We start from the raw sequence: 42791 nt of genomic DNA on the forward strand, positions 1-42791 counted from the left end.
GCGGCGCCGATCTCGCCGGTGGGCTCGCCGCCGCCCTCGGGGGAGAGGTTGGTCCAGAAGGCGGAGTGGTTGACGTGGCCGCCGAGGTTGAACGCGAGGTTCTTCTCGTGCAGGTTGATCGCGGCGAAGTCGCCGGACTCGCGGGCCTCGGCGAGCTTGTCCAGGGCGGTGTTGGCGCCGGTGACGTAGGCCTGGTGGTGCTTGGAGTGGTGCAGCTCCATGATCCGCCCGGAGATGTGCGGCTCGAGCGCACCGTAGTCGTAGGACAGGTCGGGCAGCGTGTAGACAGGCATGGTTCCTCGGGTTCCTTCCGTCGGTGTTCCTGCCACGCTAGGACCTCGACCACGGTCGCGGTCAAGGGTGGCGCGATGTGATCTCGCAGGTCGGGACCGGTTCCCGACCGTCCGCGAGGCGCCGCCGCGCACGATCGGCCAGGCACCGCCACGATGGGTGGGTGGGAACTGTCAGCGACTACCTGGCCGGCGTCCCGGAGCCGGACCGCCGCGCGCTCGAACGCGTCGTCGGGCTCGCGCGAGAGGTCGTGCCTGACGCCGACGAGGGTGCGAGCTACGGGATGCCCGCGCTGACGTACCGCGGCAAGGCCCTGCTCAGCGCCATGGCGTCGGCGAAGCACCTCGCCGTCTACCCGTTCAGCCCGGCCGCCGTCGACGGAGTGGCCGCCCGGCTCGACGGTTGGTCGCACGCCAAGGGCACCGTCCGGTTCAGCGCCGAGCTGCCGTTGCCCGACGACGTCGTGCGCGACCTCGTCCGTCTCCGCGCCCGCGAGATCGACGCAACCCTCAACGCGCCCCGACGGTGAGCGGTGGCTCTCCCGGACGGGCCGCGCGTGGTGGGCGGTGCGCCCGGCATGATGGTCGCGTGCCCGACGACGCCCGCCCCGGCCTGCGCGTGACCTCCGCGCTCGTGGTTCCCGAGGCGGAGCTGTCGTGGCGCTTCTCGCGCTCGTCGGGGCCGGGCGGTCAGGGCGTGAACACGGCGGACTCGCGCGTCGAGCTGTCGTGGGACGTCGCGGGTTCCGCGGTGCTCGCGCCTCGCAGCGAGCGCGGATCGAGGAACGGCTCGGGCGCCGCATGGCCGGGGGTGTGCTGACGGTCGCCGCGTCGGAGCACCGCGCGCAGCTGCGGAACCGCGACGCCGCGCGCACGCGCCTGGCCGCGCTCGTCGCCGAGGCGCTCGCCCCGCCCGGGCCGCGCCGCCGGGCCACGCGCCCGACCCGGGGCTCGGTGCAGCGGCGCCTCGACGCGAAGAAGCAGCGCTCGGGGACCAAGCGCCTGCGGCGCCCGCCCCAGGACTGAGTCCCGGTCCGCTGCCGCGACGCGCGCTCAGACCCGTCGCGCGAGCTGCGGGTAGTCGAGGACGAGGCCGTCGCGGTCGACGGTGAGGTCGGCGGTGAAGTCGCGCGTCGCGCTCGTGTACGTGACGACGGCGCGCCCGGTGCCCGGGTCGAGCGGGGACCGCGCGGCGTAGAGCTGGTCGCTGCGCAGGACGCGCAGCGACGGGACGTCGACCCACGCCATGACGAGCGCCGTCTCGCCGGCGGGTGCGCCGTCCCCGAGGAGCCCGAGGCGCCGGATCGGCATCGTGTTCGTCACCGGGCACAGCGCGACGTCGCAGTCCAGGGCCCCGTCGAGCGCGTCGGGGGCCTCGACCCCCGGCGCCGCGAGCCCGTCCGGCGGGGTCCCGGTCTCCTCCGCGCGCGCCCGCCACGCGCCGTCGGGCTCGCGGACGAGCTCGAGGTGCCGTGCCCAGCCGACGCCGCGCGCCGTGACCTCGAGGCGCCGCGTCACCCACTCGGGCCCGGTCGTCAGCGACCACGCCGTGACGTGGCCCGACGCGCGGGACGTGCCGACCGCGTCGAGGCGGTCGTCGTGCAGGGTGACGGTCGCGGCCTCGAGCCGGTCGGGGTCGTCGTCCCACCCCCCGCCACGCGACGTGCCGTGTCCTCGCGCCGGTCGCCATGAGCCGTCTCCCGTCGTCAGCCGTGGGAGGTCTCAGTGTGACGCGCCGAGCACGGTGCTGCGCGCCGTCGACCACGACGTCGGTGACGCGAACCGGCGGAAGACGACACCAAGGTCGTGGTCGGCGTCAGGAGAGGGCCGCGCGGGCCGCCGCGGCGACGGCGCCGGCCACGCGGTCGAGCGACGACGAGTGCAGGCGCCACTGCTGCCAGTGCTGCGCGACGTCGACGGCGTGCGCGTCGTCGAACCCCACGAGCCGCCCGGCGCGCTCCGAGGCCGAGCTCTGCAGGTCGGGCAGCATGCCCCAGCCCATGCCGAGCTCGATGGCGCGACGGAACTCGTTCGACGCGGGGACGTGGTGGCGCGGCGGGTCGGGCGGCGTGCCACCGTCGGCGCGGGCGCGCAGGTAGCGGTCCTGCAGGTCGTCCTTGCGGTCGAACGCGAGCACGGGCGCGTGGGCCAGGGCCTTGCGCGTCGGACCGTCGGGGAACCAGCGCGCGACGAACGCCGGGCTCGCCACGGGCCGGTAGCGCATGGTCCCGAGCAGGGTCGAGCGGCACCCCGGGACGGCCTCGGCGACGGACGTCACCGCCGCGACGGCCGTGCCGTCGCGCAGCAGGCCGATCGAGTGGTCCTCGTCCTCGCGCAGCACCTCGAGCCGTGCCCACGCCGACGCCTCGGCGAGCGCCGGGAGCGCCCAGGTGGTGAGCGCGTCGCCGGAGACGACGAGCGTGATCTCCGGCAGCGGGGGAGCGGTCGGCCCGGCGGCTTCCGGCCCCGCCGCACGACCGGCACCATTGGGGATCCCGAGCTCGGCGAGCACGTCCGCCTGCTGGAGCATCAGGTGCCGCGCGTGCCGGACGAGCACCTGGCCCGACGGCGTCAGCGCGGCGGGCGGCCGCGACGCACGAGCACCTGGCCGACGGCGGCCTCGAGCGCGCGCATGCGCTGGCTCACCGCCGACGGCGTGACGCCGAGGTGCCGCGCGGCGGCGTCGAACGTGCCGGTCGCCGCGATCGCCGCGAGCGCGCGGAGCTGGTCGGGCTGGAGATCGGCCATGAGCAGATCTTACGGAGGGGCAGAAACATTCGCTGTACTGCATGGCTCGGCCGCGTCTAGCGTCGGCGTCGTGCCCCTGCTCGCCGTCGCCCCACCGCTCGCCGCCGGACTCGGCGCGGGCCTCTCGCTCATCGTCGCCATCGGGGCGCAGAACGCCTTCGTGCTCCGGCAGGGGCTGCGGCGCGAGCACGTCCTCGCGGTCGTGCTGGTGTGCGCGGCGTCCGACCTCGTGCTCATCGCCGCCGGCACGGCCGGCCTCGGAGCGCTCGTCACGAGCGCGCCCGCGGTGCTCACCACCGTCCGCTGGGTCGGCGCGGCGTTCCTGCTCGTGCTCGCGGCGCTCGCGGCCCGCCGTGCCGTGCGACCGGGCGCCCTGGAGGCGCGGGACGGCGGCACGACGTCCGCGCGGCCGCCGTCGGGACGTCGCTCGCGCTGACGTGGCTCAACCCGCACGTCTACCTCGACACCGTGCTCCTGCTCGGGACGCTCGCGGCCGGGTACGCCGCGGCGCACGCGGGCGACACGGCTGCTCTCGGCTCCGACACGGTGCGCTGGCTCTTCGGCGCCGGGGCGTGCCTCGCGAGCGTCGTTTGGTTCACGGCGCTCGGCTTCGGGGCGCGCCTGCTCGCGCCGGTGTTCGCGCGTCCGACGGCGTGGCGCGTGCTCGACGCCGCGATCGCCGTCGTCATGGCGGCGATCGCGGTCTCGCTCCTCGTCGGCGCGTGACAGGGCGGCGCGCCCCGCGAGCCGTGCGGTACCCACGCGCAGGAGGTGCCGGGCCCGCGCTGGTGACCCGCCCGCGGGCGTCGTACGGTTCCCGCGACCGATCCGTCCCCGCGCCGGGGGGTCCGGCGCCCGGCCCGGCCGGGTGCCGGGCGGCGCGTGCACCACGAGGAGGCGCCATGACCCGGTTCACCCGCTCCGACGACCTGCGCGGCGCGACGTTCGAGGGCGCGGACCTGCACCGCGCCCGGTTCGTGGAGTCCGACCTGTCCGGGGTGGTGATGCGCGGCGTCCACGTCGAGGGGATGGACGTCGACGCGCCGTGGCTGCCGGACGGCGACGCCTTCCGTGTGAACGGCGTGGACGTCGTCCCCTACGTCGAGGCCGAGCTCGACCGCAGGTTCCCGGGCCGCGGCCTGCGGCGCGCGACCGAGCCGGAGGGGCTGCGCGCGGCGTGGGCGGCGATCGAGTCGACGTGGGCGGCGACGCTGGACCGGGTCGCCACGATGCCGGCCGGCACGGTCGACGTCTCCGTGGACGGCGAGTGGTCGTTCGCGCAGACGCTGCGGCACCTCGTGCTCGCGACGGACACGTGGCTCGGGCGGGCCGTCCTCGGCCTGGAGCAGCCGTTCCACCCGCTCGGCCAGCCCGGCCCGCAGGCCGCGGAGGACGGGCTCGACCTGTCGGTCTTCGAGACCGGGACCCCGGCGTTCGCCCGGGTGCTCGAGGCGCGGGCGGACCGCGTCGCGATGGTGCGGGACCTCCTGGCCGCCGTCACGCCGGAGGAGCTGGCCGTGGTGCGCGCCAGCCCGTGGGCCCCGGACTACCCGGAGACCACCCTGTCGTGCGTGCACGTGATCCTCGAGGAGGAGTGGGAGCACCACCGCTTCGCCGTGCGCGACCTGGACCTGATCGAGGCGGGCGCCGTGGCGGAGCGGGCGCCGACCGGGTGAGGGTCAGGTGAGGTCGTCGAAGTCGCCGCGCACCCAGGCCGCGTGGCGCTCCGCCGAGCGCAGCACGACGTCGCGCGCGCCGGCGGGGACGACGCCGTCGAAGTTGTTGTAGAGCCGCTCGAACGGCCGCCGCGCGACGTGCTCGGCGACCCGCAGCGCGACCGCTGCGGAGAGCGGGATCCGGTTCGGGTAGGACCGCATGAAGCTCACGGACGTGCGGTCCGGGTTGGCCATGACGGTGTCGCCGCTGAGCAGCACCCCGCGCCCGTCGGCACCGTCGGCCCAGTGGAGCACCGCGCTGCCGGGGAAGTGCCCGCCGGGCTGCGAGACCGTCACGCCGGGCAGGAGCTCGCGCTCGCCCGACCACGTCTCGATCACCGGGTCCGGCCGCGCGACCCAGCCGGCGTCGGCCTCGGCCACGAGCACGGGGACGCCCCCGAGCGCCCGGCTCCACGCGACCTGCACGCCGAACATGTGCGGGTGGCTCGCGACGATCGCGACGACCGGGCCGAGCGCCCGCACGGCGGCGACCGCCGCGTCGTCGACGTAGCCGAGCGGGTCCCACAGCACCGTGCCCGCCGCGGTCCGGACGAGCTTCGACTGCTGTCCGATGCCGACGCTCGGCTCGCTCGTCAGCCCGTGCAGCCCGGGCTCCAGCTCGGTGACCACGACGTGCTCGCCCGCCGCGGCCAGCTCGGCGAGGGTCGTCCAGCGCTGCCCCGACGCGGGCACCCACTGCCGCTCGTCGGCGCAGATCGCGCAGACGTCCGGCCGCTCGGCGTGCTCGACGGCGCACGTCGCGCAGATCGACCAGGCGTCGGCAGGGGCGGGGTTCGTCGTCGTCGTCGACATGGTCACGTTCCTACCGCGTCCGCGCCGCGACGCGCCAGGGCCGGCGCCGTGTCGGCACCGGGCGGCACCTGCGCGCGTGGGAACGCTTCCACATCGGTGCCCGGACGTCGTAGCGTGGGGCCGGGGCGACCGGACGCACCCACCCGTCCGCGCTCACCTGTCGAGGAGGCCCCATGCCGACGACGCTCGACGACGTCGCCGCCGCCGCGCGCGTCTCCCGCTCGACCGCGTCCCGCGTCCTGCGCGGCGACGGGCCCGTCTCCGAGGACGCGCGCCGGGCCGTGCTCGACGCCGCCGAGCACCTCGGCTACGTCCCGCACCCGGCGCCCGCTCGCTCGCCAGCGGGCGTGGCGAGAGGGTCGTCGTCGCGGTGGGCTCGCCGTCGTCCGCGCTGCTGGCCGACCCTACGTCGCGCGCGTCGTCGCGGCCGCGAGCCGCACCGCCGACGCCGAGGGGGTCGGCGTCGCGCTGCGCTGGCTCGGCGGCACGCCCGCGGTCGAGCTCGACCGGCTCGCGCGCGACCCCGGCGTGGGCGGCGTGCTGCTCGTCGACTACGCGGTCGACGTCCTCGACCAGGTCCCGCCCGCGCTGACGCCCCGGCTCGCCGCGATCGGCCCCGCGGCCCGCGGCGTCCGCGCCTTCGACGTCGACGCGGCGGCAGGGATCGCCGGTCTCATGCGGCACGTGCTCGACGGCGGCCGCCGGGACGTCGTCATGCTCGCCGGCCCGTGGTGGCTGCCGGGGACGCGCCGGGCCGTCGACGCGTACGGCGCGGTGGTCGCGGACGCCGGGGCGCCGCGCCGGGTCGTCAGCACCGACCTCACGGCCCGGGCGGGCGCGGACGCGGTCCGGGAGGTGCGGCGGCGCTGGCCGCGCGCGGACGCCGTCGTCGCCATGAGCGACACGCTCGCGCTCGGCGCGCTGCGCGCGCTCGCGGAGGACGGCGTGGCCGTGCCCGACGACGTCGCGATCACCGGCTTCGACGACCAGCCGTTCGTGCGCGACGTCGCGCCCACCCTGACGACGGCGACGCACCCCGTCGAGGAGATCGCCGCCGCCGCGACCGCGGAGCTGCTCGGGCGCCGCCGCGCGGAGCGCCGGACGTTCCCCTCGCACGTCGTCGCGCGCGCGACCGCGTGACGCACGGCGCCCCGCGAGGCAGGCACTGCCAGCACCTGCCTCGCCGGGTGCTCACGCCGTAGCGTCGTGTGCAGGCCTGGCGCACCCGCGCCGGGCGGAGGACGAGGAGGAAGCATGGGAACGTGGACCGCGGACGAGCTCGACCGCGTCGGTCGCGCCGAGGAGCTGCAGGTGTCGTCCGTGCGTACGGACGGGAGCCTGCGTCCGTACGTGACGATCTGGGTCGTGCGTGTCGGCGACGACGTCTACGTCCGATCCGCGTACGGACCGGAGAACGGCTGGTTCCGCCGGGCGCTGTCCAGCGGGCGAGGACGTGTCCGCGCGGGCGGCGTCGAGAAGGACGTGACGTTCGAGCAGGTGGGCAGCGAGGCCGGTGGTGAGATCGACGCGGCCTACCACGCCAAGTACGACCGGTACGGTCCGGCGATCGTCGGGTCGGTCACCGGTTCCGGGGCCGATCTCACGACGATCCGGCTGACCCCGCGGGCGTGAGACGGAGGCGAGGTCCACGCCCGGAGCCCTGGAGGGCTCAGGACCGTGCGGGTGGATCACCGTCCGCGTCGACGGCGGCCGACTCCAGGGCCTGGGTGCTGTCCTCGTCGAGGCGGTCCAGCAGGAGCATCTGGTCGTACTCGGGGGTGTTCGGCTCGGCGTAGTAGGAGAGCAGGGCCTGCCCGTCGGTGCCGCTGAGCTGCATGACCTGGTAGCCGACCTTCATGTCGCCGACGACGGGGTGGTGCAGCGACTTGCGACCCTCGGTCGGCGGGACGATGTCGTAGCGTTCCCACAGTCCGGCGAACTCCGGGCTCTTCACGAGCAGCTCGCCGACGAGATCGCGGAGGTCGGCGGCGTCCGGCTCGGTGGCGGCGAGCATCCGCAGGCCCGAGACGACCCCGTTGAGCTGGGCGGTCCAGTTGCCGTACAGGCCGCGTGCGCTCGGGTGGAGGAAGGCGTAGCGGGCGACGTTGCGCCGGGTCGCGGGCCACTCCTCGATGCCTGCCAGCATCCGGAGCCCGCTGGGGTTCCAGGCCAGCAGGTCGCCGATACGGTTGGTGACGTAGGCCGGGAACGGGCGCAGGTTCTCGAGGATCAGCCGCACCCCTGCCCGTACGTGGCGGGTGGGGGCGATGTTGGGGACCAGGTCCCTGCGGTCCACCTGGGCTGCGAGCCGACGCAGGTGGTCGCGCTCGTCGTCGTCGAGCCGGAGAGCCCTGCCGAGCGACTCCACGACCGCTGGGCTCGGGTGTCGTTCGGTGCCGCGCTCCAGCCGCACGTAGTAGTCGATGCTGATGCCGGCCAGCGCTGCGAGCTCCTCGCGCCGGAGCCCGGGTGTCCGGCGGACACCCTGACCACGGATCAGTCCCACCTCCTCCGGCGTCAGGCGGTCGCGTCGGGTGCGCAGGAACACGCCGAGCTCGGTGCTGGGACGTGAGGCGGCAGCAGGCTCATCCCACCATGATCGCCCGGCCGCGCTCCGCGAGACAGGCAGTGGTGCTCCCTGGAACGCCCCGGTCTGCCCGGCGTCGCGCACGTCGACGACAGTGGGAGCAGCGGCCGCACCGAGAACACTCGGGCGGCCTGCCCACCACGGATCACCGACCGAAGGAATGCCCGTGTCATCAGCCGCTCCTGCTCCGCACGCCTCGGCCAGGCGGTGGACCGTTCTCGCGGTCGTCTCGCTCGCCCAGCTCATGGTGGTGCTCGACGGCTCCGTCGTGAACATCGCCCTGCCCGACGCCCAGGCGGACCTGGGCACCTCCGACGTCGCCCGGCAGTGGATCGTCACCGCCTACGGCCTCGCGTTCGGCGGCCTCCTGCTGGTCGGAGGGCGCTTCTCCGACCGTTTCGGCCGCCGGCGCATGTTCCTCGTCGGCCTGATCGGATTCGCCGTCGCGTCCGGGCTCGGCGGTCTCGCCGCCGACACCACCATGCTGATCGTCGCCCGAGCCCTGCAGGGCGTCTTCGCCGCGCTGCTCGCGCCCGCGGTGCTGTCGGTGCTGACCCTGACGTTCCCCGGCGGGCGGGACCGCGCCACGGCGTTCGGTGTCTTCAGCGCCGTCGCCGCCGGAGGCGGAGCCGTCGGCCTGCTGCTCGGCGGGATGCTCACGGAGTGGGTCAGCTGGCGATGGACCCTGCTCGTGAACGTCGTCATCGCGATCCCGGTCGCCGTCGCCGCCCGGGCCGTCGTGCCTCGCCACGAGGTGGGCGAGGACAAGCCGCGCATCGACCTCGTCGGAGCGGTCCTCGCCACCGGTGGCCTCGTCGCCCTCGTGTACGGGTTCACGAGCGCCGAGCTCGACGGCTGGACGGCGCCGCTGACCCTGGGGCTGTTCGCCGCAGCGGTCCTCCTGATGGTCGCCTTCGTGGTCCTCGAGTCTCGCGTCCGGCACCCGCTGCTGCCGCTGCGTGTCGTCGCCGACCGCAACCGTGGCGGCGCGTACCTCGCGACAGGGCTCGCCATCATGGCGATGTTCGGCCAGTTCCTGCTGCTGACGTACTACTTCCAGCTGGTGCTCGGCTACACGCCGATCCAGGCGGGGCTCGCCTTCATCCCGCTCACCGGGAGCCTCGTCGTCGGCTCCACGCAGATCGGTGCCCGGCTGGTCACGCGCGTCGCGCCCCGGTACGTCATGGCGGCCGGGTACTTGGTCGCCGCGCTCGGGTTCGCCACCTTCCTGCTCCTCGGCACCGACAGCTCGTACTGGGCGGTGCTGCCCGGCTCGATGATGCTCGGCCTCGGCACGGGCACCGCGGGCGTGGCTGCCACGTCGCTCGGGACGTCCGCCGTCGCGGCCGAGGACGCAGGCGTCGCCTCAGCCATGCTCAACACCTCCCAGCAGCTCGGCGGCGCGATCGGCACCGCGCTCCTCGCGACCGTCGCCGCGAGCGTCACCGCCGGCAGCACCGTCGGCGACCCGCTCGAGGCCACCATGCAGGGCTACCTCGTCGCGTTCGGAGTGGCCGCCGGCCTCATGGTCGGCGCAGCGGCGCTCGCCATGGTGCTGGTCGACGCGCGCCCCGAGCGCCACACGATGGACGCCGAACCGTCCGCCACCCTCGCCCACTGAACCGTCACGACAAGGAGCATCACATGTCCCAGGAAGTCGCCGTCCTCATCGGCACCGGCAGCATCGGCCTCGCAGCGGCCGCCGCGCAGCAGCGGGGCGGACCCTGCTGCTCGCCGACTACAAGGAGACGCAGCTCGAGTCCACCGCGGAGCTTCTGACGGGTGAGGGCTACGAGGTGCGCACGCAGGTCACGGACGTGTCCGACCCCCAGGCCGTCGCGGCGCTCGCCGACAGGGCCGCCGAGCTCGGGCCGGTCACGCGCCTGGTGCACGCGGCCGGCGTCTCTCCGGTGCAGGCGAGCACCCAGCGCGTCATCGATGTCGACCTGCTGGGCACCGCCTACGTGCTCGAGGAGATCGGACGCGTGGTGTCGGCGGGCGGCTCCGGGATCGTCGTCGCCAGCATGGCGGGGCACATGGGCCCGGGGTTCCCGGGCGAGCTCGAGCACGCACTGGCCTACACGCCGACGGCAGAGCTCGGTGCGCTGCCGCAGCTCACCCCCGAGGCGGTCGGGGACTCGGGTGCCGCGTACACCCTCGCGAAGCGTGCCAACGCGCTGCGCGTGCAGGCTGCGGCCGTCACGTGGGGCGCGCGCGGTGCGCGGGTCAACTGCCTGAGCCCGGGCATCATCTCCACGCCGCTCGCGCGCGACGAGATGACCGGTCCCATGGCCGCCGGGTACCAGGCGATGATCTCGACCTCGGCCGCCGGCCGCATGGGCACGCCCTCCGAGGTCGGTGACCTCGCGGCGTTCCTGCTCGACGCGACCGGTGCCTTCATCACCGGCGCCGACATCCTCATGGACGGCGGCGTGATCGCCGCGATGAAGGCGGGACAGCTGGGCTGAACCGGGGGCGTCCGGGCTGCTGAGGGAGGCAGTGCCACGACCTCCCTCGGCAGCGGCGGTTCACCTAGCGTCGGTCCATGGCGACCTCGACACAGCTCCGGGCACCGCGCCGGACGTCTCGACCACGGACGGCCGGCGCGGTGGCCGTGACCGCGGCCCTGCTCCTCGGGCTCGGTGCCTGTACCGCCGACCCGCAGGAGCCCGACACCGGGCTCGGCGGCCCCGAGCCGTCCTCGTCGTCGACCGACCCCGGCTCCTCCGGCACGTCCTCGTCCGCGGCGAGCGGGGACGGCGCGGCGTCCAGCACGTTCGTGACCGTCGCGGTGACGGTCGCCGACGGTGCGGACGGCGGCCCGGCGCAAGGTCGCTCGTTGACCGTCCCCGAGGGGTGGTCGGCGGAGGTCTGGGCGGACGTCGCCGGTGCGCGGCTGGCGGCGTGGACCCCGGACGGCAGTCTCGTGGTCTCCACGGGTGATCGGGGCATCCTCGAGCTGCTGACCCCCACGTCCCCGGGCTCGGCACCGGAGCGGACGACGCTCCTGGCGGGGCTGGACAACCCGCAGGGTGTGGCGTTCACCGAGCAGGACGGCCGCGACGTGCTCGTGCTCGGGGAGGCGACGCGGATCGTCGCCTGGGACTATGCCGACGGCGCGGTCACGGACGAGCGGGTCCTCGTGGACGGCCTGCCGTCCGACGGTCACGGCAGCAAGGGCGTCACGGTGCAGGGCGGCACCGTCTACTACAGCCTGGGCTCGGCCGAGAACCGTGATCCCGCCGACCGCTCCACCGATCCCGAGCGAGGCACCGTCTGGCAGGTCCGGCTCGACGGCTCCGACAACGAGCTCGTCGCCTCGGGTGTGCGCAACGGGTTCGCGCTCGACGTCGCGCCCGACGACACCCTCTTCGTCGCGGTCAACCAGGCCGACAACCAGCCCTACCCGTTCCAGGACGACACCGGGCGGTACGGCGAGGTGGTCCCGGAGTACGTGAACGAGAACCCCGTCGAGCCGCTCACCCGGATCACCCCCGGCACCGATCTCGGGTGGCCGCTCTGCGTGCCCGACACGCGCGACAGCGCCGACCTGACGGACCTGCCGTACGTCGAGGACCCGGAGAACAACCCCGACGGCTCCGCGCTCGACTGCGCGAGCCTGCCGAGCACGATGGTGGGGCTGCCTTCGCACTCGGCACCGCTCGGCCTGGAGTTCACCGCCGGGACCACGCTGGAGGAGACGGTGGGCAGGGGAGCGATCGTCGCCGCGCACGGGTCGTGGAACCGCCGGCCTCCGCGCCCGCCGTACGTCGCGTTCAGCCCGTGGGACGACGAGACGGCGACGCTCGGCGCGCCGGTGGAGCTCGTGACCGGGTTCCAGGAGGAGGACGGGTCCCGGTGGGGACGCGCGGTCACGGCCGTCCCCGGGCCGGACGGTTCGCTGTACGTGACCGACGACGAGGCGGGCCTCGTCTACCGCCTCACCCCGGGCGCCTGACGGCCGATCGGGCGCCCTGCCGTCGGCACCGTGCCGTCACGTCGTCACCGGGGAGCGAGACCGACGGTGACGACGCGGTCGTCGCCGGCGCGCGGCGTGCCGTAGAACGAGCCGGTGTTGCCGGTGACCAGCCACAGCCGACCGTCCGGGCCCTCCGCGACGGCGCGGAGGCGACCCACCGCCCCGGCGTAGTGCTCCTCGCTCCGGGACGGGTCCGGCACCGGGACGCTGCGCAGCACCTCGCCGCGCAGGTTCGCGACGAAGATCGTGTCGCCGACGACCGCGATGCCGCTCGGGCTCGCCTCCGCGGGCTCCCACTGCTGCACGGGGTCGACGAACTCGCCGTCCGACGTCCCCTCCGCGACCGGCCAGCCGTAGTTGCCGCCGGGGGTGATGATGTTCAGCTCGTCCCAGGTGTCCTGCCCGAACTCGCTGGCGAACATGGTGCCGTCCGCCGACCAGGCGAGGCCCTGCACGTTGCGGTGGCCGTAGCTGTAGACGTAGGAGTCGGGGAACGGGTTGTCCGCCGGCACGTCGCCGTCGGGCGTCATGCGGAGGATCTTCCCGGCGAGAGAGGCCGTGTCCTGGGCGACGTCGGGCGTGCCGTTGTCGCCCACACCGGCGTAGAGCATCCCGTCGGGCCCGAACGCGATCCGTCCGCCGTTGTGCCTCCGACCCGCCGGGATGGCGTCGAGGACGGTCTCCGGCGCGCCCAGCGCCAGGGACCCAGGCCGACCCCTGAGCGTGAACCGCTGGATGCGGTTGCCGTCCTGACCGGTCGAGAACGCGTAGAGCCGACCCTGCCCGTCGAGTGCCAGGCCGAGGAGCCCACCCTCGGCGACGCCGGGGTCGAGACCGGCGACAGCGCCGACCTCGCGGGCCGTCCCGTCGTCGAGGAGCTCCAGCACTCGGCCGGAGTTGCGTTCGCTGACGATCGGCGTCCCCTCCAGGAACACCAGCGACCAGGGGTTGGTCAGTCCCGTCACCACGTCGAGGGGATCACCGGCGGGTGCGACCTCGGACGGCGGCGTCCCTCCGGACCTTTCCGGCGACGGCGACGGCGACGGCGTCACCGGTTCGCTGGGAGCGACGCCGGGAGCGGGCTCCGGTGCGCCCGTGCACCCGGCGAGCGCGAGGCTCGCGAGGACGAGCAGCGTCCGGCGCCTCCGGCGGACGTCTCGATGCGGTCGGACCATGGTTCGACGCTAGGAGGGGGCATGCGGCCGAGCCAGGCCCTGGCACGGCCTCCCTCCGTGGGCGCGACGAACCTAGCGTGGCCGGGAGCGAGAGCTCCACCAGGGCCCGGCGCACGCCACCGGTAGGCTTCGAGAGACGAGCGAGACGCACCATGGCAGAAGATCCGGTTGGTCGTCGCACGGTGCTGCGCGCCGCGATCGCGATCGGCGGCGCCGGACTGGCGAGCACGCTGGCCGCCTGCACGACGGGGCCGCGCCCCCCGTCCCCGGCAACGGCCTCACCGGGCGTACAGTCCCCGCGCGCACAACCTTCCGCGTCGTCCGGCACGTCCGCGCCGCGCGTGCTGATGGCCTACTTCTCCCGCGCCGGAGAGAACTACTGGTACGGCGGTCGGAGGGTGCTCCAAACGGGCAACACCCAGGTCGTCGCGGAGACGATAGCCGAGCTGGTCGATCTCGAGGTCCACCGCATCGAGGCCGCAGACCCGTACCCCTTCGAGTACGAACCCACCGTGCAGCGCAGCTGGAGCGAGGTGCGGACCGAGGCGCGGCCCGGGATCGCGCACCCCTCCCCCGCAGCGGACGCGTTCGACGTGATCCTGCTCGGCAGTCCGGTGTGGGCGTCGCAGGAGCCGATGATCATGCGCACCTTCGTGGAAGGCCTGGACGGGTTGGCCGGGAAGCAGGTGTACCCGTTCGTCACCTACGCCGTCAGCGGGTTCGGAAGCGTCCTGGACCACTACGCGGAGCTGTGCCCGGACGCGAGCATCGGCGACGGTCTCGCCGTCCGCGGCGAGGAGGCCACGAGCGCCGAGGCCGAGATCAGGACCTGGCTCGAGGGCAACGGACTGCTCTGATCGCGTGCGCCGGCCGGGCGCACACCGGTATCACCGAAGGAGACGACAGCGATGAAGACACGCACACTGGGAACGAGCGGGCTGGAGGTGTCCGCGATCGGGCTCGGATGCATGATGCTCAGCGACCCGGAGACGGCACCGGAGGTGATCCGTCGGGCCGTCGACCTCGGGGTCACGCTGTTCGACACCGCTGAGGTGTACGGCCCCTACGCCAACGAGGAACTCGTCGGAAGGGTGCTCGCGCCCGTCCGCGACCACGTGGTGATCGCGACGAAGTTCGGGTTCGAGCTCGACGGCGACGGTCGACGGCAGGGCGGGCTGAACAGCCGTCCTGAGCACATCCGTAGCTCCGTGGACGGATCGCTGCGTCGGCTCGGCACCGACCACATCGACCTGCTCTACCAGCACCGCGTCGACCCGGACGTGCCGATCGAGGACGTCGCCGGGACGGTCAAGGACCTGGTCGCCGAGGGCAAGGTGGGCCACTTCGGCATGTCCGAGGCCGGGGTCGACAGGATTCGTCGCGCCCACGCCATCCACCCCGTGACGGCGGTGGAGAGCGAGTACTCGCTGTGGTGGCGCGAGCCGGAGCAAGAGATCCTGCCGGTGCTCGCCGAGCTCGGGATCGGCTTCGTCCCGTACAGCCCGCTCGGCAAGGGCTTCCTCACGGGCAGCGTCAGCGGCGCCCTGGGCGACGACGACTGGCGCAAGGTCTTCCCGCGCTTCACCCCGGAGATGATCGAGAGCAGCCAGGGACTCGTCGACCTGATGCGGCGGGTCGCCGAACGACGTGGTGCGACACCCGGCCAGGTGGCGCTCGCCTGGATCCTCGCCGGCAACCCGTGGGCCGTGCCGATCCCCGGTACCCGCCGGGTCGAGAGGCTCGAGGAGAACGTCGGCGGCGCCGAGGTCGAGCTGACGGACGACGACCTGCGCGAGATCGACGAGATCGCCGCTCCCCTCCAGCTCACCGGTGACCGCTACCCGGCCGCCATGCAGAAGATGATCGACCGGTGAGCGCAGCCCGTCGGTTGGGGTCGCTCGAGGTGTCCCCGATCGGACTCGGCTGCATGGGGCTGAGCGCGAACTACGGTCGGGCGCGTCCCGGCGGGAGGGCGTGGCGGTCGTCCGAGCCGCCGTCGACCGCGGTGTCACGATGTTCGACACCGCCGAGATCTACGGGCCGCACACGAACGAGGAGCTGGTCGGGGAGGCGCTGGCACCCGTACGTGAAGCGGTGGTGATCGCCACGAAGTTCTGGCGGGCGGGTTCTCGCGGCGCGATCCGGTCCTCCGTGGAGGGCTCGCTCCGCCGGCTTCGCACCGAGCGCATCGACCTGCTCTACGCCCACCGCCTCGACCCGCGCTATTCCGTCGAGGACGTCGCCGGGACGGTCTCCGAGCTCGTGGACGAGGGGAAGGTCGGCGCGTTCGGGCTCTCCGAGGTAGGGGCGACGACGATCCGTCGTGCTCATGCCGTGCTGCCGCTCGCGGCGGTGCAGAACGAGTACTCTCTGTGGGCCCGGGAGTCCGAGGGCACGGTTTTCGACACGCTGGAGGAGCTGGGCATCGGCTTCGTGCCGTGGAGTCCGCTCGGCCAAGGCTTTCTCACCGGCACGGTACGGCCTGGTGACCGCTTCTCCGACGGTGACGTCCGCGCCTGGTTCCCGCGTTTCACGAAGGCGGCCCGAGAGGCGAACGCTCCTCTCGTCGACGCGATCGCCCGCGTCGCGGAGCGTGTCGACGCGACGAGCGCGCAGGTAGCCCTCGCCTGGGTACTCGCACGGCGGCCCTGGATCGTGCCGATCCCCGGCACCCGCCGGCTCGAGCGGCTCGAGGAGAACCTTGCCGCCGCCGACCTCCGGCTCGATTCCGCCACGGTGGCCGAGCTGACGGCCGTCGTCGACAGGATTCGCGTTCACGGGCCGCGCGGCACCGGCAACGAGCGGTACTCCTGACCTCCGGGTTCGACCGGAGTCTCAAGACGCCCGAGCACGACCACGTGCACCTGATGTCCCCTCGGTCAGAACATCGTCGCGGTGGAACGCCTGAGCAGCCAGGTCCCGTCGCGGCGGGCGTAGGTGCTGGTCGATTCCAAGGGCCATCGGCCCCGTGCGCCCCAGATCGTCGCGAGCACCTGGTTCCTCGTGACGAGCACGGCGGAGTCGCCGTGGACCTCCACGTGCGCGGACACTCGCTCGACCTGGTGGTAGGCCATCCGGCCGGATGCGATCTGCTGCAGCCAGTCGTCCCGGGTCTGCTCCTGTCCGGTGATGTGCACCGCGACGAAGTCAGCGTCGAGCAGGGCGTCGAGCGCCGCCACGTCGGCCTCGACGAGGCCCACGAGGAGCAGGCGATCCCTGTCCAGGATCGCCTGCTCCTCGGCGGGTGCGGACATCAGAAGTAGGTCGGCTGACGGGTGACGTAGTGCTCCTCCAAGGCGCCCGTCTCGTCGTCGGTGAGCTCGATGTCGAGCGCGGCCACGGCGTCGGCCAGGTGATGCTCTTTCGTCGCCCCGACGATCGGCGCGGTGACGACCGGGTTCCGCAGCACCCAGGCGAGCGCGACCTGCGCCATGGAGACCCCGCGCGACTCAGCGATGCGCTGGACGGCGTCCACCACGGCTCGGTCGCTGTCGAGGAACAGAGGGCGGCCCGCGAAGTCGGTGTCCGGGTTCGACTGCGCACGCTCCGTGCCCTGCTCGCCCCACGGGCGCGCGACGCGGCCGGCGGCCAGCGGGCTCCACGGGATGCTCCCGACGCCCTGGTCCGCGAGCAGGCCGAACATCTCTCGCTCCTCCTCGCGCATGAGGAGGTTGTACTGGTCCTGCATCGAGATGAACGTGGTCCAGCCGTGGAGCTCTGCGGCCGACTGCAGCTTGGCGAACTGCCACGCGTACATGCTCGAGGCACCGATGTACCGGACCTTGCCGCTCTTGACGACGTCGTGCAACGCCTCCATGGTCTCCTCGACCGGCGTGTCGGGGTCGAACCGGTGGATCTGGTAGAGATCGATGTAGTCGGTGCCGAGGCGCGTCAAGGAGGCATCGACCTGCTCGAGGACGGCACGCCGGGAGAGGCCGGATCCGCCGGGGCTGTCGGACATCTTCGAGAACAGCTTGGTGGCGAGGACGATGTCCTCACGACTGGTGTAGTCCCGGATCGCCTGCCCGACGATCTCCTCGCTGGTGCCATGACCGTAGATGTTCGCGGTGTCCCAGAACGTGATACCGAGCTCGAGCGCCTGCTTGAAGATCGGCTCCGCGGCGTCCCGGTCGAGCGCCCAGGGCATCTGCGAGGTGTCCCCGAAGCTCATGCAACCCAGCGCGACCCGGCTGACGACGAGGCCGGAGCTGCCGAGACGGGTCGTGTCCATGTTCACGCCTCCGGGATGTCGAAGTTCACGAACTGCTGGTCCATCTCGGCCGACGCCTTCCACGAGCTCTCGCCGGTGTCGAGCGCGTCGATCCGGGCGAGCTCCTCGTCGGTGAGCGAGAAGTCGAAGACGTCGAAGTTCTCGGCGATGCGCTGCGGGTTCACCGACTTCGGGATCGCCGAGCGGCCCTGCTGCAGGTGCCAGCGCAGCATGACCTGGGCGGCGGACCGGCCGTGCTCGCGCCCGATCGTGTTCAGCACGGGGTCCTCGAGCGTGCTGCGCTGGGAGTCGTCGGTCTCGCCCGACATGAAGCCCGGGTAGAACGTGATGCCACCGATGGGCGACCACGCCTGCGTGAGGATGCCGAGCTCGGCGTGCCGCTGCTGCAGTGCCTTCTGCTGCGCGTACGGGTGCAGCTCGACCTGGTTGACAGCCGGGACGATCTCGGTCCGCTCGGCGAGGTTCGCGAGGTCGTCGGGCTGGAAGTTCGACACGCCGATGGCACGCACGCGGCCGTCGGCGAGGAGCTTCTCGAGCGCACGGTACGCGCCGACGGTGCGGTCGAACATGCTCGCGAGAGGCTGGTGAAGGATCAGGAGGTCGATGTGGTCCAGGCCGAGCTTGGCAGCGGACTTGTCGTACGCGTGCAGGGTCTCGTCGTAGCCGAAGTCGCTGACCCAGATCTTCGTCTCGACGAACACCTCCTCGCGCGGGATGCCGGAGTTGCGCAGCCCCTCGCCGACGCCCGTCTCGTTCTGGTAGGAGGCGGCGGTGTCGATGTGCCGGTAGCCCGTCTCCAGCGCGGTCCGCACGACGGCGGCGGTCTCGTCGGGCGGCGTCTGGAAGACGCCGAAGCCGAGGGGCGGGAGGGTGACGCCGTTGTTGAGTCGCAGGTCCTGGGTGGTGGTCTGGTCGCTCATGCTCTCGACCGTATCGACGCCTGCGGCGCCGTGGGAGGGAGCGATGCTGCCCCCCACGACCGTCATCTGCCGCTGTAGACCGGGAATGCGGAGTGCTCGCCGTAGTCCTTCTCGTCCAGGTGTCGCAGCGCCTCCATGTCCTCGTCCGAGATCTCGAAGTCGACGTCGGCGTTGCTGCGCATGTGCTCCGGGTTCGCGGTCTTCGGCAGCGGCACCGTGCCGAGCTGCAGCGCGTAGCGGATGCACAGCTGCGGCACGCTGACCCCGTACTTCTCGGCCGCCGTGACGAGCTCGCGGCTCTTGAGAGCCTCACCGTGGGCGATGGGGGAGTAGGCCTCCACGAGGACGTCGTGGCGTCGCAGTACTCGATGAGGTCTGTCGGGGTGTTGCCTGCGTGGACGAGGATCTGGTTGACGTGCGGCGCGACGGTCGCGCGTCCCGGAGCCTGTCGAGGTCCGCCTCGAGGAAGTTCGAGACGCCGATCGCCCGCAGCTTCCCCGCGTCGTAGGCCTCCTCGAGCGCGCGCCACGCCTGCCGGTTGCCCTCGGCGTAGTCCCCGCCGCGGAAGTCGTCCCACGGCTGCGGGGAGTGGATGAGCATCAGGTCGAGGTGGTCCAGGCCCATCGTCGCGAGCGACCCGTCGATCGCGGCGACGGCGCCGTCGTAGTCCTTGACCTCCGCGGCGAGCTTGGTCGACACGAAGAGCTCGTCGCGCGTCACCCCGCTGCTGCGGATGCCTTCTCCGACGCCGCGTTCGTTGCCGTACGCCTGTGCGGTGTCGATGTTGCGGTACCCGATCTCGACCGCGGAACGGACGGCCTGGGCGACCTCGCCGTCGTCGACGAACCACGTCCCGAGACCGAGCCTCGGGACCATGACGCCGTTGGCCAGGGTGTACGTCTCGTGCAGGACCATCAGCTGCTCACTCTCTCGTGGATGTCAGCGGGGCTCGACGCGGAGGGTCGTCGCCCGTGCCGCGGGGGCGGTGATGTGCTCGACGGCCGGGCCGTCGCCGTACTTGGCGTGGTAGGCGTCGTCGATCGCGTCGTCGCGGGCGCCGTCGGGGGTGAACGTGACCTCGGCACGGACGCCGCCGGCGTCGACGGCGCCCGTCCCGGTTCGTCGCACGCCGCGGTACCAGGCGCCGTCGTCCCCGCGCACGGAGCGGATGTAGAGCGCCCCGTCGACGACGACGTGCCACACGATCCGGGGCGTGCGCAGCGTGCCGTCCGGACGGTGCGCTGCGACGCGCAGCTCGTCGTCGGCGTCGATCGTCGCGAGGTCGGCCTGGGTCCAGTCGGTCATCGGGAGCTCCTGTCGGCGGAGGTTCGGTCGTGGGCGGGTGCGACGTCGTCGAGCGTGCGCAGGGCGTTGAGGACACGTGGGTAGCCGACGTACGGCAGGAGCTGCGTGATCACCGTGACCAGCGTCGCGCGGTCGTTGCCCACCCGCATGTTGGCCGACACGTGGCCCGCGACCTGAGGGTCCGCGCCGCCGAGCGCGACGAGCATGGAGAGCGTGAGCAGCTCGCGGGTCGGGACGTCCAGCCCGGTGCGGGTGTAGTGGTCGCCGAAGCAGTTCGCCGAGAGGTAGCGCTGGATGTGCCGGGTGTCGGCGGGAGCGTGGGCGTAGAGGGCCTCGACCGCGTCGTCGCCCACGACGTGCTTCTGCACGGCCAGGCCGCGCTCGGCGCGGGTCTCGCGCGTGGTGGTGGACTGCCCCGGCAGGGGCAGCTCGACGCCCTGTTCGGAGAGCAGCTCGTTCGTCGCGTGCAGGACGTCGAGCACGCGACCCATGCCGACGTACGGCACCGCCTGGTACACGACCTCCTTGATCTCGACCGGCGTCACGCCGACGCGCAGCGCCCCGCCCGCGAGGAGCCGGAACTCCGCGACGGCGCCGAGCGCGATCAGTGCGGCGAGCTGCACCAGCGTGCGCGTGCGCGGGTCGAGCGGGGCGTCGGCCTGGACGTCGTCGAACGCGAAGTCGTCGAAGTGCTCGATCAGCTCCGGGTCGGTCTGCGCCAGGGTCGAGACGCGGTCGCCGAACAGCGCGTCGTGGTGGGTGCGTGCGGCTTCCGTCGGCATGGTGGTCGCGTCCTTCGGATCGTCGGTGAGGAGACTGCGCCCGGCTCCACCGGGGAGGGCCGGCCAGGGCGGTCGCACGAGGAGCGCGGGCTCGAGACTCGCGCTCCTCGTGCGCCGCGGTCAGGGACGCACGAGGACCTTGAGCCTCTCGCGCGAGTCCATGAGGCGGTAGCCCTCGGCGACGTCGTCCAGGGAGACCTCGGCGTCGAACACGAGACCGGGGTCGATCTCGCCGCTGAGCACCTGCGGGATCGCTGCCTCGATGTAGGCGCGCACCGGTGCCGGGCCGCCGTTGAGGGTGGCGTTCTTGCCGAACAACGACCCGAACCCGATCGGCGCCTCCTCGTACTGCGGGACGCCGACGCGGGAGATGACCCCGCCGGGACGGACGACGCCGTACGCCTGCTCGTAGGCGGGCATGTGCCCGACGGCCTCGAGCACGACGTGCGACCCCTCGCCGCCGGTGAGCTCGAGGACCTTCGCGACGCCCTCCTCGCCGCGCTCGGCGACCACGTGCGTCGCGCCGAACGTGCGGCCCAGGTCGGTGCGGTCCTGGTGGCGGCCCATGAGGATGATCCTCTCGGCGCCGAGCTGCTTGGCCGCCAGGACGGCGGACAGCCCGACCGCGCCGTCGCCGACCACGGTGACGGTCTTGCCGGGTCCCACCTGGCCCATGTGGGCGGCGTGGTACCCCGTCAGGTACACGTCGGCCAGCGTGAGCAGGCTCGGCAGCATGCTCGCGTCGACGTCGGACGGCAGCTTCACCAGCGTCCCGGAGGCCTGCGGCACGCGGATCTTCTCCGCCTGCGCGCCCCCGACACCGCCGGCGCCGTACCACCCGCCGTGCTGGCAGGCGGTGTGGAAGCCCTCGCGGCAGAACGGGCACGTGTTGTCCGAGAACGCGAACGGGGAGACGACCAGGTCGCCGGGGGCGAGGTCGGTGACCGCGTCGCCGACCTGCTCGACGACGCCGAGGAACTCGTGCCCCATCGGGGCGCCCTCCTCCGACGCCGGCATCGAGTGGTACGGGTGCAGGTCGGACCCGCACACGCACGCGAGGGTGACGCGCACGACCGCGTCGGTGGGCTCGACGATCGTCGGGTCGGGGACCTCCTCGACCCGCACGTCGCCGGCGCCGTACATGAACGTTGCTCGCATGAAGAGGTGATGCCTTTCGGTACTGCTCCCACGGGACGTGAGAGGCGGTGGTGGTGAGTGGTCCACGGGGGTCCGGCCCCGGGCGGCGGTCAGCGCCGCCGGGCCGCCGGCGCGAGCTCGTGGACCCCGTAGCTGTCGTCGTCGGGGTTGACGGTCACGCCGGGGGCGACGATCTCGTCGATGCGGTCGAGGACGTCGGCGGGCAGCGTGCGCTCGACCGCGGGCAGGTAGGACTCGAGCTGCTCCATGGTCCGGGGGCCGACGATCGCCGACGTCACGCCGGGGTGGTTGACGACGAACGCGATCGCCAGCTCGAGGAGCGGCATGCCGGCCTGGTCCGCGAGCTGCGCGAGGTCCTCGACGAGGTCCAGCTTGCGCTGGTTCGCGGGGGTGCTCATGTCGAAGCGTGCGCTCGGCCGCGCGCTCGACGTCGGGGACGACGCCGCGTCCTTGCGCCAGCGGCCGGAGAGCCAGCCCCCGCTGAGCGGGCTGTACGTCAGGGTGCCCATGCCGTGACGCTGCACGGTCGGCAGGACGTCGCTCTCGATCCCGCGCACGAGGATCGAGTAGGGCGGCTGCTCGGTGACGAAGCGTTCGAGGTTCCGCTCGCGGGCGGCCCACTGGGCCTCGACGATCTGGGAACCGGAGAACGAGGACGAGCCGATGTAGCGGACCTTGCCCTGGCGCACGAGGTCGGTGAGGGCACCGAGGGTCTCCTCGACGTCCGTGTCCGGGCTGGGCCGGTGCACCTGGTACAGGTCGAGGTGGTCGGTGCGCAGGCGGCGCAGCGACTCCTCGACCTCGCGGATGATCCACCGGCGCGAACCCCCTCGATGGTTGGGGTCGTCGTCCATGGGCATGAAGAACTTGGTGGCCAGGAAGACCTCGTCGCGGCGGCCCTGGAGCGCCTCCCCGACGATCTCCTCAGACGCTCCGGCGGAGTACACGTCGGCGGTGTCGACGACGTTGATCCCCGCGTCGAGCGCGCGATGGATGATGCGGATCGAGTCCTGGCGGTCGTCGTTGCCCCAGGGGCCGAACATCATGGCCCCGAGCGTCAGCGGGCTGACCTGGACGCCGGTCCGTCCCAGCGGTCGGTACTGCATGGTGGTTCCTCCTCAGGCCTCGGGTTGCTGGTCGGCCTGTGCCTGCGCTCCGCGGTGGGCGGGTGCCTCGTTCCTCGGTCCCCACCCTCCGCTGCGCTCCGGCTCAGGCTCGGGGATCGGGAAGAGCTGGCGCTCGTCGAACTCCCGCTCCGGGTCGGGGCCGCTCGCCGTGCCCGTGTCGAGGGCGTCGACGCGAGCCAGCTCGTCGGCCGACAGGGTGAACCCGGTGACGTCGAGGTTCTGACGGATCCTGTCGGGGTTCACCGACTTGGGGATCGCCGAGCGGCCCTGCTGCACGTGCCAGCGGAGCATGACCTGTGCGGGGGAGACCCCGTGCGTCGCGGCGATCTCGCCGATCGCCGGGTCCTGCATGACGCTGCGGCGGTCGTCGCCCCACGGGCCGGGGTAGAACGTGATCCCGCCGATCGGGGACCACGCCTGCGTGAGGATGCCGTGCTGCCGGTGGAAGGCCTGCAGCTCCGGCTGCGAGTGGTACGGGTGCAGCTCGACCTGGTTGAGGTGCGGCACGACGTCGGTCGCGTCCATGAGCCGCTCGAGTCGCGCGACGGGGAAGTTGCTCACGCCGATGGCACGCACGCGCCCGTCGGCGAGCAGCCGCTCGAGCGCGCGGTACGCCTCGATCGTCCGGTCGAACAGGTTCGCCGCGACCTGGTGGAGGATGAGGACGTCGATCTGGTCGAGCCCGAGCTTGGCCGACGCCTTCTCGAACGCGTGCAGCGTCTCGTCGTAGCCGTAGTCGCTCGCCCAGACCTTCGTCTCGACCACGACGTCCGCCCGGTCGACCTCCGACCGGCGCAGGGCGTCACCGACCTCGCGCTCGTTGCCGTACGCGGCCGCGGTGTCGACGTGCCGGTAGCCGACCCGCAGCGCCTCCGTGACGGCGGCGACGGTCTCGTCGGGCGCGGTCTGGAAGACGCCGTACCCGATCGCTGGCAGCTCCACGTCGTCGCTCAGGGAGAGGGTGGGGATCTCGTTCACGGTCATACCCGCCACGCTAGGAGTCGGGCCTCCGGTGGGGGAGGCCCTGCTGGTACCCCGCTCGTCGGAACCCGTCATGACCCGGACCGGGCGGCCGTGCGGGCAGCAGGGAGCACGAGGCGAGGGCCGAGACGAGTGCCGCGCCGAGCAGCACCGCACCGGCGACCATCGCCCCGCCGAAGGTCGAGGTGACGGCCAGGACCAGGCTCAGACCCAGCGCGCCGCCGAGCTGGTGGAACGTGTTGACGACCCCGGACGCCGCGCCGGCGTCCGCGGCGTCCACACGGGCGATGCCCGACGCCGTCAGCGGCCCGAACGCCAGTCCCTGTCCTGCGCCGATCAGGGCCATCGGCAGCGCGATCCCGGCGGCGTACGACGTGCCACCGTCGAGCGTCCCCAGCCAAGCCATGCCCGCGACGGCGAGCACGAGGCCCGCCACGAGCAGCACGGCACCGCTCCACCGCTGCTGGAGGCGCGGCACGGCCAGCGCGACGACGAAGTTCACCGCGGTCATCGGGAAGAACGCGACCCCGGCGAGCAGGGCGGAGAAGCCGCGCACGTCCTGCAGGTACTGGCTCGTGAGGAGGAAGAAGCCCATCATCGCGCCGATGAACAGCAGCCGGGAGAGGTAGGCGCCCCATCGCTCGCGGTCACGGAACAGCCGCAGCGGCATGACGGGCTGGGCCGCCGTCCGCTCGACGACGACGAGAGCCACCAGCAGCAGGACGCCGATCGCGAGGGCGGTCGGCGCCCACGGGTCGGCCCACCCGGCGTCGCCGGCGCGCACCAGGCCGTAGACGAGCGCCGTCGGCCCGGCGGTGGCGAGCAGCGCGCCGGCCACGTCGAAGCGGCTCGGCGTGCGCCGTGTCTCGGTCAGCACACGCAGGCCGGCCACCAGCATCGCGATGCCGACGGGCAGGTTGACGAGGAACCCCGCCCGCCACGACACGAGGTCGGCGAGCAGCCCGCCCACCACCAGTCCCACGCTCGCCCCGATGCCCGCGACGGCGCCGTAGGCCGCGGTCGCGCGGGTGCGTCCGGGACCGTCCGGGAAGGTCGCGGTGAGGAGCGCCAGCGTCGACGGGGCGAGCACGGCGGACCCGAGGCCCTGCAGTGCGCGGGCCGCGACGAGCCACCCGCCCGTCGGGGCGAGGCCCACCGCGACCGACGCCAGCGTGAAGACCGCGAGCCCGACGACGAACGTGCGCCGCCGGCCCAGGACGTCGCCCGCGCGGGCACCGAGCAGCAGGAACCCGCCGAACGTCAGCAGGTAGGCGTCCTGCACCCACGCGAGGCCCGACGCCGACAGCCCCAGCTCGGCCCGGATGTGCGGCAGCCCGGTGATGACGATCGAGTTGTCGAGGATCACCATGAAGTAGCTGACGAGGACGATCGCCAGCACGGCGCCCGCGTGCCGGGCACGAGGCGGTGCGGACGTCGCAGTGGGCGCCGTGGTCGACGGCGGCGCAGGGACAGGGGTGCTGGTGGCGGGCATGGCCACCAGCAGACGCCGGACGACGAGCACCGGGGAGTCCCGGGCGACCCCGGTACTGCCAGGACCTCCCTCGCGGGACGCACCCGTCGTACGGTCGAGGCATGGACCTGAAGACCGAGACGCGGGAGTTCCTCGCCTCGCGTCGTGCCCGGATCACCCCGGAACGCGCCGGGCTCCCCGCGTACGGGGGCAACCGCCGGGTGCCGGGCCTGCGGCGCGAGGAGGTGGCGATGCTCGCCGGCGTGAGCGTCGACTACTACACGCGCCTGGAGCGCGGGAACCTCGGTGGCGTCTCGGAGTCGGTCCTGGAGGCGCTCGCCGAGGCGCTGCAGCTCGACGAGGCCGAGCGCCTCCACCTGTACGACCTCGCGCGCGCGGCGAACGCGTCCGGTGCCGCACGCACGCGGGCGCGCCGTCGCAAGCCCGCCACCGTCCGTCCCGTCGTGCAGCGCATGGTCGACGCGATGACCGGGGCCGCGGTCGTCGTGCGCAACGGTCGCCTCGACGTCCTCGCGACGAACGCTCTCGGCCGCGCCCTCTACGCGCCGATGTACGACTCGCCGTCCCGGGTGCCGGGCGGCCGCTGAACACCGCACGCTTCCACTTCCTCGACGTCCCCGGCGCGCAGCGCTACTGGGGCGGAGAGGTGGCCGAAGGTCGCGCACGACGCCGTCGCGATCCTGCGTGCGGAGGCGGGCCGAACCCGTACGACCGGACGCTGAGCGACCTCGTCGGCGAGCTGTCGACCCGCCAGCGAGGACTTCCGCAGCCCTGTGGGCCTCGCACGACGTCCGGCTCCACCGCACGGGCACCAAGGAGTTCCACCACCCGGAGGTCGGCACCCTCGGAGCTCGACTTCGAGGCGCTCGAGCTCCACGGCGACCCGCCGTCCAGCTCAACGTCTACACGGCCGCACCGGGATCGCCGTCCGACGACGCCATGAGGCTCCTCGCGTCGTGGGCCGCGACGGCGCTCGCGGAACCGGCCGAGGCGGGTCGCGCCGAGGTCGGTGTGCCGGGCGGCGTCGACCGACGACCAGCGCGACGGTGACCGCGACCGCCTGCCGTGGAGCCCGCGTCGACCACGCTCTGGCTCTCGAGCACGTCACCGACGCCGAGCACGTGGCGCACTGGTGCGACGCGGACGAGCGTCGCCCGCCGCTCGCCGACACGCCCGGCCGGGCGTGCGAGCACTGCGGGCCGCCCTGAGGGTGGGGGTCGTGCCCGGGGCGGACCGGGCGCGCCCCCCGTCCCCCCAGGAGGCCACCCATGAGCCGTGACCAGCGAGACGACCGAACTCCCGGCGGCGCGGTGCCGGGCGCGCCCGCCCCCCGGACCGCCGCACCTGACCAGCGCAGCCCCACCGGGTGCCCGTTCCACCTGCCCGGCGGTGACGACGTCGACCCGCGCGCCCAGGCCGGCGAGCACCTGACGACGGCGCAGGGCCTGCGTGTCGACGACACCGACCACTCGCTGACGGCCGGCCGGCGTGGCCCGCTCCTCATGGAGGACCACCACTTCCGCGAGAAGATGACGCACTTCGACCACGAGCGGATCCCGGAGCGCGTCGTGCACGCACGCGGCGCGGGCGCCACGGCACGTTCCGCGCCTACGGCAACGCGTCGAGCGTGACGAAGGCGGGCTTCCTCTCCGAGGCCGACAAGGAGACGCCCGTGTTCGTGCGGTTCTCCACGGTGCTCGGGTCGCGCGGGTCGGCCGACACGGCCCGTGACGTGCGCGGGTTCGCGACGAAGTTCTACACCGACGAGGGCACGTTCGACCTCGTCGGGAACAACATCCCGGTGTTCTTCATCCAGGACGCGATCAAGTTCCCCGACATCATCCACGCGGGCAAGCCGCACCCGGACCGCGAGATCCCGCAGGCGCAGAGCGCGCACGACACGTTCTGGGACTTCATCTCGTCGCACACCGAGTCCACGCACATGGCGATGTGGACGATGTCGGACCGGGCGATCCCACGCAGCTACCGCACGATGGAGGGCTTCGGCGTCCACACGTTCCGCCTCGAGGCGGCGGACGGGTCGACGGCGCTCGTGAAGTTCCACTGGAAGCCCGTGCTGGGCGTGCACTCGCAGGTGTGGGAGGAGGCGCAGATCACCCAGGGCGCCGACCCGGACTTCCACCGCCGCGACCTCGCCGACGCGATCGACCTCGGCGCGTTCCCGCAGTGGGAGCTCGGGCTGCAGATCATGCCCGACACCCCCGACGAGACGTTCGAGGGCATCGACCTGCTCGACCCGACGAAGATCGTGCCCGAGGAGCTGTGCCCGGTGCAGCCGGTCGGCGTCATGACGCTCACGGCGAACCCGACGAACTACTTCGCCGAGACCGAGCAGATCGCGTTCCACGTCGACCACCTCGTGCCCGGCATCCAGGTGACGAACGACCCGCTCATGCAGGGCCGCCTCTTCTCCTACTTGGACACCCAGCTCTCGCGCCTCGGCGGGCCGAACTTCGCGCAGCTGCCGATCAACCGACCGCACGCGCCGGTGAACGACATGCTGCGCGACGGCATGCACCAGACCGCCGTGCACGCGGGTGTCGTGGCGTACAAGCCCAACGCGATCGACGACGACCGACCGGTCACCCGGCCCGAGGCCGCGTACGTCACGCTGCCGACGCCCGTCGAGGGCGAGAAGGTCCGCGCGAACCCGGTGTCGTTCGCGGACCACTTCACCCAGGCGCGGCTGTTCTGGCTGTCGCTCTCGCCGGTCGAGCAGGCGCACGAGGTCGAGGCGTTCACGTTCGAGCTCGGCAAGTGCGCGTCCACGGAGGTCCGCGAGCGCATGCTCGGCAGCCTCGCGCGGGTCGACGCCGGGCTCGCCGCGCGGGTCGCGGACGGCCTCGGGCTCGCCGCGCCGGCGGGCGACGTGCCCGACGGCGTGCAGCCCTCGCCCGCGCTGTCGCAGCTCCCGACCGAGCCGGGCCGCGTCGACGGGAGGATCGTCGGCGTCGTCGTCCACGACGGCGGGGACCTGGGCGTGGTCGGGGCCTGCGGGCGGCGCTGGGGGAGGAGGGAGTCGTCGTGCGGGTCGTCGCCGAGCACGGCGGCGAGGTCGCGTCCGGCGGGGACACCGAGGTGGTCGACCGGACGATCCTCACCACGCGCTCGGTCGAGTACGACGCGGTCGTCGTCGCCGACGGCACCGCCGGCACGCCGATCGGCACGAACCCGCGCACGGCCGTGCTGCTGCAGGAGGCGTTCCGCCACGGCAAGGCCATCGCCGCGGTGGGCGACGGCGCCGACGTGCTCGCCGCGGCGGGCGTGGACGCGTCGGCGCCCGACGTCACCGTCACCGACGGCGCGAAGGACCTGCCCGCCACGCTGCGCACCGCGCTGGGGCTGCACCGTTCGTGGGACCGCCTTGCCTCGCTCGCCGGGGTCTGACGGGCCCCGCCCTGGTCCTTCGGCACCGGCCCGGGCCGCCCCTCGCGGGCGGCCCGGGCAAGCCCCGGACTACCGCGACGTCGGACTACCGCGACGTCGGACCGGCGGCGACGTCGGCCTCGACGAGGTCGTCGCGCAGGTGCCGCGCGTACCCGCCCGGCGTGCGGCCGACGAGGCGCGCGGACGTGAGGACCTCGGCCTCCGCGTCGGCCACGACGCGCGCGCCGGTGCGCCGCGCCGCGTCGACGAGCGCGACGTCCTCGTGCTCGGGCACGGGGGCGAAGCCGCCCGCCGCGCGGTAGACGGACAGCCGCACGCCGAGGTTCGCGCCGTGCACGTGGCCGTTCGCCGTCCCCGGCTCGTGGCTCGCGAGCCAGGCCGCGGCCCGGTCGGGGGAGAGCTCCTCGATGCGCGGCCGCACCGTCCCGACCACCACGTCGCGCCCGCCTCGGCGAGCTCGACGTGCCGGACGAGCCAGTGCCCGGGCACCTCGGAGTCGGCGTCGGTGCACGCGAGCCAGGTCCGCGCGTCGACCGCGCGACGGCGCCTCGCGACTGCGGCCCCGGCCGGGAGCGTCCGCGCCGCGGCGGCGACGCCGAGCGACCGGGCCGCGCCCACGCCGACGCGCGGCGTGACGAGCGCGGGCAGGCCGGCCGCGCGCACGACGTCGGCGCTCCCGTCGGTGCACCCGTCGAGGACGACCGTCACGCGGAGCGCGAGGTCCGGACGCTCGGTGGCGAGACGCGCGGCCGCGTGCCGCACGGAGGCCAGGCACGCGGGCAGCAGCTCCTCCTCGTCGTGCACGGGCACGACGACGAGCACCCCGCGCAGCCGCCCGGCGCTCACACGAGCCCCGTCGCGCGCGCCACGGACGACACGGGCGCCGCGCGAGGACGTCGAGCACGAAGTCCTCCTCCTCGTGGTGCGCGACGACGCCCAGCTCGGGCCGCGCCCGCACGCGCCCGGCCACCTCGTCCCCGCCGAGCGGGTACTCGGGCACGTCGTGGCGCCAGTGGCACGCGACGACGACGCCGTCGTCCGTCAGCGAGCCGAGCACGCGGTCGAGCGCCCGGTCGAGGTCGGCGCGGTCGTAGTAGTAGAGGACCTCGGAGAGCACGACGAGGTCGAACGCGCCGTCCGGCCAGTCGCGCGGCGTGTCGAGGCGCAGCAACGTCGCGTCGGGGCCGAGCCGGTGCCGTGCCGCGGCGAGCGGGGCCTCGGCGACGTCGACCCCCGTGACGCGGTCGCAGCGCGCCGCGAGCCCGGAGGTGAGCACACCCGTCGAGCACCCGAGCTCGAGCGCGCACCGGAAGCGCCGCCGCGGCAGGCTCGCGAGCAGCACGGCACGCTTGCGCTCCTCGTACCAGCGGGACTCGAAGCCCCACGGGTCGTCGCGGCCGGTGTAGAAGCGGTCGAAGAAGTCGCGACCCAGCGACCCGCCGGGCCGGGCTCCGCGCGTGCCGTCGTCCGTCGGGCGGTCGCGGGGAGCGGGAGCCTCCACGAGCACCTCGACCGGTCGCGCGGCGTTCCGCAGCATCTCGGGCCCGACGACGGCCTCGTCCCCCGCGCGGTCCGACAGCGGCCGCACCTGGCTCGCGTGGGCGGCGACGGCCTTCTCCTTCGCCGCGGCCTCCGCGGCCGACAGCGCGAGCCCGCGCAGGTCGTCCCACGGGACGTCGTCACCGGCCGGGTCTCCCCAGTGCCACAGCCACAGCGGGTACTCCACGAGCCGCACGCCGCGCGCGTCGGCGACCGCCGCGGCGACCTCGCCCGCGACGCGGTGGTCGCGGTGCCCGTCGCCGCGCCACGGCGTGCACAGCAGGGGGCGGTCGCCGCCGGTGAGGTCGAGCGCCGCCGCGACGCCGCGCTCCAGGGCGGCGCGGTGCTCGCGCAGGCCGCCGTCGGGCAGCCCGAGCAGCACGACGCGCACCGCGGGGCACAGCTCCCCGACGGCCGCCACGACCTCGCGCCGTCGCACCGCGCGCAGCGTCGCCGGCGGCGTCGACGAGCCCGGGTGCGACCCCTCGCCGTCGGTCGCGACGACCACCGTGACCGGCAGCCCGCGCTCGCCGACCCGGTGCACGAGCCCGCCCGCGCCCAGCGACTCGTCGTCGGGGTGCGCCGCCAGGACGACGAGCGCGTCGACGCCGTCGAGGTCCAGCGGCCGGGGGCGCTCGCAGATCCCGGCCGCGGCCCACGCGTCCTCCGACGTCCCGGGCTCGCGGTGGTCGAAGCTCACCACGGCCGCTCCCCGGCCGCGAGGAGGTCGCGGCCGAGCGACGCCTCGTCGCGCTCGGCGTGGTGCTGGCGCACGTACAGCCCGAGGTCGGCGACCCGGCGCGCGAACGCCTCGTCCGTCGTCAGCGGCCCCGGCCCGAGCGCGCGCGCGCAACGTCGCTGCACCTCCTCGACCGCGTCCGCGACGACCGTGCGCACGCGTCGCGCGAGCACCGCGGACGGCCGCCCGCTCACCCCGGCGTCGACGGCGCTCGCGGCCTCGAGGAGCACGGCGCGGGCCCCGGTGAGCGCGACGTCGACCGCGCCGAGGTGGGCGAGCGCGATCTGGTCGGGCTCGCGCCGCCCAAGCGCGTCCCACAGGTCCGGGCGAGCCCGACGGCGCCGCCCCACCAGCACGCCGCGACGCCGATCCCGCCCCACGCGAACCCGGGCCGTTCGAGGTACCAGCCGGCCGCGCCGACCGGGACCGCGGGCGCGCCGTCGAACCGGACGGGCGCGCTGACGACCTGCGGCAGCCCGCGCGGGACCCACGGCCCGTCGGCGGGCTCCACCGACGCGGGCCGCAGGTCCACGGCGAAGAGGCGACGGCCGTCGTCGGTCCACGCCGTGACGAGCGCGTGCGTGAGGTCCGCGGCGAGCGAGCACCACGGCTTGGTGCCGGTGAGCGTCCAGCGTCCGTCGGCGGGCGTCGCGTCGAGCCGTACGCCCGGCCCCTCGGCGGCGAACACGCCCCACGTGCTGCCCGGGCCGGCGTCGACCGCGGGCAGGTCCGGTGGCTCCGGCACCTGGTCGAGGATCGCCAGCGCGTCGAGGTGCGGCTCGAGCATCCGGGCGACCGCGACGTCGACGGCCGCGACCGAGGCGAGCGCCGACCACAGCGCCCCTGTGCCGCCCGAACCCGGCAGCGGCAGGCGCGGGGCGACGTCGTGGACCCAGCGCAGCGTCGCGCCGACGTCCGTGCCGATCTCCGCGACCGCGGCGAGGTCGTCGGGGCGCAGGGCCTCGCCCGGGTCCTGCGCCGACGCCGGGCCGGGCGCGCGGAGCGTGGTGACGACGGGCGGGGACGGGACGGGCACGGGCGCTCCGGGGACGGGCGGGCACGGCGGGCACGGTGCCCGCGACAGGTGTGACCAGGATCGACGACCCGGCGACGCCTGTCGCGCGGAGCGTCGTGCGGTGCCGCGGCACGACGACGCTGCCCTCCCGCGCCGGGCAGGGCAGCCGTCACTCGTCACGGGGCGCGCGTCAGCCCTGCGGCGACGTCGCGTCCGTCCCGTGCTTCGTCAGCTCGGCGAGGAACCGGTGGCACTGCTGGGCGCGGTCGGCGTCCTCGGCCATGACCTTCTCGAAGAACGCGGCGATGTCCTCCTTGCCCGCGTTGCGGGCGTCGCGCACGTACTGGCCGTAGTCGTGGCCCGCCTTGAGCGAGTGGTACTGCACCGAGATCAGGTCGAACGTGACGTCGTCGAAGCCGGTCTCTCCTGTGGCCATGGTGAACCTCCTGCCGTGGTCGGTGACGGTCACCGCCGTGACGTGACGGTGCCGCTCTCCTGACCCTGTCCACACTCGGAGCGGGTGCGGTTGCTCGCAAGCGTTCCGGGACGGGACGCGCGGCCTGCGGCGGCGTCAGCGCGCGGCCGCCGCGAACGGCGCCAGCACGGCCTCCCAGCCGGTGTCGTAGCGCTCGCGGGCGGCGGCGCCGTCGGACCGGGCCGCCCACGCGCCGTGCAGGAGGCAGACGAGCGTGCCGTCGCCGTCGGGCGTGAACGTCACCTCGACGTGCGTCGCGGCGTCGGCGCGCTCGCCCGGGTGCCACGTGAACGCGACGGCGCGGGGCGGCTCCCAGCGGGTGACGGTGCCCCAGTCGGCGGCCCGGCCGTCGGCGAGCGTCTCGACGAGGCGCGTCGCGCGGCCGTCGTCGTCGCGCTCGAACGCGACCGTGGACGTGGCGCCGCCCACGGAGAACCCGCCGAGCGGCCACCACGCGCCGATCTCGTCGACGAAGACGGCGAACGCGCGGGCCGGGGGAGCGGGGACGGTGACGGTCTTGACCAGGTCCAGGACGGGTGCGGTGCTCATGACGTGCTCCTCGGGGCGTCGGGATCGGTGCGCTCGACGGACGAGGCGACGTGGTGCGCGTACGCGTCGAGCGCCGTCGTCCACAGGTCGTCGAGCCAGGCCCGCACGTCGCCGGCGCGTCCGGGTCCAGGCGGTAGACGCGGCTGGTCCGCGCCGCGTCGTACCGGACGAGGCGTGCCGCCTCGAGCACCCGCAGGTGCTGCGACACGGCGGGCCGGCTCACCGGGAGGCGCGCGGCGAGCTGCCCCACCGTCGCGGGCCCGGACCGCAGGTGCTCGAGGATGGCGCGCCGCCGGGCGTCACCGAGCGCCTCCAGTGCTTGGTAAGCCGTCACTTACCGAACGGTACGCCGCGTGCGCCGGCATGTCGAGGGACGGGCGTTCCTGGCCGCCCCGGGCGCAGAGGTCACGCGTTTCGCATGAAGACCGCGCCCCACCCGCTCGGCATCCTGGCCGTGCGGGCCGGTCCAGGTCCGCGCTTCCCCGCGGAGGTGCCATGGAGCGTCCGGACCCGGAGCAGCACCCGGCGATGACCGAGGACGCCGCCGCGCGCCTCGCCGCGCTCGAGCGGGAGAACGCGGAGCTGCGGCGCCTGGTCGCGTCGCGCGCGCCGGGCGGCGAGGAGCGCACCGGGCGCCGGACGAGCGCCCCGGACGCGCCGCCGGAGCGGTCGTGCTGCTCGTCCTCGCGACGCTGCTCGCGCCCGTCGCCGTCGTCGCCGCCTGGGCGGAGCGGACCCTCACCGACACCGACCGGTACGTGGCCACGGTGGCGCCGCTCGGGGAGGACCCGGTCGTGCAGTCGGCGGTCGCGGGCCGGATCACCACCGAGGTGATGGCGCGCATCGACGTCGGGGCCATCCTCGACCAGGCCGTCACCGAGCTCGAGGACCGCGACGTCGCACCCCGCGCGACCGCCGCGCTCTCCCAGCTCGAGGCGCCGCTGACGAGCGGGGTCGAGTCCTTCGTCCGGCGGGCCGCGGACCAGGTCGTCGAGAGCGACGCGTTCGCCGACGCGTGGGAACGCGCCAACCGGGTGGCGCACGAGCAGCTCGTCGATGTCATGCAGGGACGGCAGGGCGACGTCCTCCAGGTCGGGCAGGACGGGCAGCTCACCATCCAGCTGTCCGGGATCATCGACCTCCTCAAGCAGCGCCTCGTGGACCGGGGGCTCGGCGTCGCGGCCAACATCCCGAGCGTCGACGCGTCGTTCACCGTCGCGCAGTCGACGCAGATCGTGCAGGTGCAGAACCGGTACGCGCAGGTCGTCGCGCTCGGCACGTGGCTGCCGTGGCTCGTGCTCGGGCTGTACGCCGCGGGCGTCCTCGTGGCGGTCCGCCGCGCGCGCACGCTGGTCGCCGCGGGTCTCGCGCTCGCGCTGGCGATGGTGCTGCTCGGCGCGGGGCTCGCGGTCGCGCGCGGGCTGTACCTCGACGCGCTCACTGGGCGCGTGCTGCGCCTGGACGCCGCCGAGGTCGTGTTCGACCAGCTCGTGTCGTTCCTGCGGCTCACGCTGCGCACCGTCGGCGTGCTCGGCCTCGTCGTGGCGCTCGTCGCGTTCCTCGCGGGGCCGAGCGCCTCGGCGCGGAGCCTGCGCGGCGGGGTCGCACGGGGCATCGGCCGGCTCCGGGCGGGGGCCGAAGGGCACGGGGTGTCGACCGGCCGCGTCGGCACGTGGCTGGGCCGGCACCGGCGCGCGGTGAACGTGGTGATCCTCGCCGTCGCGGTGCTGGTGCTGCTCGTGGCGGGCCAGCCGACGCCGGCCCTCGTCGTCGGCACGGCGCTCGTGGCGGGGGTGCTCGTCGTCCTCGTGGAGCTCCTCGCCCGGCCCGGACCCGTGCCCGGCGGCGAGCCGACGGCGGGGTCCGAGCCCGCGCCGGGGGTCGAGCCCGCCGCCGCGCCCGCGTCGACCGGGGCAGTCCCCGTGGGCGGCGCGCACGGCGGGGACGGGTCGCCGGCCGGCCCCGCGCGCCCGCCCTCACGCGATCGGCATGATGCGGACGTCTGACCCGAGGTGTCGACTGGGAGGGCCGCACGCGGCCGACCGCTCGAGACCGAAGCGCCGGAGCACGCTCGGCGTCGCAGAGGAGGGGCGGTCGAGGTGGACTACGAGGAACGGCTGCAGCGGCTGACGGTCAACGACCCGCGGCTCGAGGAGGGACGCGGCCTCGACCCCGGTGAGCTGGACCCGCGGACGCTCGCGCTCGTCCGGCTCGCCGCGCTCGTCGCCGTCGGCGGTGCCGACCCCACCTACGGCGCGGAGGTCGACGCCGCGGTCGGCGCGGGGGCGTCGGCGGGCCAGATCGTCGACGTGCTCTCCGCGGTGATCCCGATCGTGGGGCTGCCGAACGTCGTGGCGGCCGCGCCACGGCTCGCCCTGGCACTCGGGCTCGAGCCGGTCGAGGGCCTCTGGGACGACGCGGTGCCCGGCGCCCCGCCGACCGCGGGCCTGGGTGGCGACGTCCGGGAGGCGCCGTCCGCCTGAGGCGCGACCGCCCGACCCCGTTGCCCCGGGACACCTGTTGAGGGCTCCGTGGCGCGCTCCTAGGCTGCTGACGTGCCCCAGGGGGACCGCACGTCCACCGCCACCCGGCCGGACCTGAGCACCGCGCTGCTCGCCGGCAAGGTCCAGGCGCCGCGGGCACGCCGCGGCGCGGTGAGCCGTCGTGCGCTCGTCGACCGGGCGCGCACGAGCGGCGCGCGCGTCGTCGCCGTCACGGCCCCGCCCGGGTACGGCAAGACGACGACGCTCGCCGAGTGGGCCCGGACCGAGGACCGCGCGGTCGCCTGGGCGACCGTCGACCCGCTCGACGACGACCCGGGGGCGCTGCTCTCGCTGCTCGCGCTCGCGTGCTCCACGGTGTCGCCGCACGTCGCCGCCGTCGCGGGCGAGATGCGCGGCACGGGGCCGACGGTGCTGGGACGGTCCGCCCCGCTCCTCGCCGCCGCCCTCGCCCGGACGCCCGAGCCGTTCGTCCTGTTCGTCGACGACCTGCACGAGGCCGACTCGGAGGCGTGCCAGGACGCGCTCGGCATCGTGCTGCGCGGCGTCCCGGACGGCTCGCAGGTCGTCGTCGCGAGCCGCCACGAGCAGGCGCACGTCGCGAGCCGCCGCGTCGAGGGCGACGTGCTCGAGATGGGTCCCGACGACCTGCGCGTCGACGTCGCCGGCGCGCGCACGATCTTCGCGGGCGTCGGCGCCGACGCCTCCGACGCCGCGCTGGCCGCCGTCGTCGACCGGTGCGAGGGGTGGCCGACCGGCGTGCTCCTGTGCGCGCTGATCGTGCGCGACGGCGGGTCCGTCGCCTCGCTGACCGGCGACGACCGGTTCGTCGCCGACTACCTGTACCGCGAGTGCCTGGCGCAGCTCGCCCCGGCGGCGCAGCACTTCCTGCGTCGCACGGCCGTCCTCGACCAGCTGTCCGCCGACGTGTGCGACGCGGTGCTCGACGCCACCGGGGCCGCGGAGCGGCTGCGCGAGCTGGACGCGGCGAACCTCTTCCTCGTCCCGCTCGACCACCGCCGCGGCTGGTACCGCTACCACGCCCTGTTCCGGGAGTTCCTCCTCGCCGAGCTGCGCCGCACCGAGAACGGTCTGCTGCCCGCGCTGCACCGCCGCGCCGCCGTGTGGTACTCCGCCCAACGGGCTGCCCGCGCGCGCCGTCGAGCACCTCCTCGCGGCGGGCGAGCGCGACGAGGCCGCGCTGCTCGTCGCCGGGCTGGCGCTCCCCACCTACCAGGAGGGCCAGGTCGCGGTCGTGACCCGCTGGCTCGCCGCGCTGGGCGACGACACCGTCGAGGCCTCGGCCCCGCTCGTCGTCGTCGCCACGTGGCGGGCGCTGCTGCTGGGCGAGCCGGCCGCCGCCCAGCGGTGGGCGGCCGTCCTCGAACGGCTCGACACGAGCGGTGCGTCCGACGAGGACCGCGCCGCGATCGAGTCGGCGCGCTGCCAGGTCCGCGCGGCGACGTGCGTGGACGGCCCGGAGCGCGCGGTCGAGTGCGCGCGCGTCGCCGTCGCGCTCGAGCCCGCGTGGAGCCCGTGGCGCGACCAGGCCCTCCACCTGCTGGGGTCGACGTCGCTCCTCGTGGGCGACGTCGACGCGGCGCGCGCGGCGTCGTCGAGCCGCCTCGGCGCGGGGCGCCGAGGCGGGCAACGCGGACTCCGTCGTGCTCAGCGAGGCCGAGCTCGCCGTCGTCGCGATCGGCGAGGGCCGGTGGCCGACCGCCGCCGAGCACGCCGGGGCCGCGGTCCGCGCGGTCGAGACCCACCACATGGAGGGCTACGGGACGACGGGCCTGGCGCTCGCGGCGGCCGCGCGGGTCGCGCTGCACCGCGGGGAGGCCGCCGCGGCGGAGCGGCTCCTCGCGCGCGGGATGCGGGCCCGGGTGCAGTGCACCTACGTGCTGCCGTTCCTCGCGCTGCGCACGCGCCTGCAGCTCGCGCACGCCTTCACGACCCTGGGCGACCGCACGACCGCGATGCACCTGCTCCGCGAGATGGACGAGATCCAGCGCCGGCGACCGCGCGTCGGGCTCCTCGCCGACGAGATCGCCGCGTTCCGCGAGCGCCTCGAGGGGGTCGCGACGGCTCCCGGCGCGCCGCCGCTCACGCCGGCCGAGCTGCGGCTGCTGCCGTACCTGCAGACGCACCTGACGATGGCGGAGATCGGCCGCCGGTTGTACGTCTCCCGCAACACTGTGAGCTCTCAGGTGGCGTCGATCTACCGCAAGCTCGGTGCGGGCTCGCGCAGCGGTGCGGTGGAGCGAGCCGTGGCGCTCGGCCTGCTCGGCGGCTGAGGCACTTCATGCGTTCTGCATGAGGACGCCGGCACCCGTGGGCGGGACGCTGGGCGGGAGGCCCGCGGGCGGCGCGGGCGGACGCACCGCGAGAGGACGGCGACCATGACGCAGGAGCTCGACGGAACGCCCGGTGGCGCGCTCGAGGACCTCGAGAGCGGCCCGGTGGACTACCTCGTCGTGGAGCTGCCGACCGAGCGGGCGACGGGCGACGTCGCGTTCCCGCTGCTGGTCGACCTCGTCGAGCGCGGCATCATCCGGGTCCTCGACCTCGTGGTGATCCGCAAGGAGGACGACGGGAGCGTCACCGGCCTCGAGCTGGCGCAGCTCGGGGACGGGTCGACGGAGCTCGACGTCTTCGAGGGTGCGCGCTCGGGCCTGCTCGACGACGACGACCTCGCCGAGGCCGCCAACGCGGTCGAGACCGGCATGACGGCCGTCGTGCTCGTGTACGAGAACACGTGGGCCGCGCCGTTCGCGACGGCGCTGCGCCGCAACGGCGCCCAGCTCGTGGCGAGCGGGCGCATCCCCGTCCAGGCGCTGCTCGCGTCGTTGGACGCCATCGAGTCGTAGATCGCGTCAAAGATCCAGTCGTAGTTCGAGTCGGAGGCCGGGTGGGGCGTCTGCCCCCGGCCGCGAGAGAGAGGACACCCCCGTGCCAGGACTTCTGCGCGGTGTCGCGCGCACCGCCGTCGTCGCCGGGACGGCCACGGCCGTCTCCAACCGTGTCTCGCGCCGTCAGGCCGGGCGCTGGGCCGAGCAGGAGGCGCAGCAGGCGCCTCAGCAGACCTACGCGGCGCCGCCGCCCGCGTACGCTCCGCCGTCCGGCGCGGACGAGCGGATCGAGCAGCTCACGAAGCTGGCGGCGCTGCGGGACCAGGGCGTGCTCACGCCCGCCGAGTTCGACGCGCAGAAGGCGCGGATCCTCGCCGGCTGACGGCGGGCCGACACGACGGAAGGCAGGGACATGGACAGCTTCTGGGACTGGTTCTGGCTCATGGTCTGGTGGTTCTTCTTCGTCATGTACCTGGTGATCCTGTTCCAGATCATCGGCGACCTGTTCCGCGACCGGCACCTGAGCGGGTGGTGGAAGGCGCTGTGGCTCGTGGCGCTCGTCTTCCTGCCGTTCCTCACGGCGCTCGTGTACCTCATCGCGCGCGGGCGGGGCATGGCGGAGCGGCACGCGGAGCGGCTGGAGCGCGCCCGGGCGGACACGGACGCGTACATCCGGGACGTGGCCGGCGCGTCGCCGGCGTCGCAGATCAGCGACGCGAAGGCGCTGCTCGACGCCGGGGCCATCGACGAGCGGGAGTTCGCCGCGCTCAAGGCCAAGGCGCTGGCCTGATGGCGCGCCGGTTCGAGAGGGCCGGGCGATGAGCGACGGCGCGCACGTGCTGCGGCCGACCTACACGCGCCCGTCGGTGCGGTCGGTCATGCCCCGGTACACCATGCCGGACGGCGAGATGGAGCCGACGTCGGCGTACCAGCTCGTCCACGACGAGGTGATGCTCGACGGGAACTCGCGGCTGAACCTCGCGACGTTCGTCGCGACGTGGATGGGCGACCAGGCCGACCGCCTGTACCGCGAGTCTACGACAAGAACATGGTCGACAAGGACGAGTACCCGCGGACGGCCGCCGTCGAGGACAACTGCTGGCGCATCCTCGCGTCGCTGTGGAACGTCCCGGACGTCGAGGACTGCATCGGGACCTCGACCATCGGGTCGTCGGAGGCATGCATGCTCGGCGGCCTCGCGCTCAAGCGACGGTGGCAGCTCGCACGGCGTGCGGCGGGCCTGCCGACGGAGCGGCCCAACCTCGTCATGAGCTCGGCCGTGCAGGTGTGCTGGGAGAAGTTCTGCAACTACTTCGAGGTCGAGGCGCGGTACGTGCCGATCGACGAGGACCACCCGTGCCTCGACGGCAGCCGGCTGGAGGAGTTCGTCGACGAGAACACGATCGGCGTCGTCGCGATCATGGGCGTGACCTACACCGGCATGTACGAGCCGGTGAAGGAGATCGCCGCGGCGCTCGACGACCTGGAGCGGCGCACGGGCACGACGTGCCCATCCACGTCGACGGGGCGTCGGGCGCGATGATCGCGCCGTTCCTCCAGCAGGAGATCGAGTGGGACTTCCGGCTGGAGCGGGTGCACTCGATCAGCACGTCGGGCCACAAGTACGGGCTGGTCTACCCCGGCGTGGGCTGGGTCGTGTGGCGGACGCTCGACGCGCTGCCCGAGGAGCTGGTCTTCCGCGTGAGCTACCTCGGCGGCGACATGCCGACCCTCGCGCTCAACTTCTCCCGCCCGGGGGCCCAGGTGCTGCTGCAGTACTACCAGTTCCTGCGGCTGGGCCGGGAGGGGTACACCGCGATCCAGCAGGAGTGCCAGGACGTCGCCCGGTTCCTCGCGGAGGGTGTGGGGCAGATCGGCGCCTTCGACCTGTGGAACGACGGCTCCGACATCCCCGTCTTCGCGTGGCGGCTCAAGGCGGGGCACACGGAGAACTGGAACCTCTACCACCTCTCCGACCGCCTGCGCATGAAGGGCTGGCTGGTCCCGGCCTACCCCATGCCCGACGACCTCGCCGACCTCACCGTGCAGCGCGTCGTCGTGCGCAACGGGGTGAGCCGCGGGCTCGCGGAGGACCTCCTCGCCGACATCCGCACCGAGACGCAGTGGCTCGACGGGCTCACCTCGCCGATGCCCGTGGAGGGACTGCGCTCCGGGTTCCACCACTGACCGGGCACGACGGGCGAGGGGCGGCGGCATGAGCGCCACGGCCGGCTCGGTCGCGACCGGCCGACGGCTGCGGCGCGAGGCGTGGGGCTTCGCGGCCGGGTCGCTGTGCTTCCTCGTCGGGGCCCTGCCGCCGTACGCGGACGCGGTGGGGGCGGTCGTCGTCGGCGTGACGTTCTTCGTCGGCTCGCTGCTGTTCACCGCCGCCGCGTTCGTCCAGCTCGCGCTGAGCGGGCGTCGTCCGCCCCGCGGCGGCACGCGTCCCGCCGACCGCTGGGACTGGTGGTCCGCCGCGGTGCAGCTCGTCGGGACCGTGTGCTTCAACGTGAGCACGGCCGCGGCGCTCCTCGCCGCCGTCGCGGAGCCGAGCCGCGTGGGCGCGGGGTGGCGGCCGGACGCGTACGGTTCCGTCGCGTTCCTCCTGTCGAGCGCGCTCGCGCTCGTGGCGACGCGCGACCGCGGCGAGCTGTGGGACACCGACGCGCGCACGTGGCACGGCACGTGGCTGAACATGCTCGGCTCCGTCGCGTTCGCGGCCTCCGCCGTCGGCGCGTACGTCGTGCCCACGACCGGGACGTACCTCAGCGCCTGGTGGTCGGCGGCGGGCACCGTCGTGGGCGCCGTCTGCTTCCTCGCCGCGGCCCTGCTCTCGCGCCGCTCCGTCGTGCTCCAGGAGCGGCGACGTGCATAGGTGGTGGGACGCCGGGCGGGACCGGCGTCATGACGTGCGTCCATCGCCCTCTCATCCCCCGAGGGCCGGCGCGGTGGTCGCGCGGCCCGAGCGGAGGACGAGATGCGCACGGAGGACCTGGCGGACCTCGGTGACGTGGAGCTCGCCGACGCGGTCCGGGCGGGGCACGTCGAGGCGTACGCGGTCCTGTGGGAGCGGCACGCCGCGGCGGGACGCGCCGCCGCGCGGCGGCTGACGTCGACGTACGACCCGGACGACGTGGTCCAGGAGGCGTACCTGCGCATCCTGCGCGCCCTGCAGCAGGCGCCGGGCCCACCGGCCCGTTCCGGGCCTACCTGTACACGACGCTGCGCGGGGTGGCCGCGACGTGGTCCCGCACCCCCGCACCCGTCCCCGTGGAGGAGCTGCCCGACGGCGCGGACGAGACCGACGTGCCCACCGCCGTCCTCGAGCGGTCCATGACTGTCCGGGCGTTCCGCGAGCTGCCCGAACGGTGGCGCTCCGTCCTCTGGTACACCGAGGTCGAGGGCATGGGGGCGCGGGAGACCGGAGCGCTGCTCGGCATGTCCGCGCAGGCCGCCGCCGCGCTCGCCTACCGCGCGCGCGAGGGCCTGCGCCGCGCCTGGGTCCAGGCGCACCTGTCCACCGACGGCGTGCCCCCCGGGTGCCGCTGGACCGTCGAGCACCTCGGCGACCACGTCCGCGGGGCGCTGTCGGGCGCCGCGCGCGACCGGGTCGAGGAGCACCTCGCGGGCTGCCTCTCGTGCACCGCGCTCGCGGCGGAGCTGGACGACGTCGCCTCCCGGCTGCGCGTCGTCCTCCTCCCGCTCGCGGTCGGCGCGCCCGCGGTCCTCGGCGCCGTCGCGCCCGCGGCTCCGGCCTCGGCGGCCCCGTCGTCGGTGTCCTCGGTGTCCGGCGCGGGGACGGCCCCGGCGTCGGGCGTTGCCGCGGCCCCGGCGGGTGCTGCTGCGGCGGGCTCCGCGGCGGCGGGCTCCGCGGCGGCGGGGTCCACCACGGCGGCGGTCTCCACGCTGGCGGGCGTCGTCGGCGCGGCGGCGACGGTCGGCACGCCTGGGGCCCTCGTCGGGCTGCTCGTCGCGGGGGCGGTCGCGGTGACGGTCGGCATGGTCACGCTCGCGCAGCCCTGGGCGGCGTCGGACGCCGGGCCGGGCGCGTCCCCCGACGTCGTCGCGGCGGAGGTCGACGCGGCCGACGACGACGTCGACGACGGGGTCGGTGCTGCGGACGACGGCCCGCTCCCGCCGTCGGACGACGAGACCCTCGACGGGGCGAGCGCCCCCGAGACGCCCGACCCGTCGCCCGCCGACGAGCCGACCGCACGCGACCAGCGCCCCGCGGGCGCGCTCGCGGACGAGGACGTGGCGCCCGGGCCGGTCGCCGACGGGCCGGCGGGTGAGACGCCGCCCACCGCCGTCCCGGGCACGTCCGAGCCGCCGCGACCCGGACCGTCCCCGACCCCCGACCCGGAGCCCACCGACCCGGAGCCCACCCGCGGCTCGACGCGGACGAGGCCCGCG

Annotated in this window: 43 protein-coding genes and 9 pseudogenes; 28 read left to right on the forward strand and 24 right to left on the reverse strand. The window is 74.4% G+C overall.

All coding sequences use genetic code 11. The features are described 5' to 3' along the window. Positions 1-293 (reverse strand): superoxide dismutase (locus BJF88_RS09810; RefSeq protein ID WP_369824556.1); only part of this gene is annotated, 293 nt, incomplete at its 3' end. A 161-nt stretch (positions 294-454) separates the two neighbouring features. Here BJF88_RS09810 and BJF88_RS09815 point away from each other — a divergent pair. Together BJF88_RS09815 and arfB are read left to right on the forward strand one after the other, a co-directional pair. Continuing rightward, positions 455-820 carry an iron chaperone gene (locus BJF88_RS09815; RefSeq protein WP_075828661.1) on the forward strand — a complete coding sequence of 122 codons (366 nt, stop codon included), beginning with the start codon at positions 455-457 and terminating at the stop codon, positions 818-820. Between the two features lie 59 nt (positions 821-879). Then, positions 880-1316, forward strand: a pseudogene (arfB, locus tag BJF88_RS09820) (alternative ribosome rescue aminoacyl-tRNA hydrolase ArfB). Between the two features lie 27 nt (positions 1317-1343). Here arfB and BJF88_RS09825 read toward each other — a convergent pair. The 3 genes from BJF88_RS09825 to BJF88_RS23485 form a co-directional block, all read right to left on the reverse strand. Further along, complete coding sequence (locus BJF88_RS09825; protein ID WP_075828662.1) at positions 1344-2000, reverse strand: putative glycolipid-binding domain-containing protein; 657 nt, start codon at positions 1998-2000, stop codon at positions 1344-1346. Between the two features lie 106 nt (positions 2001-2106). After that, positions 2107-2820: an ArgP/LysG family DNA-binding transcriptional regulator gene (locus BJF88_RS09830; RefSeq protein WP_369824557.1), complete on the reverse strand. Its 714-nt coding sequence runs from the start codon at positions 2818-2820 to the stop codon at positions 2107-2109. A 41-nt stretch (positions 2821-2861) separates the two neighbouring features. Next, positions 2862-3038 (reverse strand): LysR family transcriptional regulator, encoded by a 177-nt coding sequence (locus tag BJF88_RS23485; RefSeq protein WP_369824558.1) that lies wholly within the window; start codon positions 3036-3038, stop codon positions 2862-2864. A gap of 76 nt (positions 3039-3114) precedes the next feature. On the opposite strand from BJF88_RS23485, the pseudogene BJF88_RS09835 reads away from it, so the two are divergent. Both BJF88_RS09835 and BJF88_RS09840 read left to right on the forward strand, forming a co-directional pair. Beyond that, positions 3115-3764: pseudogene (locus BJF88_RS09835) on the forward strand (LysE/ArgO family amino acid transporter). 176 nt (positions 3765-3940) lie between these two features. Then, positions 3941-4714 (forward strand): DinB family protein, encoded by a 774-nt coding sequence (locus tag BJF88_RS09840; RefSeq protein WP_075828663.1) that lies wholly within the window; start codon positions 3941-3943, stop codon positions 4712-4714. A gap of 3 nt (positions 4715-4717) precedes the next feature. Here BJF88_RS09840 and BJF88_RS09845 read toward each other — a convergent pair whose 3' ends face one another. After that, positions 4718-5566: an MBL fold metallo-hydrolase gene (locus tag BJF88_RS09845; RefSeq protein WP_075828664.1), complete on the reverse strand. Its 849-nt coding sequence runs from the start codon at positions 5564-5566 to the stop codon at positions 4718-4720. 173 nt (positions 5567-5739) lie between these two features. Here BJF88_RS09845 and BJF88_RS20440 point away from each other — a divergent pair. The 3 genes and pseudogenes from BJF88_RS20440 to BJF88_RS09855 all read left to right on the forward strand — a co-directional run. After that, positions 5740-5871, forward strand: a pseudogene (locus tag BJF88_RS20440) (LacI family DNA-binding transcriptional regulator); the annotation flags it as partial. Between the two features lie 232 nt (positions 5872-6103). Then, complete coding sequence (locus tag BJF88_RS19015) at positions 6104-6706, forward strand: substrate-binding domain-containing protein (RefSeq protein ID WP_158068916.1); 603 nt, start codon at positions 6104-6106, stop codon at positions 6704-6706. Between the two features lie 114 nt (positions 6707-6820). Beyond that, positions 6821-7198, forward strand: a complete 378-nt coding sequence (locus BJF88_RS09855) for a DUF2255 family protein (RefSeq protein WP_075828665.1) — start codon at positions 6821-6823, stop codon at positions 7196-7198. Between the two features lie 37 nt (positions 7199-7235). On the opposite strand, the gene BJF88_RS09860 is transcribed toward BJF88_RS09855, so the two are convergent. Next, positions 7236-8114: a helix-turn-helix transcriptional regulator gene (locus BJF88_RS09860; protein WP_222843975.1), complete on the reverse strand. Its 879-nt coding sequence runs from the start codon at positions 8112-8114 to the stop codon at positions 7236-7238. Between the two features lie 199 nt (positions 8115-8313). Here BJF88_RS09860 and BJF88_RS09865 point away from each other — a divergent pair, with 199 nt between their 5' ends. From BJF88_RS09865 to BJF88_RS09875, 4 genes are all read left to right on the forward strand, one after another. Beyond that, complete coding sequence (locus BJF88_RS09865) at positions 8314-9774, forward strand: MFS transporter (RefSeq protein ID WP_075828666.1); 1461 nt, start codon at positions 8314-8316, stop codon at positions 9772-9774. Positions 9775-9797: 23 nt separating this feature from the next. Beyond that, complete coding sequence (locus BJF88_RS21940) at positions 9798-9932, forward strand: hypothetical protein (protein WP_255371929.1); 135 nt, start codon at positions 9798-9800, stop codon at positions 9930-9932. After that, entirely contained in the window at positions 9881-10621 is a 741-nt protein-coding gene (locus tag BJF88_RS09870) for an SDR family oxidoreductase (RefSeq protein ID WP_255371932.1), read from the forward strand. Before BJF88_RS21940 ends, BJF88_RS09870 begins: the two co-directional genes overlap by 52 nt. A gap of 77 nt (positions 10622-10698) precedes the next feature. Continuing rightward, positions 10699-12111, forward strand: a complete 1413-nt coding sequence (locus tag BJF88_RS09875; protein ID WP_139316001.1) for a sorbosone dehydrogenase family protein — start codon at positions 10699-10701, stop codon at positions 12109-12111. 44 nt (positions 12112-12155) lie between these two features. On the opposite strand, the gene BJF88_RS09880 is transcribed toward BJF88_RS09875, so the two are convergent. After that, the gene (locus tag BJF88_RS09880; protein WP_255371930.1) at positions 12156-13097 is read right to left on the reverse strand and encodes a sorbosone dehydrogenase family protein; all 942 of its coding nucleotides are present in this window, start codon (positions 13095-13097) and stop codon (positions 12156-12158) included. 362 nt (positions 13098-13459) lie between these two features. On the opposite strand from BJF88_RS09880, the gene BJF88_RS09885 reads away from it, so the two are divergent. The 3 genes from BJF88_RS09885 to BJF88_RS09895 all read left to right on the forward strand — a co-directional run bounded on the left by BJF88_RS09885 (position 13460) and on the right by BJF88_RS09895 (position 16121). Continuing rightward, complete coding sequence (locus BJF88_RS09885; RefSeq protein ID WP_075828668.1) at positions 13460-14164, forward strand: flavodoxin; 705 nt, start codon at positions 13460-13462, stop codon at positions 14162-14164. A 51-nt stretch (positions 14165-14215) separates the two neighbouring features. Then, entirely contained in the window at positions 14216-15181 is a 966-nt protein-coding gene (locus BJF88_RS09890) for an aldo/keto reductase (protein WP_075828669.1), read from the forward strand. Between the two features lie 139 nt (positions 15182-15320). Next, positions 15321-16121 carry an aldo/keto reductase gene (locus BJF88_RS09895; protein ID WP_369824559.1) on the forward strand — a complete coding sequence of 267 codons (801 nt, stop codon included), beginning with the start codon at positions 15321-15323 and terminating at the stop codon, positions 16119-16121. Positions 16122-16186: 65 nt separating this feature from the next. On the opposite strand, the gene BJF88_RS09900 is transcribed toward BJF88_RS09895, so the two are convergent. From BJF88_RS09900 to BJF88_RS09945, 10 genes and pseudogenes are all read right to left on the reverse strand, one after another. Then, the gene (locus tag BJF88_RS09900) at positions 16187-16561 is read right to left on the reverse strand and encodes a nuclear transport factor 2 family protein (protein ID WP_075828670.1); all 375 of its coding nucleotides are present in this window, start codon (positions 16559-16561) and stop codon (positions 16187-16189) included. Beyond that, complete coding sequence (locus BJF88_RS09905; RefSeq protein ID WP_075828671.1) at positions 16561-17538, reverse strand: aldo/keto reductase; 978 nt, start codon at positions 17536-17538, stop codon at positions 16561-16563. The genes BJF88_RS09900 and BJF88_RS09905 overlap by 1 nt, the downstream gene beginning before the upstream one ends. A gap of 2 nt (positions 17539-17540) precedes the next feature. Beyond that, positions 17541-18458 (reverse strand): aldo/keto reductase, encoded by a 918-nt coding sequence (locus tag BJF88_RS09910; RefSeq protein WP_075828672.1) that lies wholly within the window; start codon positions 18456-18458, stop codon positions 17541-17543. A 62-nt stretch (positions 18459-18520) separates the two neighbouring features. Then, positions 18521-19373 (reverse strand): annotated as a pseudogene (locus tag BJF88_RS09915) (aldo/keto reductase). Positions 19374-19397: 24 nt separating this feature from the next. After that, entirely contained in the window at positions 19398-19763 is a 366-nt protein-coding gene (locus tag BJF88_RS09920) for a DUF2255 family protein (protein WP_075828673.1), read from the reverse strand. Continuing rightward, positions 19760-20545 (reverse strand): carboxymuconolactone decarboxylase family protein, encoded by a 786-nt coding sequence (locus BJF88_RS09925; RefSeq protein WP_075828674.1) that lies wholly within the window; start codon positions 20543-20545, stop codon positions 19760-19762. Before BJF88_RS09925 ends, BJF88_RS09920 begins: the two co-directional genes overlap by 4 nt. A gap of 120 nt (positions 20546-20665) precedes the next feature. Continuing rightward, a complete protein-coding gene (locus tag BJF88_RS09930; RefSeq protein WP_187346212.1) occupies positions 20666-21703 on the reverse strand; it encodes an alcohol dehydrogenase catalytic domain-containing protein in 1038 nt (345 codons plus the stop codon). An 89-nt stretch (positions 21704-21792) separates the two neighbouring features. Further along, entirely contained in the window at positions 21793-22809 is a 1017-nt protein-coding gene (locus tag BJF88_RS09935; protein WP_075828675.1) for an aldo/keto reductase, read from the reverse strand. A gap of 12 nt (positions 22810-22821) precedes the next feature. Further along, on the reverse strand, positions 22822-23814 hold the full coding sequence (locus tag BJF88_RS09940) for an aldo/keto reductase (RefSeq protein WP_075828676.1): 993 nt from the start codon (positions 23812-23814) through the stop codon (positions 22822-22824). Positions 23815-23824: 10 nt separating this feature from the next. Continuing rightward, a complete protein-coding gene (locus tag BJF88_RS09945; protein ID WP_075828677.1) occupies positions 23825-25210 on the reverse strand; it encodes an MFS transporter in 1386 nt (461 codons plus the stop codon). A 194-nt stretch (positions 25211-25404) separates the two neighbouring features. On the opposite strand from BJF88_RS09945, the gene BJF88_RS23490 reads away from it, so the two are divergent. The 3 genes and pseudogenes from BJF88_RS23490 (at position 25405) to BJF88_RS09955 (ending at position 28711) form a co-directional block, all read left to right on the forward strand. Continuing rightward, on the forward strand, positions 25405-25890 hold the full coding sequence (locus BJF88_RS23490) for a helix-turn-helix domain-containing protein (protein ID WP_369824560.1): 486 nt from the start codon (positions 25405-25407) through the stop codon (positions 25888-25890). A gap of 97 nt (positions 25891-25987) precedes the next feature. Beyond that, positions 25988-26353, forward strand: coding sequence for a hypothetical protein (locus BJF88_RS23495; protein WP_369824561.1), 366 nt, complete (start codon positions 25988-25990; stop codon positions 26351-26353). Between the two features lie 218 nt (positions 26354-26571). Beyond that, positions 26572-28711, forward strand: a pseudogene (locus tag BJF88_RS09955) (catalase). A 69-nt stretch (positions 28712-28780) separates the two neighbouring features. On the opposite strand, the gene BJF88_RS23500 reads toward BJF88_RS09955, so the two are convergent. The 7 genes and pseudogenes from BJF88_RS23500 to BJF88_RS21950 form a co-directional block, all read right to left on the reverse strand. Then, on the reverse strand, positions 28781-29557 hold the full coding sequence (locus BJF88_RS23500; RefSeq protein WP_083649029.1) for a glycosyltransferase: 777 nt from the start codon (positions 29555-29557) through the stop codon (positions 28781-28783). A 214-nt stretch (positions 29558-29771) separates the two neighbouring features. Next, positions 29772-30953, reverse strand: a pseudogene (locus tag BJF88_RS23505) (PIG-L family deacetylase); the annotation flags it as partial. Further along, positions 30947-31219 (reverse strand): hypothetical protein, encoded by a 273-nt coding sequence (locus tag BJF88_RS20445; RefSeq protein WP_222843976.1) that lies wholly within the window; start codon positions 31217-31219, stop codon positions 30947-30949. The pseudogene BJF88_RS23505 and the gene BJF88_RS20445, both read right to left, overlap by 7 nt. Beyond that, on the reverse strand, positions 31180-32025 hold the full coding sequence (locus BJF88_RS09965; RefSeq protein ID WP_222843977.1) for an acyl-CoA dehydrogenase: 846 nt from the start codon (positions 32023-32025) through the stop codon (positions 31180-31182). The genes BJF88_RS20445 and BJF88_RS09965 overlap by 40 nt, the downstream gene beginning before the upstream one ends. A gap of 169 nt (positions 32026-32194) precedes the next feature. Continuing rightward, complete coding sequence (locus BJF88_RS09970; protein ID WP_075828687.1) at positions 32195-32440, reverse strand: acyl carrier protein; 246 nt, start codon at positions 32438-32440, stop codon at positions 32195-32197. A gap of 135 nt (positions 32441-32575) precedes the next feature. Then, positions 32576-33028 (reverse strand): SRPBCC domain-containing protein, encoded by a 453-nt coding sequence (locus tag BJF88_RS09975; RefSeq protein ID WP_075828678.1) that lies wholly within the window; start codon positions 33026-33028, stop codon positions 32576-32578. A gap of 172 nt (positions 33029-33200) precedes the next feature. Next, positions 33201-33362, reverse strand: a pseudogene (locus tag BJF88_RS21950) (metalloregulator ArsR/SmtB family transcription factor); the annotation flags it as partial. A gap of 337 nt (positions 33363-33699) precedes the next feature. Between BJF88_RS21950 and BJF88_RS09985 the strand changes: the two are divergent. From BJF88_RS09985 to BJF88_RS10030, 11 genes and pseudogenes are all read left to right on the forward strand, one after another. Further along, positions 33700-35034 (forward strand): hypothetical protein, encoded by a 1335-nt coding sequence (locus tag BJF88_RS09985; RefSeq protein WP_075828679.1) that lies wholly within the window; start codon positions 33700-33702, stop codon positions 35032-35034. Between the two features lie 93 nt (positions 35035-35127). Then, complete coding sequence (locus BJF88_RS09990; protein ID WP_083649025.1) at positions 35128-35511, forward strand: carboxymuconolactone decarboxylase family protein; 384 nt, start codon at positions 35128-35130, stop codon at positions 35509-35511. A gap of 171 nt (positions 35512-35682) precedes the next feature. Continuing rightward, a pseudogene (locus BJF88_RS21955) lies at positions 35683-36024 on the forward strand (LuxR family transcriptional regulator); the annotation flags it as partial. Between the two features lie 1169 nt (positions 36025-37193). Continuing rightward, positions 37194-37823: a LuxR C-terminal-related transcriptional regulator gene (locus tag BJF88_RS21960; RefSeq protein WP_255371931.1), complete on the forward strand. Its 630-nt coding sequence runs from the start codon at positions 37194-37196 to the stop codon at positions 37821-37823. Positions 37824-37928: 105 nt separating this feature from the next. Next, positions 37929-38396, forward strand: coding sequence for a DUF6325 family protein (locus BJF88_RS10005; protein WP_075828682.1), 468 nt, complete (start codon positions 37929-37931; stop codon positions 38394-38396). Positions 38397-38478: 82 nt separating this feature from the next. Continuing rightward, complete coding sequence (locus BJF88_RS10010) at positions 38479-38760, forward strand: SHOCT domain-containing protein (RefSeq protein WP_075828683.1); 282 nt, start codon at positions 38479-38481, stop codon at positions 38758-38760. Between the two features lie 30 nt (positions 38761-38790). Next, the gene (locus BJF88_RS10015) at positions 38791-39168 is read left to right on the forward strand and encodes a PLDc N-terminal domain-containing protein (protein WP_075828684.1); all 378 of its coding nucleotides are present in this window, start codon (positions 38791-38793) and stop codon (positions 39166-39168) included. 28 nt (positions 39169-39196) lie between these two features. Continuing rightward, positions 39197-40565: pseudogene (locus BJF88_RS10020) on the forward strand (glutamate decarboxylase). A 28-nt stretch (positions 40566-40593) separates the two neighbouring features. Next, complete coding sequence (locus BJF88_RS10025) at positions 40594-41253, forward strand: YrhK family protein (protein ID WP_075828685.1); 660 nt, start codon at positions 40594-40596, stop codon at positions 41251-41253. A gap of 102 nt (positions 41254-41355) precedes the next feature. Further along, positions 41356-41715: a sigma factor gene (locus tag BJF88_RS19030; protein WP_139316003.1), complete on the forward strand. Its 360-nt coding sequence runs from the start codon at positions 41356-41358 to the stop codon at positions 41713-41715. Continuing rightward, positions 41685-42791: zf-HC2 domain-containing protein (locus BJF88_RS10030; protein WP_187346213.1), on the forward strand; the 1107-nt coding region annotated here is incomplete at its 3' end. The genes BJF88_RS19030 and BJF88_RS10030, both read left to right, overlap by 31 nt.

The organism is Cellulosimicrobium sp. CUA-896, from assembly GCF_001942335.1.
Classification (GTDB): Bacteria; Actinomycetota; Actinomycetes; order Actinomycetales; family Cellulomonadaceae; genus Cellulosimicrobium.

Bases quoted from the DNA above. Each gene is read 5' to 3' on its own strand.
- BJF88_RS10025 (WP_075828685.1), top strand. From the start codon at position 40,594: ATGAGCGCCACGGCCGGCTCGGTCGCGACCGGCCGACGGCTGCGGCGC.
- BJF88_RS10015 (WP_075828684.1), top strand. From the start codon at position 38,791: ATGGACAGCTTCTGGGACTGGTTCTGGCTCATGGTCTGGTGGTTCTTC.
- BJF88_RS09920 (WP_075828673.1), bottom strand. From the start codon at position 19,763: ATGACCGACTGGACCCAGGCCGACCTCGCGACGATCGACGCCGACGAC.
- BJF88_RS09935 (WP_075828675.1), bottom strand. From the start codon at position 22,809: ATGCAGTACCGACCGCTGGGACGGACCGGCGTCCAGGTCAGCCCGCTG.
- BJF88_RS09885 (WP_075828668.1), top strand. From the start codon at position 13,460: ATGGCAGAAGATCCGGTTGGTCGTCGCACGGTGCTGCGCGCCGCGATC.
- BJF88_RS09875 (WP_139316001.1), top strand. From the start codon at position 10,699: ATGGCGACCTCGACACAGCTCCGGGCACCGCGCCGGACGTCTCGACCA.
- BJF88_RS09970 (WP_075828687.1), bottom strand. From the start codon at position 32,440: ATGGCCACAGGAGAGACCGGCTTCGACGACGTCACGTTCGACCTGATC.
- BJF88_RS09890 (WP_075828669.1), top strand. From the start codon at position 14,216: ATGAAGACACGCACACTGGGAACGAGCGGGCTGGAGGTGTCCGCGATC.
- BJF88_RS09830 (WP_369824557.1), bottom strand. From the start codon at position 2,820: ATGCTCCAGCAGGCGGACGTGCTCGCCGAGCTCGGGATCCCCAATGGT.
- BJF88_RS09840 (WP_075828663.1), top strand. From the start codon at position 3,941: ATGACCCGGTTCACCCGCTCCGACGACCTGCGCGGCGCGACGTTCGAG.
- BJF88_RS09865 (WP_075828666.1), top strand. From the start codon at position 8,314: ATGCCCGTGTCATCAGCCGCTCCTGCTCCGCACGCCTCGGCCAGGCGG.
- BJF88_RS09975 (WP_075828678.1), bottom strand. From the start codon at position 33,028: ATGAGCACCGCACCCGTCCTGGACCTGGTCAAGACCGTCACCGTCCCC.
- BJF88_RS21940 (WP_255371929.1), top strand. From the start codon at position 9,798: ATGTCCCAGGAAGTCGCCGTCCTCATCGGCACCGGCAGCATCGGCCTC.
- BJF88_RS23485 (WP_369824558.1), bottom strand. From the start codon at position 3,038: ATGGCCGATCTCCAGCCCGACCAGCTCCGCGCGCTCGCGGCGATCGCG.
- BJF88_RS09895 (WP_369824559.1), top strand. From the start codon at position 15,321: ATGTTCGACACCGCCGAGATCTACGGGCCGCACACGAACGAGGAGCTG.
- BJF88_RS09845 (WP_075828664.1), bottom strand. From the start codon at position 5,566: ATGTCGACGACGACGACGAACCCCGCCCCTGCCGACGCCTGGTCGATC.
- BJF88_RS09855 (WP_075828665.1), top strand. From the start codon at position 6,821: ATGGGAACGTGGACCGCGGACGAGCTCGACCGCGTCGGTCGCGCCGAG.
- BJF88_RS09910 (WP_075828672.1), bottom strand. From the start codon at position 18,458: ATGAGCGACCAGACCACCACCCAGGACCTGCGACTCAACAACGGCGTC.
- BJF88_RS09925 (WP_075828674.1), bottom strand. From the start codon at position 20,545: ATGCCGACGGAAGCCGCACGCACCCACCACGACGCGCTGTTCGGCGAC.
- BJF88_RS19030 (WP_139316003.1), top strand. From the start codon at position 41,356: ATGCGCACGGAGGACCTGGCGGACCTCGGTGACGTGGAGCTCGCCGAC.
- BJF88_RS23490 (WP_369824560.1), top strand. From the start codon at position 25,405: ATGGACCTGAAGACCGAGACGCGGGAGTTCCTCGCCTCGCGTCGTGCC.
- BJF88_RS09905 (WP_075828671.1), bottom strand. From the start codon at position 17,538: ATGGACACGACCCGTCTCGGCAGCTCCGGCCTCGTCGTCAGCCGGGTC.
- BJF88_RS09940 (WP_075828676.1), bottom strand. From the start codon at position 23,814: ATGACCGTGAACGAGATCCCCACCCTCTCCCTGAGCGACGACGTGGAG.
- BJF88_RS09900 (WP_075828670.1), bottom strand. From the start codon at position 16,561: ATGTCCGCACCCGCCGAGGAGCAGGCGATCCTGGACAGGGATCGCCTG.
- BJF88_RS09930 (WP_187346212.1), bottom strand. From the start codon at position 21,703: ATGCGAGCAACGTTCATGTACGGCGCCGGCGACGTGCGGGTCGAGGAG.
- BJF88_RS10005 (WP_075828682.1), top strand. From the start codon at position 37,929: ATGACGCAGGAGCTCGACGGAACGCCCGGTGGCGCGCTCGAGGACCTC.